The sequence below is a fragment of the Kosakonia sp. S57 genome (assembly GCF_016516575.1).
In the GTDB taxonomy this organism is placed as follows: domain Bacteria; phylum Pseudomonadota; class Gammaproteobacteria; order Enterobacterales; family Enterobacteriaceae; genus Kosakonia; species Kosakonia cowanii.
Genome location: NZ_JACVUL010000006.1, coordinates 115343 through 173013, shown reverse-complemented (window position 1 = coordinate 173013; position 57671 = coordinate 115343). Strand labels below are relative to the sequence as shown.

The 57671-nt window shown below is 56.2% G+C and carries 45 protein-coding genes and 1 pseudogene (2 of these 46 running past the window's edge); 23 read left to right on the top strand and 23 right to left on the bottom strand.

The window, feature by feature from the left end:
* The 4 genes from artQ to IAE48_RS07970 all read right to left on the bottom strand — a co-directional run.
* A protein-coding gene (artQ, locus tag IAE48_RS07985; RefSeq protein ID WP_200134004.1) for an arginine ABC transporter permease ArtQ crosses the window boundary here: on the bottom strand, nucleotides 1-535 show its 5' portion. Its footprint begins 182 nt before the window's first position; 535 of the gene's 717 nt are visible here — the first part of the coding sequence; the start codon lies at nucleotides 533-535; its stop codon lies off the left edge, out of view.
* Nucleotides 536-541: 6 nt separating this feature from the next.
* Nucleotides 542-1273, bottom strand: a complete 732-nt coding sequence (gene artI, locus IAE48_RS07980; RefSeq protein WP_023481785.1) for an arginine ABC transporter substrate-binding protein ArtI — start codon at nucleotides 1271-1273, stop codon at nucleotides 542-544.
* A 19-nt stretch (nucleotides 1274-1292) separates the two neighbouring features.
* Entirely contained in the window at nucleotides 1293-2021 is a 729-nt protein-coding gene (artP, locus tag IAE48_RS07975) for an arginine ABC transporter ATP-binding protein ArtP (RefSeq protein WP_023481454.1), read from the bottom strand.
* A gap of 209 nt (nucleotides 2022-2230) precedes the next feature.
* Nucleotides 2231-2746 carry a lipoprotein gene (locus IAE48_RS07970; protein ID WP_054804033.1) on the bottom strand — a complete coding sequence of 172 codons (516 nt, stop codon included), beginning with the start codon at nucleotides 2744-2746 and terminating at the stop codon, nucleotides 2231-2233.
* A 100-nt stretch (nucleotides 2747-2846) separates the two neighbouring features.
* Between IAE48_RS07970 and IAE48_RS07965 the strand changes: the two genes are divergently transcribed.
* Both IAE48_RS07965 and IAE48_RS07960 read left to right on the top strand, forming a co-directional pair.
* Nucleotides 2847-3692: an N-acetylmuramoyl-L-alanine amidase gene (locus tag IAE48_RS07965; protein WP_200134003.1), complete on the top strand. Its 846-nt coding sequence runs from the start codon at nucleotides 2847-2849 to the stop codon at nucleotides 3690-3692.
* A gap of 35 nt (nucleotides 3693-3727) precedes the next feature.
* Nucleotides 3728-4288: a WG repeat-containing protein gene (locus IAE48_RS07960; RefSeq protein ID WP_232045017.1), complete on the top strand. Its 561-nt coding sequence runs from the start codon at nucleotides 3728-3730 to the stop codon at nucleotides 4286-4288.
* A 5-nt stretch (nucleotides 4289-4293) separates the two neighbouring features.
* Here the strand turns inward: IAE48_RS07960 and IAE48_RS07955 are convergent, their stop codons facing one another.
* The 4 genes from IAE48_RS07955 to poxB form a co-directional block, all read right to left on the bottom strand.
* Entirely contained in the window at nucleotides 4294-5307 is a 1014-nt protein-coding gene (locus tag IAE48_RS07955) for an NAD(P)-dependent oxidoreductase (protein WP_054804032.1), read from the bottom strand.
* A gap of 90 nt (nucleotides 5308-5397) precedes the next feature.
* A complete protein-coding gene (locus tag IAE48_RS07950; RefSeq protein WP_200134001.1) occupies nucleotides 5398-6834 on the bottom strand; it encodes a DUF2867 domain-containing protein in 1437 nt (478 codons plus the stop codon).
* A gap of 9 nt (nucleotides 6835-6843) precedes the next feature.
* Complete coding sequence (ltaE, locus tag IAE48_RS07945) at nucleotides 6844-7842, bottom strand: low-specificity L-threonine aldolase (RefSeq protein WP_042716327.1); 999 nt, start codon at nucleotides 7840-7842, stop codon at nucleotides 6844-6846.
* 38 nt (nucleotides 7843-7880) lie between these two features.
* Nucleotides 7881-9599, bottom strand: a complete 1719-nt coding sequence (gene poxB, locus IAE48_RS07940; RefSeq protein ID WP_200134000.1) for a ubiquinone-dependent pyruvate dehydrogenase — start codon at nucleotides 9597-9599, stop codon at nucleotides 7881-7883.
* Nucleotides 9600-9751: 152 nt separating this feature from the next.
* Between poxB and IAE48_RS07935 the strand changes: the two genes are divergently transcribed.
* Nucleotides 9752-10180 (top strand): DoxX family protein, encoded by a 429-nt coding sequence (locus IAE48_RS07935; RefSeq protein ID WP_042716323.1) that lies wholly within the window; start codon nucleotides 9752-9754, stop codon nucleotides 10178-10180.
* Nucleotides 10181-10294: 114 nt separating this feature from the next.
* Here the strand turns inward: IAE48_RS07935 and hcr are convergent, their stop codons facing one another.
* The 3 genes from hcr to IAE48_RS07920 form a co-directional block, all read right to left on the bottom strand.
* The gene (gene hcr / locus IAE48_RS07930) at nucleotides 10295-11263 is read right to left on the bottom strand and encodes an NADH oxidoreductase (protein WP_200133999.1); all 969 of its coding nucleotides are present in this window, start codon (nucleotides 11261-11263) and stop codon (nucleotides 10295-10297) included.
* 10 nt (nucleotides 11264-11273) lie between these two features.
* Entirely contained in the window at nucleotides 11274-12926 is a 1653-nt protein-coding gene (hcp, locus tag IAE48_RS07925; RefSeq protein ID WP_200133998.1) for a hydroxylamine reductase, read from the bottom strand.
* A gap of 144 nt (nucleotides 12927-13070) precedes the next feature.
* On the bottom strand, nucleotides 13071-13970 hold the full coding sequence (locus tag IAE48_RS07920; protein ID WP_200133997.1) for a lysine exporter LysO family protein: 900 nt from the start codon (nucleotides 13968-13970) through the stop codon (nucleotides 13071-13073).
* A 177-nt stretch (nucleotides 13971-14147) separates the two neighbouring features.
* Here IAE48_RS07920 and IAE48_RS07915 point away from each other — a divergent pair, with 177 nt between their 5' ends.
* Complete coding sequence (locus tag IAE48_RS07915) at nucleotides 14148-15806, top strand: ATP-dependent endonuclease (protein ID WP_200133996.1); 1659 nt, start codon at nucleotides 14148-14150, stop codon at nucleotides 15804-15806.
* Here IAE48_RS07915 and IAE48_RS07910 read toward each other — a convergent pair.
* The gene (locus IAE48_RS07910; RefSeq protein WP_200133995.1) at nucleotides 15803-16759 is read right to left on the bottom strand and encodes a VirK/YbjX family protein; all 957 of its coding nucleotides are present in this window, start codon (nucleotides 16757-16759) and stop codon (nucleotides 15803-15805) included. The two genes, IAE48_RS07915 and IAE48_RS07910, sit on opposite strands and share 4 nt — an antisense overlap.
* A 159-nt stretch (nucleotides 16760-16918) precedes the next feature.
* Between IAE48_RS07910 and macA the strand changes: the two genes are divergently transcribed.
* Together macA and macB are read left to right on the top strand one after the other, a co-directional pair.
* Entirely contained in the window at nucleotides 16919-18034 is a 1116-nt protein-coding gene (gene macA / locus IAE48_RS07905) for a macrolide transporter subunit MacA (protein WP_200133994.1), read from the top strand.
* Nucleotides 18031-19977 (top strand): macrolide ABC transporter ATP-binding protein/permease MacB, encoded by a 1947-nt coding sequence (gene macB, locus IAE48_RS07900; protein WP_200133993.1) that lies wholly within the window; start codon nucleotides 18031-18033, stop codon nucleotides 19975-19977. Before macA ends, macB begins: the two co-directional genes overlap by 4 nt.
* A gap of 63 nt (nucleotides 19978-20040) precedes the next feature.
* Here macB and cspD read toward each other — a convergent pair whose 3' ends face one another.
* Nucleotides 20041-20262 (bottom strand): cold shock-like protein CspD, encoded by a 222-nt coding sequence (cspD, locus tag IAE48_RS07895; protein WP_023481381.1) that lies wholly within the window; start codon nucleotides 20260-20262, stop codon nucleotides 20041-20043.
* A gap of 642 nt (nucleotides 20263-20904) precedes the next feature.
* Between cspD and IAE48_RS07890 the strand changes: the two genes are divergently transcribed.
* The 3 genes from IAE48_RS07890 (at nucleotide 20905) to clpA (ending at nucleotide 24964) form a co-directional block, all read left to right on the top strand.
* Nucleotides 20905-21993 (top strand): triacylglycerol lipase, encoded by a 1089-nt coding sequence (locus tag IAE48_RS07890; RefSeq protein WP_200133992.1) that lies wholly within the window; start codon nucleotides 20905-20907, stop codon nucleotides 21991-21993.
* A 330-nt stretch (nucleotides 21994-22323) separates the two neighbouring features.
* Entirely contained in the window at nucleotides 22324-22644 is a 321-nt protein-coding gene (gene clpS, locus IAE48_RS07885) for an ATP-dependent Clp protease adapter ClpS (protein WP_023481436.1), read from the top strand.
* Nucleotides 22645-22675: 31 nt separating this feature from the next.
* Complete coding sequence (clpA, locus tag IAE48_RS07880; RefSeq protein ID WP_023481807.1) at nucleotides 22676-24964, top strand: ATP-dependent Clp protease ATP-binding subunit ClpA; 2289 nt, start codon at nucleotides 22676-22678, stop codon at nucleotides 24962-24964.
* A 604-nt stretch (nucleotides 24965-25568) separates the two neighbouring features.
* On the opposite strand, the gene infA is transcribed toward clpA, so the two are convergent.
* From infA to trxB, 6 genes and pseudogenes are all read right to left on the bottom strand, one after another.
* Entirely contained in the window at nucleotides 25569-25787 is a 219-nt protein-coding gene (infA, locus tag IAE48_RS07875) for a translation initiation factor IF-1 (protein WP_001040187.1), read from the bottom strand.
* Nucleotides 25715-25891 (bottom strand): annotated as a pseudogene (locus IAE48_RS24060) (hypothetical protein); the annotation flags it as partial. The pseudogene IAE48_RS24060 and the gene infA, both read right to left, overlap by 73 nt.
* 185 nt (nucleotides 25892-26076) lie before the next feature.
* Complete coding sequence (aat, locus tag IAE48_RS07870) at nucleotides 26077-26778, bottom strand: leucyl/phenylalanyl-tRNA--protein transferase (protein WP_094420347.1); 702 nt, start codon at nucleotides 26776-26778, stop codon at nucleotides 26077-26079.
* A gap of 102 nt (nucleotides 26779-26880) precedes the next feature.
* Nucleotides 26881-28602: a cysteine/glutathione ABC transporter ATP-binding protein/permease CydC gene (gene cydC / locus IAE48_RS07865; protein ID WP_200133991.1), complete on the bottom strand. Its 1722-nt coding sequence runs from the start codon at nucleotides 28600-28602 to the stop codon at nucleotides 26881-26883.
* Nucleotides 28603-30369, bottom strand: a complete 1767-nt coding sequence (gene cydD, locus IAE48_RS07860; RefSeq protein ID WP_200133990.1) for a cysteine/glutathione ABC transporter permease/ATP-binding protein CydD — start codon at nucleotides 30367-30369, stop codon at nucleotides 28603-28605.
* A gap of 114 nt (nucleotides 30370-30483) precedes the next feature.
* Nucleotides 30484-31449, bottom strand: a complete 966-nt coding sequence (trxB, locus tag IAE48_RS07855) for a thioredoxin-disulfide reductase (protein WP_054804022.1) — start codon at nucleotides 31447-31449, stop codon at nucleotides 30484-30486.
* 548 nt (nucleotides 31450-31997) lie between these two features.
* Here trxB and lrp point away from each other — a divergent pair.
* From lrp to IAE48_RS07825, 6 genes are all read left to right on the top strand, one after another.
* Nucleotides 31998-32492, top strand: a complete 495-nt coding sequence (lrp, locus tag IAE48_RS07850) for a leucine-responsive transcriptional regulator Lrp (RefSeq protein ID WP_000228469.1) — start codon at nucleotides 31998-32000, stop codon at nucleotides 32490-32492.
* A gap of 120 nt (nucleotides 32493-32612) precedes the next feature.
* Entirely contained in the window at nucleotides 32613-36689 is a 4077-nt protein-coding gene (gene ftsK / locus IAE48_RS07845) for a DNA translocase FtsK (protein WP_200133989.1), read from the top strand.
* Nucleotides 36690-36806: 117 nt separating this feature from the next.
* Complete coding sequence (gene lolA, locus IAE48_RS07840; protein ID WP_094420343.1) at nucleotides 36807-37418, top strand: outer membrane lipoprotein chaperone LolA; 612 nt, start codon at nucleotides 36807-36809, stop codon at nucleotides 37416-37418.
* Nucleotides 37419-37427: 9 nt separating this feature from the next.
* On the top strand, nucleotides 37428-38771 hold the full coding sequence (locus IAE48_RS07835) for a replication-associated recombination protein A (protein WP_200133988.1): 1344 nt from the start codon (nucleotides 37428-37430) through the stop codon (nucleotides 38769-38771).
* A gap of 92 nt (nucleotides 38772-38863) precedes the next feature.
* Nucleotides 38864-40156 (top strand): serine--tRNA ligase, encoded by a 1293-nt coding sequence (serS, locus tag IAE48_RS07830; RefSeq protein WP_094420342.1) that lies wholly within the window; start codon nucleotides 38864-38866, stop codon nucleotides 40154-40156.
* Nucleotides 40157-40454: 298 nt separating this feature from the next.
* On the top strand, nucleotides 40455-41603 hold the full coding sequence (locus IAE48_RS07825; RefSeq protein WP_042714176.1) for an MFS transporter: 1149 nt from the start codon (nucleotides 40455-40457) through the stop codon (nucleotides 41601-41603).
* Nucleotides 41604-41677: 74 nt separating this feature from the next.
* Here IAE48_RS07825 and pflA read toward each other — a convergent pair whose 3' ends face one another.
* The 4 genes from pflA to ycaO form a co-directional block, all read right to left on the bottom strand.
* The gene (gene pflA, locus IAE48_RS07820; RefSeq protein WP_042714174.1) at nucleotides 41678-42418 is read right to left on the bottom strand and encodes a pyruvate formate lyase 1-activating protein; all 741 of its coding nucleotides are present in this window, start codon (nucleotides 42416-42418) and stop codon (nucleotides 41678-41680) included.
* A 192-nt stretch (nucleotides 42419-42610) separates the two neighbouring features.
* Nucleotides 42611-44893 (bottom strand): formate C-acetyltransferase, encoded by a 2283-nt coding sequence (gene pflB, locus IAE48_RS07815; RefSeq protein WP_094420341.1) that lies wholly within the window; start codon nucleotides 44891-44893, stop codon nucleotides 42611-42613.
* A 51-nt stretch (nucleotides 44894-44944) separates the two neighbouring features.
* Nucleotides 44945-45802, bottom strand: coding sequence for a formate transporter FocA (gene focA, locus IAE48_RS07810; RefSeq protein WP_042718762.1), 858 nt, complete (start codon nucleotides 45800-45802; stop codon nucleotides 44945-44947).
* 405 nt (nucleotides 45803-46207) lie between these two features.
* Complete coding sequence (gene ycaO / locus IAE48_RS07805; RefSeq protein ID WP_076770314.1) at nucleotides 46208-47968, bottom strand: 30S ribosomal protein S12 methylthiotransferase accessory factor YcaO; 1761 nt, start codon at nucleotides 47966-47968, stop codon at nucleotides 46208-46210.
* Nucleotides 47969-48105: 137 nt separating this feature from the next.
* Here ycaO and IAE48_RS07800 point away from each other — a divergent pair, with 137 nt between their 5' ends.
* The 8 genes from IAE48_RS07800 to IAE48_RS07765 all read left to right on the top strand — a co-directional run.
* Entirely contained in the window at nucleotides 48106-48798 is a 693-nt protein-coding gene (locus IAE48_RS07800; protein ID WP_054803088.1) for a DUF421 domain-containing protein, read from the top strand.
* Between the two features lie 162 nt (nucleotides 48799-48960).
* On the top strand, nucleotides 48961-50046 hold the full coding sequence (serC, locus tag IAE48_RS07795) for a 3-phosphoserine/phosphohydroxythreonine transaminase (RefSeq protein ID WP_023481286.1): 1086 nt from the start codon (nucleotides 48961-48963) through the stop codon (nucleotides 50044-50046).
* A 66-nt stretch (nucleotides 50047-50112) separates the two neighbouring features.
* A complete protein-coding gene (gene aroA, locus IAE48_RS07790) occupies nucleotides 50113-51396 on the top strand; it encodes a 3-phosphoshikimate 1-carboxyvinyltransferase (RefSeq protein WP_200133987.1) in 1284 nt (427 codons plus the stop codon).
* A gap of 134 nt (nucleotides 51397-51530) precedes the next feature.
* On the top strand, nucleotides 51531-52298 hold the full coding sequence (locus IAE48_RS07785) for a M48 family metallopeptidase (protein WP_023481474.1): 768 nt from the start codon (nucleotides 51531-51533) through the stop codon (nucleotides 52296-52298).
* Between the two features lie 163 nt (nucleotides 52299-52461).
* A complete protein-coding gene (cmk, locus tag IAE48_RS07780) occupies nucleotides 52462-53145 on the top strand; it encodes a (d)CMP kinase (protein ID WP_023481374.1) in 684 nt (227 codons plus the stop codon).
* Between the two features lie 121 nt (nucleotides 53146-53266).
* Nucleotides 53267-54940, top strand: coding sequence for a 30S ribosomal protein S1 (gene rpsA, locus IAE48_RS07775; protein WP_023481457.1), 1674 nt, complete (start codon nucleotides 53267-53269; stop codon nucleotides 54938-54940).
* 180 nt (nucleotides 54941-55120) lie between these two features.
* Nucleotides 55121-55405, top strand: a complete 285-nt coding sequence (gene ihfB / locus IAE48_RS07770; protein ID WP_007374142.1) for an integration host factor subunit beta — start codon at nucleotides 55121-55123, stop codon at nucleotides 55403-55405.
* Nucleotides 55406-55622: 217 nt separating this feature from the next.
* Nucleotides 55623-57671: the 5' portion of a ComEC family protein gene (locus tag IAE48_RS07765; protein ID WP_200133986.1), read on the top strand. 216 nt of this gene lie beyond the right edge of the window; only the first 2049 of its 2265 coding nucleotides appear in the window; the start codon lies at nucleotides 55623-55625; its stop codon lies beyond the right edge, outside the window.

Below are 57671 nucleotides of genomic sequence, written 5' to 3'. Positions count from 1 at the left end.
CCAGCGCGGTATCTTTCAGCAGCACCAGCCACTGATTACCCAGCCCCGGCAGCGCGTGACGCCACATCTGCGGCATCACCAGGCGAAAGAAAATCGCCCCTTTCGATAAGCCCAGCGCCTGGCCTGACTCGCGCTGTCCCTCCGGCACCGCTTTTAACGCACCGCGCAGGGTTTGCGAGGCATAAGCCGCGTAGAGCAGGGAGAGGGCAATCACGCCGCAGAGGAACGGGCTGACGTCGAAATTCTCAATCTGCATCTGTACCGGGATCTGCACAATGCCGAGGTTGAGGGTAAAGCCGTCCGACAGCAGCAGCAGCAGCTGTGAGGCGCCGAAATAGATAAACAGCACCACCAGAATCTCTGGCAGGCCGCGTAAAATCGTCACCAGCGCGGTGCCGATCCAGGCAATCGGTCGCCATTTGACCGACTCCCAGACGGCAAAGATCATCGCCAGCACCAGGCCGATGATCAGCGCGCAGACGGCAAGGCCGACGGTCATCCCGGCGGCGCTTGCTAATGGAAACATTTCATTCATTCAGTATTACTTCTGGAACCATTTGCTGTAGATGGTCTGGTAAGTCCCATCTTTCTTCACTTTTTCCAGCGCGGCGTTAAATTTCTGCTGCAGCTCGGTGTTACCCTGGCGTACCGCGATACCGAGGCCGGTGCCGAAGTAATCTTTGTCGGTCACTTTATCGCCAACGGCGGCCAGTTTAGCGTCAGACTTCAGCCACTCTGTCACTACCGCCGTGTCGCCGAACACGGCATCAATACGGCCATTTTGCAGATCCAGACGCGCGTTCTGGTAGCTGTCGTAAGGCACGGTGGTGATTTCCGGGTGCTTATCGGTGATGAATTTCTGGTGCGTGGTGCCGTTCTGCACGCCGACACGCTTGCCTTTCAGCTGGTCGATGCCGGTGAATTTACCCTTCTGGCCGACGAAGAGCGCAGAGTTGTCGTAATACGGGGTGGTGAACAGCACCTGTTTTTCACGCTCCGGCGTGATATCCATCCCGGCCATTACCGCGTCGAAGCGGCGGAATTTCAGGCTTGGGATCAGGCTGTCAAAAGCCTGGTTGGTGAAAGTACAGGTGGCGTCGATCTCTTTACACAGGGCGTTCGCCAGATCGACATCGAAACCGACGATTTTGTTATTGGCGTCGGTCGATTCAAACGGAGGGTAGCTCGCTTCGGTGGCGAAACGGATGGTCTGGGCTGCTGTAGCGCTAAGGCTGATGCTGGCAACAAGTGCGGCGATCAGTAATTTTTTCATTGTCATTATTCCCGAGTCTTCAGTGAGATAGGTAGTATTTAAACGCGTCGGTCTGCGGCGCGGCAAAGCAGCCCGCATCCCCTTGCTCAACAATGTGACCATTTTCCATATACACCACGCGACTGGCCGTCTTGCGCGCCACTTCCACTTCGTGGGTCACGATAACTTGCGTAATACCGGTTTGCGACAGCTCGCGAATGATGCTGACGATCTGTGCGGTGATCTCTGGATCGAGCGCGGCGGTTGGCTCATCAAACAGCAGCACCTGCGGCTCCATCATCAGCGCGCGGGCAATCGCCACGCGTTGCTGCTGGCCGCCGGAAAGGTGCAGCGGATAGCGATCGCTGTAGGGCTTCAGGCGTAAACGCTCGAGCAGCTTCTCGGCGCGCGCCAGCGCCTCATCTTTGCGTAATCCGAGCACGCGGCACGGCGCTTCAATCAGGTTCTGCTGCACGGTGAGGTGCGGCCAAAGATTATATTGCTGGAACACCATGCCCACATTCTGGCGCAATTCGCGAATCGCTTTATCAGAAGGGGTTTTGGCGAAATCGAAATGATTGCCTGCGATGGTCAGCTGGCCAGAGCGCGGCATTTCGAGCAGGTTCAGCACGCGCAGCAGCGAACTTTTCCCCGCGCCGCTTGGGCCGAGCAGCACCAGCGTTTCACCCTGCGGGCACTCCAGTGTGATATCGAACAGCGCCTGGTGTGCGCCGTAGAAGCAATTGATGCTGTTTAATTTAATACTCATCGAAGCAGTCTGATAGCAATTGAGGCCGCAAATAGTAACGTTGACAGAATAGTTATGCAATATTTGTGCGTTAAAACTTAAAAATAAACCAGGTTTCTACATAAAGTTAGCACATAACACTGGTCGACGTGGGAACCAGGCATAAATGTCGGCATTCCTCACAGAATGCCAGACATTTTACGGGGGTTATTGATGGGTTTAGTCAATACTTACCGGTGTTCAACCGACTGGCGCAGCGTGCCGGCCGGGGCATGCACCGTGCCGCCGAGGTAGCGCACATCATCAACCGCCCAGCACTGACCTTCGCGGATCATCAGCACCTCGTCCTGCCAGCGCTGATCGCCTTTGGTTAAGGTCACGCGCAGCGGGATATTGCGCGCGTCGCTGTTAGGGATGGTAGAAGCGCTGGCGACATCCGCTTTCTCTGGTGCCAGGTTACGGCTGGAGAAGGGGTCGCCCTTCAGCAGCACGTTATTGCGCGCGTCGCGGCTGGCGGCAGTAAGCATTTTGCTCAGGTCGTCACTCAGGTAAGGACGCAGCGAGGACCAATTCGCGCCCGGATGTTCAATGCGGTAGTCATAGAATTGCTGTGCCACACTGTCTGGGCCGCCTTCAACGCAGGCACCGACGCGTGCGCCGGTATCTTTGAAAGCGGGCTCAACGGTGGTACAAGCGCTTAACAGCAGCGCGCACGGCATAACAAGAGTTAAAACTGAATAGCGCATAATGATTTCCTTATTTCTGTTCAGAAGTCGCAACCTTTCAAGAATAGTGTATTGCTCTCATAATGTGTCTGGTAACGCATTGATGGTTAAAAGGAGAAGCATGAAAACGTGGGGAATAGTGCTACTGGCGCTGATACTGGCAGGCTGTGCCAGCGATAAAAAAGATGACAACAAAGGCGTTATTGAGAAACCTGGCTATCAACTGGTGACCCGTTATCAGGCGCAAGCGGCTTATCCCCGCATCAAGGTGCTGGTGATCCATTATACGGCAGATGATTTTGATGTCTCGTTGACTACACTGCTCGGCAAAGATGTCAGTTCGCACTACTTAATCCCGGCCAATCCGCCGCGCGATAAGGGCAAACCGCGCATCTGGCAGCTGGTGCCGGAGCAGAAACTGGCGTGGCATGCGGGGGCCAGCTTCTGGCGTGGCTCGACGCGCATTAACGACACTTCAATCGGCATTGAGCTGGAAAACCGCGGCTGGGAGAAGACGTCGGGCGGCAAAACCTTCGTTCCTTTTGCGCAGGCACAAATCAATGCGTTGATTCCGCTGGTAAAAGATATCGTCGCGCGTTACAACATCCCGCCGCAGAATGTGGTGGCGCATGCGGACATCGCCCCGCAGCGCAAAGACGATCCCGGCCCGCAGTTTCCCTGGCAGGTGCTAGCCGCGCAGGGGATTGGCGCCTGGCCCGATCCGGCGCGGGTGGCTTTTTACCTCAATGGCCGCGCGGAGTACACGCGGGTCAGCAACGCGGCACTGCTCGACCTGCTGGCGCGTTACGGGTATGACGTCAAATCGTATATGACACCGCTGCAACAAAAGCGGGTCATCATGGCATTTCAAATGCATTTTCGCCCGGCGAAGTGGGACGGCGTAGCTGACGCCGAAAGCTTAGCGATCGCCGAGGCTTTACTGGAAAAATATGGTCAGGCAGAGTGATCTCTGCCGACCGGCTTATGACGAGGTCAATGGAGATGGGTTTACGCATCCTTACCGGCGCGCTGCTGATGACGGCTTTTGCCGCTCACAGTGCGCCGACACCGCCCTTTAGCTGTGCTTACTGGGATAAAAAAACCGACAACGTCGAGACCCTCGCCAACTGCGCCACCCTGCAGGAGGGCAAGCTGCTGTTCCTGCCGGAGCTGTTCGAAAAGAGCCAGGATGTGGATGGCATGTCGTGGGTTGGCTTATATGACTACACCCGCCAGGCCGGGCTGCCGGATGCCGATTACTATGTTCGCGCGCCGGATCGCTATCTGCCGGTAGTGCATTTCGATAACGGGCCGGACTGGTTTGTCGAAGGGCTAGTGCGCGCCCGGCAGAATGGCAAAGTGGGTTACTGGGACGATTCGTTCCGCAACCATATTGCGCCGCAGTTTGATTACGCCTGGCAGTTTCAGGAGGGTAAAGCGCTGGTCTGTAACGGCTGCAAGCCGCAGCGCGAGGGCGAACATACGGCGCTGGGCGGCGGTGAGTGGTTTTATATCAATAAAAACGGCCAGCGGGTTTCCGAAATCAGGTCCGGGCCGTTTTGAGTCCCTTAGCGGTGCAGCTTGCCGTGATCTTTTAGCCAGAACGCCGTGCGTCTGATGCCCTCATCGAGCGTCACAATCGGCGTGTAGCCCAGCTCCTGCTGCGCGCGTTTGATATCCAGCGTGAAATCAAAATTGAGCTTCGAGACGCCGTAGTGCGTAAAGGCGGGCTCTTTCGCGCGCTTGTCGCCGAAGCGCTCCATACTGCGGGCCACCATATCCAGCATGGTATAGGGCACGGAACGAATACGGCAGTCGATACCCAGCTCATCGATCAGTGTCTGCACAATGGTGCGCAGCGAGCGCGGTTCGCCGTTGGTGATATTAAAGGCGCGCCCGGAGGGAAGGGCGTCACATTCCGGCTGGCTAGCCAGCCACATCGCATGCACCGCATTTTCGTAGTAGGTCATATCGACCAGCGCATCGCCGCCGCGCGGTAGCAGCACGCTGCGGTAGTGCTGCATCATCTGCGCCAGCCGCGGGATAAAGACTTTATCGTGCGGGCCAAACAGGCTCTGCGGGCGCAAAATGGTAAAGCGGGTTTGCGGGTTCGCCTGCGCCAGCAGATCGATAACCTGCTCCCCGGCGGCTTTGCTGCGGGCAAACTCGTTGGCGAAACGCCGTGGACGGAAGGCTTCGTCAATATCGCGGTGGTGGTGATAATCGAAATAGAGGGACGGCGAGGAGATATGGATAAAGTTACGCACGCCCCAGGCAACCGCCCATTCACCGAGACGGCGCGTGGCACGCACGTTGGCGAGATCAAACGCTTCCTGAGTACCCCATGGCGAGGTAAAACTCGAGCAGTGCCACAATGTGTCGATACCTGCGAGCATCACTTTCGCCTGCGAAGAGACCAGCTGGGTTAAATCCGCCGGTACAAACTCAGCGCCCATCTTGCAGAGCAGCTTGCCCATCGCTTCGTTGCGGCCCGTCGCCCGGACTGCAATGCCTTTTTGCCGCAGATATTCGACCGCGTTTCGGCCTAAACCGCTGGTTGCGCCCGTGACCAGAACCTTCATAGCAATCCACTGTGTTAAGCGTTTATCGCGCGCATTCTTTCGTGAATCACGTCCTGATGCAATGGGATTGTTAAAAGAAAGGCGATGGGCTCAGACTTTTTCACTGCCTTTTTCCGCAAGCCTGGCGATACGTTGCGCCATACCGCGAAAAATAAACAGATGCGCCGGAAACATCAGCAGCCAGTAAAAAAGCCCCGGCATACCGTGCGGATGCCACCAGGCGCGCACATCCAGCGCCCGGCAATCACCCTTATCCGTCACGGTAAAAACTAACCGCCCAAGCCCCGGCGCTTTCATGCCAAACAGCAGGGCAAGCTGCTGCTGCGGCTCAACGATAATCACCTTCCAGCTGTCTACTGCATCGCCAACTTGCAAATAGGGGCGTTGCGGTCGCCCGTGCGCCAGCTTATGGCCGATAAGCCTGTCGAGCGCGGCGCGGGTTTGCCACAGAGGATTGCCAAAAAAGTAGCGCTCTTTGCCGCCGATACCGTTGATCACCTGCCATAACGCCTGCGCGCTGGCCTGGGTGGTGACGCTGAAACCGGCCTGCTTCGGGTAGTAGCCATATTGCGGACGCCAGCGGGAGAAAGCCTGCGCATCGTAGCCCCAGTCGCTGGAGTTCACCAGCTTCTCCTCCTCCTTGAGCGTACGGCGCACCGCTTCATCAAAGGGGATCAGCGTTTGCGGAATTAAGGCGCGCAGGGCGCGGTCATCCGCCAGCAGGTCATGTTTCAGCCCCTGGATTAACGCTTTGGCAATAGAGGGCGGCACGGAGGTGATGAGGTGTAAAAACCACACCGAGATAAGCCGCGTCGGCAGCGGTAGCGGGATCAGGGGGCGCTTGACGCCGCTCACCGCCATAAAGCGGATAAACTGCTGCTGATAGGTGAGCACCTCCGGCCCCGCGGCTTCAAACACCCGGTGCGTATCGGTCGGATGGTTGAGCAACTCAAGCAGGTAGTGCAGCAGATTCTCCAGCGCGATAGGGGTAGTGCGCGAACGCACCCAGCGCGGCGGGGTCAGCACCGGCAGGTTGAAGACCATGTCGCGCATCACTTCAAACGCCGCCGAACCGGCACCAACAATGATCCCGGCGCGCAGCTCGGTCACCGGCACGCCTGCGGCGCGCAGCAGATCGCCGGTGTGCTGGCGCGCCAGCAGATGATCCGAGTCGCTGCCTTCGTGCGCTTGCAGAGAGCTGAGATAGATCACCTGTTTCACGCCGGAGCCCTGTAGCGCATCGCGTACATTAAGGGCGATCTGCCGCTCATGAGCGACAAAGTCGCCGCTCTCGCCCATGCTGTGCACCAGATAGTAGAGGGTATCGACATCCTCCAGCAGTGCGGGCAGCGCCTGCGGCCAGAAGAGGTCAATCTCATGCAGCGAGACATTCGCCACCGCCAGCTTTTGCAGCCGCCCTAAGCGCCGCGCCACGGCTTTCACCTGATGCCCCTGCTCACTGAGGGCTGTTACCAGCCGCTGCCCGATATAGCCGCTGGCACCGAGAACTGCTATCCGCTGCGCCACATTTTCTCCTTAGCGCTGCAAAAAGGCCTGCCAGTGGCGAACCACCTCGCCAAGCTGCTGGCGGCTGACATCCAGATGCGTCACCAGCCGCACCACGCTGCCTGCGGTGATCGTCACCCCGCGCTCGCGCATAAACGCGCCCAGTGCCTGGGCGTTATCCCCGACGCGAACAAACACCATATTGGTATCGTGACGCATCACGTCGACGCCGAGTTCGCGCAGCTGTGTCGCCAGCCAGGCGGCGTTCTCATGATCCTCTTTCAGCCGCTCAACGTTGTTTTTCAGCGCATAGAGCCCGGCTGCGGCTAAAAAGCCCGCCTGGCGCATGCCGCCGCCGGTCATCTTGCGCCAGCGGTTAGCGCGGGCGATATAGGCTTTATCACCGACCAGCAGCGAGCCAACCGGGGTGCCGAGACCTTTGGAGAGGCAGATGGTAAAGGAGTCGCAATATTGCGCGATCGCTTGCAAATCGCAGCCATACTCCACCAGCGCGTTAAAGATGCGCGCGCCGTCAACGTGCAGCGCCAGCCCGCGCTCGCGGGTGAAATTCCAGGCCTGTTGCAGGTAGTCGCGCGGCAGCACTTTGCCGTTATGGGTGTTTTCAAGGCTCAGCAGTTTAGTGCGGGCAAAGTGGATATCGTCAGCTTTGATTTTTGCCGCGACCTTATCCAGCGGCAGTGTGCCGTCGGCGGCAGCATCAATCGGCTGGGGCTGAATACTGCCCAGCACCGCCGCACCGCCCGCTTCGTAGAGATAGTTATGCGCGCCCTGGCCGACGATGTACTCTTCGCCGCGTTCGCAGTGGCTGAGCAGGGCGACCAGGTTAGCTTGTGTGCCGGTAGGTAAAAAGAGGGCGGCCTCTTTGCCGCTCAGTTCAGCGGCGTAGGCCTGAAGTTCGTTAACCGTTGGGTCATCGCCATACACATCATCCCCGACCGGGGCGGCCATCATTGCCTCCAGCATGGCGCGTCCAGGTCGGGTCACGGTGTCACTGCGTAAATCAATCACGGCATTTCCTTATCTTGCGATGGGTAATGCCCTCTGTTTTACCTGAGCCAGTTGGTTTTCGCCAGTTCAACCACCTCATCGCCGCGCCCGTTAATGATCGCGCGCAGCATATAGAGGCTGAAGCCTTTCGCCTGCTCAAGCTTGATTTGCGGCGGCATGGCCAGCTCCTCTTTGGCGACGGTGACGTCAATCAGCACCGGGCCATCAATGGCGAAGGCACGCTGTAGCGCCTCGTCAACGTCGGAGGATTTCTCTACGCGAATACCGGTGATGCCGCACGCTTCGGCGATGCGGGCAAAGTTTGTGGCCTGCAATTCGGTGCCATCGGTCAGATAGCCGCCCGCTTTCATCTCCATCGCCACAAAGCCGAGCACGCTGTTGTTAAAGACGACGATCTTCAGCGGCAGCTTCATCTGCGCCACCGAGAGGAAATCGCCCATCAGCATGCTAAAACCGCCATCACCGCACATCGCCACCACCTGGCGCTGCGGGAAGGTGGCCTGAGCGCCAATCGCCTGCGGCATGGCGTTAGCCATCGAGCCGTGGTTAAAGGAGCCAACCAACCGGCGTTTGCCGTTCATCTTCAGGTAGCGCGCGGCCCACACGGTCGGTGTGCCGACATCGCAGGTGAAAATGGCGTCATCATCGGCGAAATCACTGATGCGCTGGGCCAGATATTGCGGGTGGATCGCCTTATCGCTCGGCTTCGCCAGATCGTCCAGCCCTTTGCGGGCATCGCGGTAGTTCTCCAGCGCTTTATCGAGGAAGGCGCGATCCGTTTTCTGCTCCAGCAGCGGCACCAGCGCAGCCAGCGTCGCTTTGATATCGCCGACCAGCGCCATATCCACTTTACTGTGCGCACCGAGGCTCGCCGGGTTGATATCGATCTGGATGATCTTCGCATCACTCGGGTAGAAGGCGCGGTAGGGGAACTGGGTGCCGAGCAGCACCAGCGTGTCGGCGTTCATCATGGCGTGGAAGCCGGATGAGAAGCCAATCAGCCCGGTCATGCCAACATCAAATGGGTTGTCATACTCAACGTGCTCTTTGCCGCGCAGGGCGTGAACAATCGGCGCGTTCAGCTTGCCGGCGAAGGCCAGCAGCTCTTTATGCGCACCGGCACAACCGCTGCCGCACATCAGCGCGACATTGCTGGAGTAACGCAGCAGCTGCGCCAGCTTTTGCAGCTCCTCCTCAGCGGGAACCACCACCGGCTGCGGTGCGCGATACCAGTGGCTGCTGGCGCTTTCCGGTGCCGCCTGCAGGGCGACATCGCCGGGCAGCACTACGACGGAAACACCACGGTTGAGGATCGCTTTACGCATGGCAATCGCCAGCACTTGCGGGATCTGCTCCGGGTTGGAGACCAGCTCGCAGTAGTGGCTGCATTCGCGGAAAAGCTCCTGCGGATGCGTCTCCTGAAAATAGCCGCTGCCGATTTCGCTCGACGGAATATGCGCGGCGATGGCCAGCACCGGCACGCGGTTGCGGTGGCAGTCAAACAGGCCGTTGATCAGGTGCAGGTTGCCCGGCCCGCAGGAGCCTGCGCACACCGCCAGTTCGCCTGAGACCTGCGCTTCGGCGCCTGCGGCGAAGGCAGCCACCTCTTCATGGCGCGTGGGCATCCAGTCGATGGTGCCCATGCGGTTCAGGCTGTCGCTCAGCCCGTTGAGGGAGTCGCCGGTGACGCCCCAAATCCGTTTTACGCCCGCCTGTTCGAGGGTTTTGGCGATATACGCGGCCACTGTCTGTTTCATATTGAGGCTCCTTTTTGTGATCACGCTTACAAGCTTAGACAATCAACCGCTGACGAGACGGGAATATTATATCCATAAGTGAAACAGGGGTTTATTTTGACGGTGAAGAGGCATAGGTTGGTGTCAGTCAACGAAAACAGGAATACTTTCAGATGGTTAAATCATTGTTAAATTCAGTTAATAAGATGTTTTCGCATGAGGATTTGGGGCGCTTGCTGCTGCGTCTGGCCGTCGGCGGGCTGATGCTGTTTCACGGCGTGCATAAGCTGATTGGCGGGATTGATGGCATTGCCGGGATGCTGGCGGCAAAAGGGCTGCCGGGGTTTATCGCTTACGGCGTGCTGGTGGGGGAAGTGCTCTGCCCGGTGCTGATTATTCTCGGTATTTTTACCCGCCCGGCGGCGCTGGTGCTGGCGTTTACCATGGTTGTCGCCTGGCTGATGGTGGGCATTGGCGAAACCGGTTCGCTGGAGGTGACCGGCGCGTGGGCGATTGAGAGTATTGTCTACTTCTTCTTAGGCGCGCTGGCGGTGGCGTTTATGGGGGCAGGGCGATATTCCGTCGCGCCCGCGTGGAAGTAGTTGTGATGTAAAAATGCCGGATGGCGGCTAGCGCCTTATCCGGCCTACAAAGGCATAACGGCTTGTTTTGTAGGCCGGATAAGCGCAGCGCCATCCGGCATGTTGACTTGAACCTTACGCTAAAACCAAATCCCCTTGCGGGTGGCAGGAGCAGGCGAGCACAAACCCCTCGGCAATCTCCTTCTCAGTCAGCGTCATGGTGCTGCTGACTGAGTACTCCCCGGAAATCACCTGCGTTTTGCAACAGCCACACACGCCTGCGCGGCAGGCGGCGTTGACCGGCATTTTATTGCTCTCCAGCGCCTCCAGCAGCGTGCTGCCCACCGGCGCATAGAAAGTTTTCATCGGTGAGAGCTTGCTGAACTTCAGCCCGCTGGTGGCGGCTTCGGCAACCGGCGTAAAGAACTGCTCTTTAAAGAAGCGGGTGACGCCAAGTGCTTTCACTTCCTGCTCAACCCATGCCATATAGGGCGCCGGACCGCAGGTCATCACCGTACGCGCACTCAGATCCGGCACCGCGCTCAGCAGCTCGCGGCTTAACCGCCCCGCCACAAAGCCCTCGGTGGCATTGTGCTCCGCCACCAGCGTCACCGGGTAGTTCTGCCACTCATCGGCAAAGATCACATCCTGCGGCGAGCGCACGCTGAAAATCACCTGCACATCCGCCTGCGGACGGTGCTTCGCCAGCCAGCGGCGCATCGACATAATCGGCGTTACTCCGCAGCCTGCCGCCAGCAGCAACAGCTTATCGTTCGGTTCGTTATCGCAGGTAAATTCCCCCTGCGCGTCGGAGAGCCAGAGATAATCGCCGCGCTTAACCTCACGCGTCAGCCACTGCGAGCCTGTGCCCTCATCAATACGGCGAATGGTCAGCGTAATGTATTCACTGACGCCCGGCGTCGAGGAGAGGGTATAGGCACGCAGCGTGTTGGCGCTGTTGCCAATGCTCACCAGCGCATACTGCCCGGCGCGGTAGGGGTAGTAATCATGGCACAGCAGCGAAAGCGTCCAGACATCCGGCGTCTCCTGGTGGATATGGTGCACCTGCATCCGCCACGGGCATTGAGGGGTTGGCATGCTCATTTTTCGCTCCTTATGCGCTCAGTAACTGCTGCATATCCTGCTCGACGGTGGTCACCTGGCGCAGGCCGAACTTCTCATTCAGCACCGCCAGCAGATCCGGCGTCAGGAAGCCCGGCGCGGTAGGGCCGGTGACAATATTTTTCACACCCAGCGAAAGCAGGGTCAGCAAAATGACAATCGCTTTCTGTTCAAACCAAGACAGCACCAGCGAGAGCGGCAGATCGTTAACGCCGCAGCCGAGCTTATCGGCCAGCGTTACTGCCAGAATTATCGCCGAGTAGGCATCGTTACACTGCCCGGCATCAACCAGACGCGGCAGGCCTTCAATATTGCCAAAGTCGAGTTTGTTAAAGCGGTATTTACCGCAGGCCAGCGTCAGGATCAGGCAGTCGTCCGGCACCTGGGTGGCAAAATCGGTAAAGTAGCTGCGCTCCCCGCGCGCGCCGTCACAGCCGCCGACCAGGAAGAGGTGGCGCAGTTTTTCACGGCTCACCAGATCGATCAGCGTATCAACCGCGCCGAGCAGCGTCTGGCGACCAAAACCAACGGTGATCAGATGCTCGATCTCGCTAAACGGGAAGCCGGACATCTGCTGTGCCTGGCGGATCACCGGGGCAAAGTCGTCGCCTTCAAGGTGGTTAACGCCCGGCCAGCCGACGATACTGCGCGTCCAGATGCGGTCATCATAGGAACCGACGGTTGGGTCGATAATGCAGTTGGAGGTCATCACAATCGGGCCGGGGAAACGGGCGAACTCAACCTGCTGGTTCTGCCAGCCGCTGCCGTAGTTACCGACCAGATGTTTGAATTTACGCAGCTCCGGGTAACCGTGCGCCGGCAGCATTTCGCCGTGGGTATAGACGTTTACGCCAGTGCCTTCGGTCTGTTGCAGCAGGTTATAGAGATCTTTCAGATCGTGACCGGAAATAAGAATGCATTTGCCCGCCACCGCTTTGACGTTGACCTGGGTTGGCGTCGGGTGACCATAGAGGCTGGTCTCACCCGCGTCGAGAATGCTCATCACGCTGAAGTTCATCTTACCGATCTCCATCGCGCACTCCAGCAGGGCGTTCATATCCGCCGGCCAGGTGCCGAGCCACGCCATGATGTTGTGGTAGCGTGCGTAGAGATCGTTATCGTACTGACCGAGCACGTGGGCATGTTCCATGTAGGCCGCCGCGCCTTTCAGGCCATACAGGCAGAGCAGGCGCAGGCCAAGAATGTTTTCGCCAATCGCCGCTTTATCTTTGTTCGGGGTAAATTCCGCTGCCTGGCGCTGCAACGCGCCGAGATCGTCGCTCACCAGCTGTAAATCGGCCATCGGGTTGTCTACCTGCGCCTGCGGATCGATCGCCAGACAGAGGGCTTTCAGTGCTTCACGTTTGGCAATCGCTTCCCGGGCATAACCGATAATGCGCACCGAATCGAAGTTAACGTTGGTCAGGGTGGAGAAGAAGGCGCGCGGCGCGAAGTTATCAATCTCGTGGTCAATCAGATCGTAGTCGCGCGCTTTGCAGGCCCAGGCGGAAAGCCCCTGCAGGGCGGCAATCAGCAGATCCTGGAGATCGGAGGTTTCAGCGGTTTTCCCGCACATCCCCTGCGCGTAAGAACAGCCATTTCCTGCCGGGGTACGGATGGTTTGTTCACATTGCACACAAAACATGGTCACACCTTCTTTAAAGTTATATTTAAAATACATGTTTAAGATTAATAGTGCGGGCGAAGGCGTGAAAGGTCTTTTAGCGGCTATTTACGCAGAGATTGATTTAGCGCAAGTTTGGCGGCAGAAACCCACCGCCGAAGGCGATCAGGCAGAGAAGAGGGCCATTAACAGCGGCACCAGCAGGCTAAGCACGAATCCATGGACAATGGCGGCGGGCACCATCTCCAGCCCGCCAGAGCGCTGCAACACCGGCAGGGTAAAATCCATCGACGTCGCGCCGCATAACCCCAGCGCCGTGGAGCGGCTGCGGCCAATCAGGCCAGGAATTAGCATAATGGCGATCAGTTCGCGCGCCAGATCGTTAAAGAACGCCGCACTGCCAATCACCGGGCCAAAGGATTCAGTAAGCAGAATCCCGGAAAGGGAGTACCAGCCAAAGCCGGAGGCCATCGCCATCCCCGTTTTCAGCGGCAAATCGAGGAGTAGCGCGTTGATCACACCGCCCACCAGCGAACTGGCAGCAACGACCACCGCGATAATCATTCCCCGGCGGTTCAGCACAATCTGTTTCAGGGTCATGCCGCTGTTACGCAGCTGAATACCGACCAGCAGCAGCAGGAAGATCAGCGTGTATTCGCTGGCTTCGGTCGCGTGCTGCAAAAACGCAAGGCCGCTCAGGCCAATCACAAAACCGAGCAGCACCACGCCGCACAGGCGCAACGACTCCAGTGCCATCGCCAGCCGAGACGGCAGCACTTCCTGCTGATGGTGATGGTGCCACGGCAGGGATCGCTCCAGCCACAGCAGCGCACAGGCGTTGCAGAGTAAAATAATCACCACGCTGACCGCGGAATAATGCAATATCGACAGCAGGTTAGCGCTAAGGTTATCAAGGAAGGCGAGGCTGATACCCATAAAAAAGAGGATCACGTAGACAATCCAGCTGAGCAGTTTATTGATCAGTTTGAGTGCAGCAGCATGACGCAGCGGAATGAGGTAGCCCGCCACCAGCGGCAGAAGAATAATTAACAATCCTGAAAACATGAACAGCCCAAATCCTTACGTAAATTTATATGCACTGCAACACACTACAGAAAGGCTGAAAGTGAGTAAAGCTGCGAAAAGTGAGCGATTTTATGCAAATGCAGATTTCAATGGCGCTTCCCGCATGCCGTTATGCTGTTGGCGCAGGGAGAGGGCAACACACCAGGAGGATGAGAGATGATTCTGGAGCGAGTTGAGGTTGTGGGATTTCGGGGTATTAATCGCCTCTCATTGCAGCTTGAACAGAACAACGTGTTGATTGGTGAGAACGCATGGGGCAAATCAAGCCTGCTGGATGCGCTCACCCTGCTGCTGTCGCCGCAAAACGATCTCTACCACTTTGTGCGCGATGACTTCTGGTTCCCGCCGGGCGATATCAACGGCCGCGAGCACCACCTGCACATTATTCTCACCTTTCGCGAATCGGAGCCGGGGCGGCACAAAACGCGGCGCTACCGCCCACTGGCGGAGTGCTGGGTGCCCAGTGACGATGGTTATCACCGCCTCTTTTATCGTCATGAAGGGGCGCTTTCTGCCGGGGGCGAAGTAAGGACGCTGCGCGGTTTTCTCGACACCAAAGGCGAACTGCTGCCGCTGCGTGACAGTGATGAGATGGCGCGCCACCTGATTCGCCTCTCGCCGGTGCTGCGCCTGCGCGATGCGCGTTTTATGCGCCGGCTGCGCAGCGGCGGCACGCCGGAAACACCGCTGCTGGAGAGCACCGCGCGCCAGCTCGATTTTCTCTCCCGCGAGCTGGTATCAAGACCGCAAAACCTGACCGATGCGCAGATCCGCCACGGCTTATCGGCGATGGTGCAACTGTTGGAGCACTACTTTGCCGAGCAGGGCAGCGGTACGTCGCTGCCGCGCCTGATGCGCCGTCGCTCCCATGATGAGCAGCGTAGCTGGCGCTATCTCGACACCATCAACCGCATGATTGATAAGCCCGGTGGGCGCATGTACCGGGTGATCCTGCTGGGCTTTTTTTCCACGTTATTGCAGGCCAAAGGCTCTGTGCACCTCGACCGCGATGCGCGTCCGCTGTTGCTGGTGGAAGATCCCGAAACGCGGCTGCATCCGATTATGCTCTCCGTTGCCTGGCAGTTGTTAAACCTGCTGCCGCTGCAACGTATTACCACTACTAACTCCGGCGAACTGCTGTCGTTGACGCCCGTCGAGCATGTCTGCCGACTGGTGCGCGAATCGGCACGCGTCGCGGCCTGGCGTCTCGGGCCGGGCGGGCTGAGCGCAGAGGATGGGCGACGCATCGCGTTTCATATTCGCGTCAACCGCCCCTCATCACTGTTTGCCCGCTGCTGGCTACTGGTCGAGGGGGAAACGGAAACCTGGGTGATTAACGATCTTGCGCGCCAGTGTGGGCACCACTTTGATGCCGAAGGGATAAAGGTGATTGAGTTTGCGCAGTCCGGGCTGAAGCCGCTGATTAAATTCGCCCGCCGGATGGGCATTGAGTGGCATGTGCTGGTGGATGGCGACGAAGCGGGGAAAAAATATGCCGCCACCGTGCGCGGCGTACTCGATAATCATCCCGATCAGGTGCGGGTCCATTTAACCGAACTGCCGGCGCGCGACATGGAGCACTTTATGTATCGCGAAGGGTTTGATGATGTCTATCACCGCGTGGCCCAGCTGCCCGCTAACGTGCCGATGAACGCGCACCGGGTGATCACCAAAGCGATTCACCGCGCGTCAAAACCGGATCTGGCCATTGAGGTGGCGATGGAAGCGGGCAGGCGCGGCGTGGAGGCGATCCCCCCGCTGCTGCGTAAAATGTTCTCCCGCGTGCTGTGGCTGGCGCGCGGGAGAGCCGATTAACGCTGGCAACGTTCGGCAGTCTGGCTTTGCAGGCTGTCGAGCAGCTCATAACGGCGGCGATACTCTGCGCGTTTTTTGCTGGCGATCTCCTCAATCGGTTTACGCGGCATCATCAGTGGCAGCACGAAGTCTCTCTGGCCATCGACAACGCCACCGAGCGATTCCCAGAAGCTGTTGTAGTCCGCATGCAGCTGGCGCAGTTTTTTCTTGCGATAGCGCAGGCTCTGGTAGATGTGGGTTTCATTGCTTACCGCACGGATCGTTTCTACTTCGAGGAACTGCGCCAGCATCATTGCCGCCTCAACCAGCAGCCGCTTCGGGAACAGACCGTGACAGGCTTTGGTCGCGCCCTGGATCGCTTCGTGCGGCACATGGGATTTTGGCCCTTGCAGCCCGCCAATGTAGAGCGTGGTCAAACCGTTAAACGGGCAGATGGTGAAGGTGAGGCGCGCCAGCGGCGTCTCCAGCGCGTCATAGAAGGTGAGCGTCGCTTCGCCCTCTTTATCCAGCGCGGCGTCTGACCAGAGACGGATGGAGTAACTCTGCTCATCTTTTCCGGTCAGCCGGGCCAGCGTGCAGCCCGACGTCGTGAGATAGCTGTTCACCATCCCTTCGGGCAGCAGACGATTAAACGTGTCGTAGTGCCAGCAGATCGCTTCGCTGGTTTGCTGACGCGTCAGGTTGACGGAGAGCCAGGGGCGGTGTAACCGGCACGGCAGACCCGGCTGCATATGCAGCTTGCGGGCGAGGTGCGGCTGGTCAACGAGACGTGACAAAAAGTGCGCGGTGGCAAAAGGCATCGCCAGCGAGCGCAGCAGGAATTTACGCCGGTGGGAGCCTTTCTCCCAGGCGGGTCCCGGCACAAGATCGCCGGTAAGCAGAGAAGCGAATAGCTGCCAGGCCGTTTTCGGGAGCGGCCGTTGAGGTTCAAAAACAGTAGCGATAACGGACATGGTGCAACTCACATTTCATTAAGAGATCTCAATTTCATCAGGTGCTGACTCAACGCCTCTTCAATGGATAAGGGAGAAAATGCGAAGATGAGGTTTCGTTGAGCCGCTGTTTAGTTAAAATTGCTCTCTCCATCGCATGTCCGATTATCTGGAAATTTTATGAAACTGAAGGGAAAACGCAGGACAGGGTTGTTTGTGCTGATCGTCATCATAGTGCTGGCGGCTTTCTGGCTCTGGAGCAAGTTAAATGCGCCGGTGGTGCAGTATCAGACGCTGATTGTTAAGCCGGGCGAGCTGCAACAAATGGTGCTGGCGACCGGCAAACTCGACGCGCTTCGCAAAGTTGACGTCGGTGCGCAGGTCAACGGTGAGTTACAACGCCTGACGGTCAACATCGGCGATAAGGTGAAGAAAGATCAGCTGCTGGGCATCATTGACCCGGCGCAGGCGGAAAACCAGATTAAAGAAGTGGAAGCGACGCTGATGGAGCTGCGTGCGCAGCGCCGCCAGGCGCAGGCCGAGCTGAAGCTGGCGCAGGTGACTTATGGACGTCAGCAGCAGCTGGTGCAGAGCCACCTGGTGTCGCGCCAGGATCTTGACACTTCGGCCACGGATGTCGCCGTAAAACAGGCGCAGATTGGCACCATCGATGCGCAGATCAAACGTAACCAGGCAACGCTGGATACGGCAAAAACTAATCTCGATTACACCCGCATTCTCGCGCCGATGGACGGGGAGGTGACGCAAATTACCACTCTGCAGGGGCAGACGGTGATTGCCATGCAGCAGGCACCGAACATTCTGACGGTTGCCGACATGAGCACCATGCTGGTGAAAGCGCAGGTCTCCGAAGCGGATGTCATTCATCTCAAACCCGGCCAAAAAGCATGGTTCACCGTGCTGGGCGATCCGGGTACCCGCTATGAAGGGGTACTGAAAGATATTCTGCCGACGCCGGAGAAGGTCAACGACGCCATCTTCTATTACGCGCGTTTTGAAGTGCCCAACCCGCAGGGCGTGCTGCGTCTGGAGATGACCGCGCAGGTGCAGATCCAGCTTACCGGGCAGAAAAACGTGCTGACCATTCCGCTGGCGGCGCTCGGCGAGCCGGTTGGCGATAACCGCTATAAGGTTAAAGTGCTGCGCAATGGCGAGACCCGCGAGCGGGAGGTGATCCTCGGCGCGCGTAACGATACCGATGTGGTGGTGGTCAAAGGGCTGGACGCGGGCGATGAAGTGGTGATCGGCGAGCGGAAAGAGGGCGCGGCGCAATGACCGCCCTGCTTGAACTGAAGGACATTCGCCGTAGCTACCCCTCCGGCGACGGCATGGTCGAGGTGCTGAAAGGCATTACCCTCACCATAAACGCTGGCGAGATGGTGGCGATTGTGGGCGCTTCCGGCTCCGGTAAATCGACGCTGATGAATATTCTCGGCTGTCTCGATAAGCCGACCCGCGGCACCTATCGCGTGGCGGGAACGGATGTTTCGACCCTCAGTGGCGACGCGCTGGCGCAGCTGCGCCGCGAACACTTTGGTTTTATCTTTCAGCGCTACCATCTGCTCTCCCATCTGACCGCCGCACAGAATGTTGAAGTGCCAGCGGTCTATGCCGGGACGGAGCGCAAAGCGCGGCTGGCGCGCGCTAAAGAGTTGCTGACGCGTCTCGGGCTTGGCGATCGCAGCGAGTATCAACCTTCGCAACTCTCCGGCGGCCAGCAGCAGCGCGTCAGTATTGCCCGTGCGTTGATGAACGGCGGGCAGGTGATCCTCGCCGATGAGCCAACCGGCGCGCTGGATAGCCACTCCGGCGAAGAGGTGATGGCGATCCTCCATCAACTGCGCGATCGCGGCCACACGGTGATTATCGTCACCCACGATCCGCAGGTTGCCGCGCAGGCCGAGCGGATCATTGAGATCCGCGATGGTGAAATTATTGCTAATCCGCCGGCAAAAACTACCTCCGCTTCTGCGGCAAAACATGAAGGCGTTGTTACGTCCGTCGGCGGCTGGCGGCAGTTCACCAGCCGTTTCCAGGAGGCGCTGACCATGGCCTGGCGGGCGATGGCGGCCAACAAAATGCGCACTCTACTCACCATGCTTGGCATTATTATTGGCATCGCCTCGGTGGTGTCGATTGTGGTGGTGGGCGATGCGGCCAAGCAACTGGTGCTGGCAGATATCCGCTCCATTGGCACCAACACCATTGATGTCTACCCCGGTAAAGATTTTGGTGATGATGAGCCGCAAAACCAGCAGGCGCTGAAGTATGACGATCTGCTTGCCATTCAAAAGCAGCCGTGGGTGCGCTCAGCCACGCCATCGGTATCGCAAAACCTGCGTCTGCGTTACGGCAATATCGACGTGGCGGCCAGCGCGAACGGCGTCAGCGGGCAATATTTTAACGTTTACGGTATGACCTTTAGCGAAGGCACCGCGTTTAACGCCGAGCAGCAGGGCAGGCGCGCGCAGGTGGTGGTGCTCGACAGCAATACCCGGCGGCAGCTCTTCCCGGATAAAGCCAGCGTAGTGGGTGAAGTGATTCTGGTGGGTAATATGCCGGCGACGGTGATTGGTGTGGCGGAAGAGAAGCAGTCGATGTTCGGCAGCAGCAAGATCCTGCGCGTCTGGCTGCCTTACAGCACCATTGCCGGGCGGATTATGGGCCAGTCATGGCTCAACTCCATTACCGTGCGCGTAAATGAGGGCTACAGCAGTGAACAAGCCGAGCAGCAACTGACGCAGCTGCTTAATCTTCGCCACGGTAAAAAGGATTTCTTTGTCTGGAACATGGACGGGGTGCTGAAAACGGCAGAGAAAACTACGCGTACGCTGCAACTCTTTTTAACGCTGGTGGCGGTGATCTCGCTGCTGGTGGGCGGGATTGGCGTGATGAATATCATGCTGGTGTCGGTCACCGAGCGTACCCGGGAGATTGGCATCCGAATGGCGGTGGGCGCACGTGCGGGCGACGTGCTGTCACAGTTTCTGATTGAAGCGGTGTTTGTCTGCCTGGTGGGCGGTGCGCTGGGTGTGATGCTGTCGATGCTGATCGCCTTCACTCTGCAACTCTTTCTGCCCGGCTGGGAGATTGGCTTCTCGCCGGTTGCGCTGTTGACGGCCTTTTTGTGCTCCACCTTTACCGGCGTGCTGTTTGGCTGGCTTCCTGCCCGCAATGCCGCGCGGCTCGATCCGGTGGATGCGCTGGCACGCGAGTAATAAAAATGCCAGCCCACCGGGCTGGCATTTCACTGCACTTTGTACACAACGAGGTCACAGGCGTCAGGCTATCGCTTCCAGTTCTACTGGCACGATAAGGCTGGCATGATTGCCTTTAGGGCCCTGGTGTACATCAAACCGGACCGTCTGCCCGGCTTTTAACGTTCTGTAACCATCCATCTGGATGGTGGAGTAATGGGCGAAGATATCTTCACCACCGCCTTCCGGGCAGATGAAGCCAAACCCTTTGGCATTGTTGAACCACTTTACAGTACCCATTTCCATGCTTCGACATCCTTCGTAAAACTTATTTAAGTAAGATGGAATGAACCGGTGGCGGAGCGGCGGGTTGTTCAAAACCTCGCCAACTCACGACTCTACAATTTAGATAATTCGTATAATGCGTCAAGTATTTGGCAAGCATTCTGGGAGACAGCGCATCAATTTTTTGAAGCAGTTAACGCTATGGTAAAAAAATGTGATGCAGGTCTCGAATATGGCTATTCCACAGCTATCTGTTGCGCAATAGAAACCTTAATTGCCAGAGATTTAAGATGTAATTTAATAAGTTATTAATTCACGTGAATTATCCTAATTCAAATAAATTAATTACTCTTTCGCCTTAATGCGATAATTCAAAAATTATCCGAGAGCATTCTTGTATATTAATCCACTTTAAGGGCTGAAAAGAAAAGCATCGTGAAAGGTACTATTAGCGTCGCAACGTTGGTGTAAATAAAAAAGGATGAAGTTACATTGAAAACTTTAAAGAAATTATCTTTAGCGCTATTGGTATCAGCTTCGCTTATTAATTCCTCTTTCGTCGCGGCAGAGACAGTCGACGCGGCTCCACAAAACATGGCCCAAAAAGGAAATCACTATCCCCTTATTTTTGTTCATGGTGTTGTCGGCTGGGGTCCCGATGAAATGCTGGGTTTCAAATATTGGGGCGGGTTTGATGACACCATTGCCTATTTAAATAGCAATGGGGTGGAGTCTTACGCCGCCGTTGTTGGGCCGGTTTCCAGCAACTGGGATCGCGCGGTTGAGCTCTATTACTATATTAAAGGCGGCACCGTTGATTATGGCGCCGCCCATTCCCTGAAAGCGAACCATGCCCGCTACGGTAAAACCTACCCCGGCATCTATCCGCACTGGGATGAGCACCATAAGATCCACCTCGTTGGGCACAGTATGGGTGGGTTAACCAGCCGCCAGCTGGTGGATATGCTGCAGGACGGCAGCGAAGAGGAGCGCGCGTTCCATGAATCGCACCCTGGAACAGAGCTCTCTCCGCTTTTTGAAGGCGGGAAAGATTATGTTTTCAGCGTCACGACCGTCGCAACGCCAAATAATGGCAGCTCGTTTGCACAAGATAAAAACCTGATCGTTGGCCTGATTGAAGATATGGTTCGCAAAGCGGCGACTATTGCCGGCGTATCGTCGCTCTCTTCATTTGTTTATGATTTCAAACTCGACCAGTTTGGCCTGCGTCGCGACCCGGATGAGAGCCTGGCTGAATATATTCGCGATGTTTTCACCAGCAGCATCTGGGATTCGAAGGATATAGCCTCTTACGATCTCTCGGTAGTTGGCATCAGTGCGAATAAGCAGTACCTGGAGACTAAGCCCAATGTCTATTATTTCTCACATACTGGTAAAACGACCGTTGGCGTGCCGTTTACCTCTTTCCAGATCCCCGGCGTCTATACCAATCCACTGCTGGTGCCGTCAGCAACCTATATGGGTAAAACCATTACCGATCCGCAAACATCGTTAATTAATGCCACCTGGACGACGAATGATGGGCTGGTGAATTCAGTCTCCAGCTATTATCCCTTTGGTGCCGATGCGAAACCCTATGATGGCCAGCCGAAAAAAGGGCAGTGGAGCTATTACCCGGTAATGTACGATTGGGATCATCTCGACTTTATGGGATTTGATGTTATCCCGCAGGCTTACGTTAATGCTTTCTATGCCGATGTTGCGAGGTCATTACTGGAGCTGGATAAATAGTTCTGAAATAAATAAAAAGACGAACCCTCAGCGGTTCGTTTTTTATTTAGCATAATGTTTAAAATTTAAAAAAAAGAAAAATAAGATACATTGAAATCTTTTTACACAGGTGAAATGGCAAGGATCGCCAAAAAAACCTATAATCGAGCCATATAATGTGCACTAAGCAGGACATCTTCACATAACCATCCACTTAATGTTGTTATTCAAATGCAGGGCGATCCATTATAGTTGCCTGACATCTGATGCTGATTGAAAATGCATCTAAACTCATGTAATCGGCCGATTAGACGTGCGCCGGAACCTGTAACCTAAGATGAAGCGCTAACGATGGGTAAGAGCAATAGCTGGCTGGATTTTGAGCAATTGGCGGAAGATAAACTGCGCGACGCGCTCAAACCGCCATCGATGTACAAAGTGATGATAATGAACGATGACTACACGCCAATGGAATTTGTTATTGACGTGCTACAAAAGTTCTTTTCTTATGATGTTGAACGTGCAACGCAACTGATGCTAACGGTTCACTATCACGGTAAGGCTATCTGCGGTGTTTTCACCGCCGAGGTCGCGGAGACGAAAGTTGCCATGGTGAACAAGTATGCAAGGGAGAACGAGCATCCGTTGCTGTGTACGCTGGAAAAAGCCTGACGTCAGGCAATAAAACTTGGGGGAGGTGCCTATGCTCAATCAAGAACTGGAACTCAGTTTAAACATGGCTTTCGCCAGAGCGCGCGAGCACCGACATGAGTTTATGACCGTCGAGCACTTGTTACTGGCTCTGCTCAGTAACCCATCTGCCCGTGATGCGCTGGAAGCGTGTTCCGTGGATCTGGTGGCGCTGCGGCAGGAACTCGAGGCCTTCATCGAACAAACCACACCCGTCCTGCCGATGAGCGAAGAGGAGCGTGACACGCAGCCGACGCTCAGCTTCCAGCGCGTTCTGCAGCGCGCGGTGTTTCACGTTCAATCTTCCGGACGCAGCGAAGTCTCCGGTGCGAACGTGCTGGTTGCCATCTTCAGCGAGCAGGAGTCGCAGGCGGCTTACCTGCTGCGCAAACATGAAGTCAGCCGCCTTGACGTGGTGAACTTTATCTCTCACGGCACGCGCAAAGACGAGCCGGGTCCATCCTCTGACGCGGGCAGCAGCAGTAGCAGCCAGGCGAGCAGCGAAGAGCAAGCAGGCGGGGAGGAACGTATGGAAAACTTCACCACCAATCTTAATCAGCTTGCTCGCGTGGGCGGAATCGATCCGCTGATTGGACGTGGCAAAGAGCTTGAGCGCGCCGTCCAGGTGTTGTGCCGCCGCCGTAAAAACAACCCGCTGCTGGTGGGGGAATCGGGCGTTGGTAAAACCGCGATTGCCGAAGGGCTGGCCTGGCGAATTGTACAGGGCGACGTGCCGGAAATTATGGCCGACTGCACCATCTACTCGCTGGATATCGGCTCACTGCTGGCGGGTACTAAATACCGCGGCGATTTCGAAAAACGCTTTAAGGCGCTGCTGAAACAGCTCGAGCAGGACAGCAACAGCATTCTGTTTATCGATGAGATCCACACCATCATCGGTGCAGGCGCTGCGTCCGGCGGGCAGGTTGACGCCGCAAACCTGATTAAGCCGCTGCTCTCCAGCGGTAAGATCCGCGTGATGGGCTCCACGACCTATCAGGAGTTCAGCAACATCTTTGAAAAAGATCGCGCCCTTGCGCGCCGCTTCCAGAAAATTGATATCACTGAACCTTCCGTTGAGGAAACGGTGCAGATTATCAACGGCCTGAAGCCGAAATATGAAGCGCACCACGATGTGCGTTACACGGCGAAAGCGGTACGCGCCGCGGTTGAGCTGGCGGTGAAATACATTAACGACCGCCATCTGCCGGACAAAGCGATTGACGTGATTGATGAGGCTGGCGCGCGAGCACGGCTGATGCCGGTCAGCAAACGCAAGAAAACGGTTAACGTGGCGGATATTGAATCCGTGGTTGCCCGCATTGCGCGTATTCCTGAGAAGAGCGTCTCTCAGAGCGATCGCGATACGCTGAAAAGCCTCGGCGACCGTCTGAAAATGCTGGTGTTTGGTCAGGATAAAGCCATTGAGGCCTTAACCGAAGCGATCAAAATGAGCCGCGCAGGGCTGGGTCAGGACCATAAACCGGTCGGCTCCTTCCTGTTTGCTGGCCCGACCGGCGTCGGTAAAACCGAGGTGACGGTACAGCTGTCGAAAGCGCTGGGCATTGAGCTGCTGCGTTTTGATATGTCCGAGTATATGGAGCGCCACACCGTGAGCCGTTTGATCGGTGCGCCTCCGGGCTATGTCGGTTTCGATCAGGGTGGCCTGCTGACCGACGCGGTGATCAAACATCCGCATGCGGTTCTGCTGCTTGATGAGATCGAAAAAGCGCATCCTGATGTCTTTAATATCCTGCTGCAGGTGATGGATAACGGGACGCTGACCGATAACAACGGGCGCAAGGCCGATTTCCGCAACGTCGTGCTGGTGATGACCACCAACGCCGGTGTGCGTGAAACCGAGCGTAAATCCATCGGCCTTATCCACCAGGATAACAGCACCGATGCGATGGAAGAGATCAAAAAAATCTTTACGCCGGAGTTCCGCAACCGTCTGGACAACATCATCTGGTTCGATCATTTGTCTACCGAGGTGATTCACCAGGTGGTCGACAAATTTATTGTCGAACTTCAGGTGCAGCTGGATCAGAAGGGCGTCTCGCTGGAGGTCAGCCAGGAAGCGCGCGACTGGCTGGCAGAGAAAGGCTACGACCGTGCGATGGGTGCCCGACCAATGGCGCGTGTGATTCAGGACAACCTGAAAAAACCGCTCGCCAACGAACTGCTGTTCGGATCGCTGGTTGATGGCGGCCAGGTCACCGTCACGCTGAATAAAGAGAAGAATGAGCTGGAGTATGGTTTCCACAGTGCGCAGAAGCACAAACCGGAAGCAGCACATTAATCTCTGCATTAACCTCATCAAACCGGGCCCTGCGCCCGGTTTTTTTATGCCTGTCGATAAACGTGCGTGAAAAAGCGGCGCACCTTCTACTTTGTCAACGCAAGACCCTTCCCGTCACCGCATTAAAACCGTGAGATAAACGGTTCTACAGAGCTAAATGCGGTACTTTGTGCAAATGTTCCTAATGTAACTTATTGATATTAATAAAAATATTGCCGTGTAAGTCGTTTTTTTGTAGGTTGTTTTTATGCGCAATAGCGCTGAAGTGGGTTATTGCCATGAAACGGAATCAGAAGTTGGTCAAAAAGGAGGAGATACCATGAGGCATATTTTTATACCTGTCATACTCAGTTTTTTACTGCTTGCTCCGCTTGCCGGAAAAGCCGCTCCCTGTAACTTCTACAGCAAATGGTGGCCAATCTGTCGCGATCCGGCGTCAGGCCCGGATATCGGTACCGCTGAATGGAGAGCCTGTCGCGAGCGGGGCGGCTGCCACTATCCCTGAACGTTAAACAATCTTTTAAATAGCGGCTGGAGCAGAAACAGAAAAGGCCGGGATTACCCGGCCTTTAAATTAGGTGCGCAGTTGCGCTAACGGAAGATCTTAGCGGCTACGGAAGACAATGCGGCCTTTGCTCAGGTCGTACGGGGTCAGTTCCACAGTCACTTTATCGCCCGTCAGGATACGGATGTAGTTTTTACGCATCTTACCAGAGATATGCGCAGTGACCACGTGACCGTTTTCCAGTTCTACGCGGAACATCGTATTAGGTAACGTTTCAAGAACGGTACCCTGCATCTCAATATTGTCTTCTTTGGCCATCTAATCCTCGGGGGTATCACTACCATAATTTTTTGAATCGGCAAGATAATGCCGAAGTTCGTGTGTTAAGTAAAGATTTGTGCTGATAAAACGCAGCAAAACAGCTTTTGCCGATTCCCCGCACGCCGCAGCCAGAGCGCCAGTAAAGCGCAACCGTAAAGGGGAGCGGTAGAAGTAAACGAAGGGCATCCCTGATACGAACGACTCCCGGATGGGGCGGGGCAACAGGCAAAAGCTGCTACGAGCGACCATTATAACACTCTGAATACAAATGTGCCGAAAACATTCTTCAACGAGCCGGAAAGAGCCGACGGGGCACCCAAAAGTGCGAAGGCAGCGGGGCCAGACGTAGTTCCGCGAGATATTGCAGATAGTCGCGGCGGGGGATCTCCACCGCGCCAAGGGAAGCAGTGTGGCTATTAAGCACCTGGCAATCAATCAGTTTACCGCCAAGTCTCGCGAACTCCTCGCTAAAGACCAGCAGGGCGGTTTTCGAGGCATTTACGCGTCGGCTGAACATCGACTCACCGCAGAAAAGCGAGCCCTGCGCGACGCCATACATCCCACCAATCAGCTCGTCGCCTTCCCACACTTCAATCGAGTGCGCATGACCCAGTTCATGCAAACGGTGGTAAGCCATGACGATATCGGGCGTAATCCACGTGCCTTCATCGCGATCGTCTGAACAGCCATCAATGACCTGGCCAAAAGCGTGGTTAAGCGTGACGCGATAAGGTGAGGTCTTATGAAAGCGCTTCATGCTGCGGCTAACGTGAAAATTTTCCGGCCATAATACGGCGCGCGGATCGGGCGACCACCAGAGGATAGGGTCGCCCGGTGAAAACCACGGGAAAATCCCGCGCTGATAGGCCATCAGCAAACGCGCCGGACTTAAATCGCCACCGAGCGCCAGCAGCCCGTTGGGTTCACGCAGCGCCGCTTCCGGCGAAGGGAATGCAATAGAGTGACGAGAAAGCTGAACCAGGCGCATGACTGCAACGCTCCACAATGCGACAAGTGACCTCTGTTAATATCGTCATCTTTCGCTCTCGCTTCAGTGTTGGTGACGCGAGAGAGAAAATGAGTCAAACCACTACAGACGCTGCTTAAACTGGTAGTACCGCCCCTGTTTCGCCATTAACGCTGCGTGATTACCTTGCTCAATTATTTGCGCGTTGTCCATTACAATTATCCGATCGTAATTTGCCAGCCCGCGCAGACGATGGGTGACCATTAACAGGGTTTTACCTCTCATCACTTCATCAAGGAGATCAAGGATTTGGCTCTCAGTGGAGGCATCAAGTCCTTCGGTCGGTTCATCCAGTAACACCAGCTGAGCATCATGCAGCAGCGCGCGCGCAATCGCCAGACGACGCAGTTCACCGCCGGAGAGCTGACGCCCGCCTTCACCGAGCCAGGCGTTAAGGCCATTTTCATCCAGCAGCTTCTCCAGACCGACGCGTTCCAGCGTCGCGCTCAGCATCTCATCGCTTGCCTGCGGTGAAGCCAGCAGCAAGTTATCGCGCAGCGTGGCGCTAAACAGGTGGACGCGCTGCGGCACCATACTGATAAGCGAGCGCAGATCGGCCTCGGCATATGAGCGTAACGGGCGATCCTGTAAATGAATCTCGCCCTGCTGCGGATCCCAGGCGCGCGTCAGCAGTTGCAGCAGCGTCGATTTACCACAGCCCGTGCGGCCTAAAATGGCAATATGCTCGCCTGCGGCAATCGATACGTTAAGGCTATCCAGCGCCCGCTGCGGCTGTCCAGGATAGCTAAACGACACGTCGGTCAGCGCCACGCTAACTTGCCGGGACACGGCGGTGCGCGTGGCAGGAAACGTGACTTCTGGCTGACAGTCAGTAAGCTGCGTCACCCGCGTGGCGGAGGCAATAACTTGCCCAAGGTGCTGGAAAGCGCCGGTAACCGGGGCGAGCGCTTCAAACGCCGCCAGCGCGCAGAAGACAAAGAGGGCGATCAGCGCGCCAGGCTCGGTATTACCGCCGACATCACCGGAGGCGAACCACAGCATAATAATTACCGCCGCGCCGCTAATCGTCAGCATCACGGCCTGCGACACGGCGCTCAGATCGGACTGACGGCGCTGCGCCTCGTGCCAGCTTAATTCGGTGTTTTCCAGCTGCTCGCGATAACGCTGGCTGGCACCAAAAATGGTCAGCTCCGCCTGACCCTGTAACCAGCTGGTCAATTGCTGGCGATACTGCCCGCGCAGTGCTGTGAGGTTTTCCCCCGTCGCTTTGCCGGCGCGATAAAAGAGGGGCGGCAGAATAAGCAGCGTCGCCAGCATAATGCCGCTTAACATCAGAGCCAGCGAGAGATCGAGCACGCTCAGGCCGACCAGCACGACGATAATCACCACCAGCGCCCCCACCAGCGGCGAAATTACACGCAGGTAGAGGTGATCGAGCGTGTCGACATCGGCAACTACGCGGTTAAGCACATCGCCCTGACGAAAACGCGCCAGCCCGGCGGGGGAGAGGGGTAATAATTTACTAAAGGTAGTCACGCGCAGATGTTCCAGCACGCGGAACGTGGCATCATGGCTGACCAGCCGCTCGAAATAGCGCCCGGCGGTACGGGTGATCGCCGCCCCGCGCACACCGGCGGCGGGTAGCATATAGTTGAAACTGTATAGCCCGGCGACGCCAACCACTGCCGAGGCGGAGAGGAACCAGCCTGAAAGCGTTAACAGCCCAATGCTTGCCAGCAGGGTAACGACCGCCAGCACCACGCCCAGCGTCAGCATCCATTTATGGCGTTTATATAATGCGAGATAAGGCAGCAAGGCGCGCATTTAAATCTCCTCCTGACGATGTGCCAGCAGCGCGGCAAACACGCCTCCGGCGGCGGCAAGCTCGGCATAGCTGCCCTGTTCAACAATGCGTCCCTCCTGCATCACCCAAACGGCATCCCACTCTGCGAGGTTTTCCAACTGGTGGGTCACCATCAGCGTGGCTTGCTGGCGCGAAGCGCTGGTCAGCGCCTGCATTACGCGCTGCTCGCTGTGTGCATCAAGGCTGGAGGAGGGTTCATCCAGCAGAAGCAACTGGCAGGAGGAGAGCAGAGCGCGGGCGACGGCGACACGCTGCGCCTGGCCGACGGAGAGGCGAACGGCCTGATCGCCAGGCTGTGTTTCTAGCCCTTCCGGTAACAGGGGCAAAAATTCGCTTACCCACGCCTTATCCAGCGCGGCGTGTAAGGCCGCTTCGCTGGCATCCGGGCGTGATAACAGCACATTCTCGCGCAGCGTGGCAGCAGGTAACTGCGGGTTCTGGCCGACCCAGCTTATCGCGTTGCGCCAGCTGTCGGGCTCAAGCGCGCTCAGTTCAATACCGTTAACGCGCAGCGACCCTTCATAAGGCAGGAACCCCAACAGCGCATTAATTAGCGAGCTTTTCCCCGATCCGCTGCGCCCGACCACCACAACCCGCTGTTGGGAGGAGAGGGTAAAGGTGAGCGGGCCGGCCAGCACCGCGCCTTCGGGCGATTTAACAATTAAATTCTCTGCCGTCAGGGTGACAGGTTCACCCGCGTTAAGCGTGATATCGCCGCGCTGCGGATGGGCAAGCGGCGCTTCCATAAAGGTTTTCAGGCTATCCGCTGCGCCTACTGCCTGCGCCTTCGCGTGGTAAAAGGTACCCAGATCGCGCAGCGGCTGGAAAAACTCCGGTGCCAGCACCAGCGCAAGAAAACCGGCAAACAGCGTCACGCCGGTACCGTAATGGCCGAAATTGAGTTCGCCCAGATAGGAGAAGCCAAAGTAAACGGCGACTAGCGCAATGGAGAGCGACGCGAAAAATTCCAGCACCCCGGAGGAGAGAAACGCCAGACGCAGCACTTCCATGGTGCGGCTGCGAAAATCCTGCGACGCGCGGCGGATGCTTTCCGTTTCCGCTTCGCCACGGCCAAAAATACGCAGCGTCTCCATGCCGCGCAGGCGGTCAAGGAAGTGACCGCTCAGGCGCGCCAGGGCTTTAAAGTTACGGCGGTTAGCATCGGCTGCGCCCATCCCGACCATCGCCATAAACAGCGGGATCAGCGGCGCGGTGCCAAGCAGGATCAGCGCTGCTGCCCAGTTAATCGGGAAAAGGGTGATCACAATCAGCAGCGGTACGCTTGCCGCCAGCGCCATTTGCGGCAAATAGCGGGCGTAGAAGTCATGCATGTCGTCGATTTGTTCAAGGATCAGCGTCGCCCAACTGCCGGCGGGTTTGCCCTGAATCCAGGCCGGGCCCGCCTGTTGCAGGCGGTCCAGCACGCGGCGGCGTATCGCAAAACGGATCTGGGCCCCCGCATGAAATCCTACCCGCTCGCGCAGCCAGACCACCCAACTGCGCAGAATAAAGACCAGCACCAGCAGCGCAAAGGGCAGCAGCAGTGCCTCGCGCGGAATGTGCTCGATAATCATATGGTTGAGAATGCTGGCGAGCAGCCACGCTTGCGCGACGATCAGGACGCCGCTTACCACGCCAAGCAGGCGGGAGAGCGTCAACCAACGACGAGAGATAATGCTTTGCTGTTTTAACCAGCGAGTGAGTTCTTGCTGACGGGTTTTATTCATTGCGCGCTTTGCAGGTGAAGTTATCGGATTTTTAGCCTGCGCAATGTTACAACGGTGCAAAAATAAAGGCGACTTAATGTCGCCTTATTTACCTTTGTTACTGACTTGTAAAGATTATTTCTGAACAGCCAGCCCATCGAGGTAGCGTTCAGCATCCAGCGCCGCCATACAGCCAGTGCCAGCGGAGGTGATCGCCTGACGATAGATGTGATCCATCACGTCACCTGCGGCAAACACGCCGGGAATGCTGGTTTGCGTCGCATTGCCATGAATACCGGACTGCACCTTAATGTAGCCGTTTTCCAGCTCAAGCTGACCGTCAAAGATCGCGGTGTTCGGGCTGTGGCCGATAGCGACAAACAGACCGGCAACGTCCAGCGACTCGATATTATCCGGGTTTTGCGTATCGCGCAGGCGCAGGCCGCTAACGCCCATCTGATCGCCCGTCACCTCTTCCAGCGTACGGTGGGTATGCAGCACGATATTGCCGCTCTCAACTTTATCCATCAGACGCTTGATCAGGATCTTCTCCGCGCGGAAGGTATCGCGGCGGTGGATCAGATGCACCTCAGAGGCGATATTCGCCAGGTAGAGCGCTTCTTCAACTGCGGTGTTGCCGCCGCCGATAACCGCGACTTTCTGGTTGCGGTAGAAGAAACCGTCACAGGTGGCGCAGGCAGAAACGCCGCGGCCTTTATAGGCTTCTTCAGAGGCGAGGCCTAAATAGCGCGCGGAGGCGCCGGTGGCGATGATCAGCGCGTCGCAGGTGTACTCAGCGCTATCGCCAATCAGGCGGAACGGGCGGTTCTGTAAATCGACGCTGTTGATATGGTCAAAAATGATTTCAGTATCAAATTTGGTCGCATGTTCATGCATGCGCTCCATCAGACCCGGGCCGGTCAGATCGTGCGGGTCGCCCGGCCAGTTTTCCACTTCAGTGGTGGTGGTGAGCTGACCGCCTTTTTCCATACCGGTGATCAGCACCGGCTGCAGGTTTGCACGCGCAGCATAGACCGCTGCGGTATAACCGGCAGGGCCTGAACCAAGGATAAGCAGCTTACTGTGTTTGGCCGTCCCCATGAGATCCTCATTATTGTTTGGCAGACATTGGGCTGGATTGTAGGGAATTTGCGGGCGTAAAAAAAGGGCGTAGCGATTTTGTTAACGATGTGTGTGATAGAAAAGACCGATGGCGGGGCAATGATTTATGCCAAAAACATAACAACTTCTACTGAGAAAAAGGCAGTTATAAGATGAATAAATGAGGATAAGGAATCGACCTTGATGAATATCTGGCATGTTGTACTAAAAAAAGATGTTTTGCTTTGACAATCCCCTGCGCTTTTGCGAAAACATCAAAGGAAGAAAAAAAGCAGTATTTCGCGCGTAACGCACGTTTACGCATGTAAATGCCATTTTACCGGGCTAGCGAAATCTACGCATGGCGTGGACAGACGCCATCCGTGATATCGATAGCTGCCGCAGGCACCGGTCTTCTCAACACAGCCCCTGGGATTATGCAACGGTCAGCTTGCTGGCGCGGCACAATACGACGGGCAAAGATCCTGAACAGTGAAGTGCACAGGGTCAAGACAGGAGTAGGGAAGGAATACAGAGAGACAATAATAATGGTAGATAGCAAGAAGCGCCCTGGCAAAGATCTCGATCGCATTGACCGCAATATTTTAAATGAACTGCAAAAAGATGGGCGTATTTCCAACGTCGAGCTTTCTAAACGAGTAGGGCTTTCGCCAACGCCGTGCCTTGAGCGCGTGCGCAGGCTGGAAAGGCAGGGGTTTATTCAGGGCTATACGGCACTGCTTAACCCGCATTATCTGGATGCATCACTGCTGGTCTTCGTTGAGATTACTCTGAATCGTGGTGCGCCGGATGTGTTTGAACAATTCAACGCTGCAGTGCAAAAACTTGAAGAAATTCAGGAGTGTCATCTGGTTTCTGGTGATTTTGACTACCTGTTGAAAACGCGCGTACCGGATATGTCGGCCTACCGCAAACTGCTGGGCGAAACGCTGTTACGCCTGCCAGGCGTAAACGACACCCGCACCTATGTGGTGATGGAAGAGGTCAAACAGAGTAATCGTCTGGTTATTAAGACGCGCTAATACGGAACAGGTGCACAATCGCTGTTTTTTGATTACACTCCTGTTAATCCATACAGCAACAGTGCCGGGGAGACCCGGCGCTGTTGTCCGTTTTAGCATCAAGGACCTGGAGAGCCTGTCTTGAGCCAGGAATACACCGAAGACAAAGAAGTCACTTTTAACAAGCTAAGCAGCGGACGCCGACTCCTCGAAGCGTTGCTGATCCTCGTTTCCCTTTCTGCCATCTGGCTGATGGCGGCGCTTCTCAGCTTTAACCCATCCGATCCAAGCTGGTCGCAGACCGCATGGCATGAGCCGATCCATAACCTTGGCGGCGTGCCCGGCGCATGGCTGGCGGATACCCTGTTTTTCATTTTCGGCATTATGGCCTACACCATTCCGGTCATTATTATCGGCGGCTGTTGGTTTGCCTGGCGCCATCGCGCCACTGAAGATTACATCGACTATTTCGCCGTCTCGCTACGCCTGATTGGCGCGCTGGCGCTGATCCTGACCTCCTGTGGTCTGGCGGCGATCAACGCGGATGATATCTGGTATTTCGCCTCGGGCGGCGTGATCGGTAGCCTGCTCAGCACCACGCTGCAGCCGCTGTTGCGCAGCAGCGGCGGAACGCTCGCACTGCTCTGCATCTGGGCCGCCGGGCTGACGCTCTTTACCGGTTGGTCATGGGTCACCATCGCTGAAAAAATCGGCAGCGTTATTCTCAATATTCTTACCTTCGCCACCAACCGCACCCGTCGCGATGACACATGGGTTGATGATGAAGAGTATGAAGAAGAGGATGAGTATGATGAGGACGAGGCAAACGACGCGCCTCGCGAATCTCGTCGCGCCCGTATTCTGCGCGGTGCGCTGGCGCGCCGTAAACGTATTGCGGAGAAGTTTGCCAACCCGATGGGGCGCAAAACCGACGAAGCGCTCTTCTCCGGAAAGCGGATGGATGATGAAGAGGAGATCGCCTACAGCGCGCGCGGTGTGCCTGCGCAGCCAGACGACGTGCTCTTCTCGGGACATCGCGCGACGGAAGTTGAGCAGGAGTACGATCCGCTGCTCAATGGTCGCAGCGTGACGGAACCCGTTGCGGCGGCTGCCGTCGCGACAACCGTTGCCGCGCAAAGCTTCGCTGCGCCAACGGAGCCGGTCATGCAAACGCCGCAGCCCGCCGAATGGCAGCATGCGCAGCAGGCACCAGCTTATCCCAATCAACAGGCTGCTTATCAGCCGCCGATGCATAGCGACCCGCAGGCCGCTTATCAGCCGCCGGTGCATCCCGATCAACAAGCTGCATACCAACCACCGATGCAGGGTGATTCGCAGCACGCTTATCAGCAGCCAACGCATTATGACGAAACGGCTGCTTATCAGCACCCTTCCGCGCAGTCCGTGCCAGAGTGGCAGCAGCCGATCGCGGAAGAGCCGTGGACGCCAGATGCGCCGGTAACCCCGCAGCCGCATCAGGAAGAGGTCTACTGGCAACCGCAGCCTGATTCCCAGCAGTGGCAGCCTGAACCGCAAATCGCCCCCGCGCCGGATCCGGTTATTGAACCTGAACCCGTTGTGGAAGAGGCGAAACATACCCGTCCGCCGCTCTACTACTTTGAAGAAGTGGAAGAGAAGCGTGCGCGCGAACGTGAGCAACTGGCCGCCTGGTATCAGCCGATTCCTGAGCCTGCCGAGCCAGAGCCGGTAGCACGACCTTCTGCGCCGTCGATGCCTGTTCCACCAGCTGTGGATCCAACGGCAGTGGCAGAGAGCGTCCTGCCCGCTGCTGCTCAGGCCGCTTCAACGGCCGGTACTGCCGCCGCAGCAGCGGCAGCCAGCGCGCCGGTGTTTGGTCTTGCCGGTGGCGCGCCGCGCCCGCAGGTAAAAGAGGGGATTGGCCCGCAGCTTCCGCGACCTAACCGCGTGCGCGTGCCGACGCGTCGCGAGCTTGCGTCCTATGGCATTAAACTGCCTTCGCAGCGCATGGCTGAAGAGCGTGCGCGTGAAGATGAGGTGCGTGAGCCAGATCAACATCTCTCCGATGATGATGCCGCTATGTTTCAGCAAAACGAGCTGGCACGTCAGTTCGCCGCCACGCAGCACGATCGCTATGGTGAAGAGTATCAGCATGAAACGCCGCAGTTTGCTGCCTCTGAAGCGGAGTTGAATGAAGCCGAAGCGGAAGAGGCTGAGCTGGCGCGTCAGTTTGCCGCATCTCAGCAGCAGCGCTACGGCGCTGAGCAGCAGGCCTTTACGCCGGAAGATGCCGACGTCTCGCCGATGAACACGGCACCTGTGGAGCGTGCGAACGCACCGCTGTTCACACCGCAGCCGCAAGCCTCTGCACAGCCTCATTATCAGCAGCCGCAGCAGCCAGCCGCGCAGCCGATGCAGCCGTCTGCCTATGGTCAGCCTGCCCAGCAGCCGCAGCAGCACTATCAGCAGCCAGCCGCGCAGCCGGTTCAGCCGCCTGCTTATGGTCAGCCTGTTCAGCAGCCGCAGCAGCACTATCAGCAGCCAGCGGCGCAGCCGGTTCAGCCTCCTGCTTATGGTCAACCTGTTCAGCAGCCGCAGCAGCATTATCAGCATCCAGCCTCTCAGCCGGTGCAGCCTCCTGCCTATGGTCAGCCTGCCCAGCAGCCGCAGCAGCAATCTGCTCCGCAGCAGCAGGAGAGTCTGATCCATCCATTGTTGATGCGTAATGGTGACAGCCGCCCGGTGCAGAAGCCGACTACGCCGCTGCCGTCGCTCGATCTGTTAACGCAGCCGCCAGCAGAAGTGGAGCCTGTGGACACCTTTGCGCTTGAGCAGATGGCTCGTCTGGTCGAAGCTCGCCTGGCCGATTTCCGTATTAAAGCGGACGTAGTCAACTACTCGCCGGGTCCGGTAATCACCCGCTTTGAGCTGAACCTCGCGCCTGGCGTGAAAGCGGCGCGAATCTCCAACCTGTCACGCGATCTGGCGCGTTCGCTCTCCACCGTCGCCGTGCGCGTGGTTGAAGTGATCCCGGGTAAACCTTACGTTGGCCTTGAGCTGCCGAACAAGAAGCGCCAGACCGTCTATCTGCGAGAAGTGCTGGACTGCGTGAAATTCCGCGAAAGTCCGTCACCGCTCACCGTGGTGCTGGGTAAAGATATCGCCGGGGATCCGGTGATTGCTGACCTGGCAAAAATGCCACACCTGCTGGTCGCCGGTACCACCGGTTCCGGTAAGTCGGTCGGCGTCAACGCCATGATCCTCAGCATGCTCTATAAAGCAACGCCGGAAGATGTGCGTTTCATCATGATCGACCCGAAAATGCTCGAGCTGTCGGTCTATGAAGGCATTCCGCATCTGTTGACCGAAGTGGTTACCGACATGAAAGACGCCGCCAATGCGCTGCGCTGGAGTGTCAATGAGATGGAGCGCCGCTACAAGCTGATGTCTGCGCTGGGCGTGCGTAACCTCGCTGGCTACAACGAGAAGATCGCCGAAGCCGCGCGGATGGGTCGCCCGATCCCGGATCCCTACTGGAAGCCGGGCGACAGCATGGCAACCGAACATCCGGTGCTGGAGAAACTGCCGTACATCGTGGTGATGGTCGATGAATTTGCCGATCTGATGATGACGGTCGGTAAAAAGGTGGAAGAGCTGATTGCCCGCCTGGCGCAGAAAGCGCGCGCGGCCGGTATTCACCTGGTGCTGGCTACTCAGCGTCCCTCAGTGGATGTGATCACCGGCCTGATTAAAGCCAACATCCCGACGCGTATCGCCTTTACCGTATCGAGCAAGATCGACTCCCGTACCATCCTCGATCAGGGCGGTGCGGAATCGCTGCTCGGCATGGGGGATATGCTTTACTCCGGCCCGAACTCAACCTCTGCCCCGGTGCGTGTCCACGGCGCGTTTGTTCGCGATCAGGAAGTCCACGCCGTGGTGCAGGACTGGAAAGCGCGCGGGCGTCCGCAATACGTTGACGGCATCACCTCCGACAGCGAAAGCGAAGGCGGCGGCGGTGGTTTTGACGGCGGTGAAGAGCTGGATCCGCTGTTCGACCAGGCCGTTAACTTTGTCACCGAAAAACGCAAAGCCTCGATCTCCGGCGTGCAGCGCCAGTTCCGTATCGGCTACAACCGTGCGGCGCGCATTATCGAACAGATGGAAGCGCAGGGGATCGTCAGCGAGCAGGGGCACAACGGTAACCGTGAAGTGCTGGCTCCACCGCCGTTTGAGTGATGCAAAGTTAGGTAAATAGTACAAATTCAGTTTTTTCTTCTGTCACTCTGGCGTTTCGCTTTCTAGAGTGACAGAAGGATTCTCCCACGTCGGGAGTGACGTATCAGAGGAATGACAATGAAAAAAATCGCCATGGTTTGTGCACTGATGGGCTCCTTAGTGGTAAGCAATGTCTGGGCAGACGCGGCAAGCGATCTGAAAAGCCGCCTCGATAAAGTCAGCAGCTTCCACGCCAGCTTTACCCAGAAAGTGACCGACGGCAGCGGCGCTGCGGTACAGGAAGGCCAGGGTGATTTGTGGGTTAAACGCCCGAACCTGTTTAACTGGCATATGACCCAGCCGGACGAGAGCGTACTGGTTTCCGACGGCAAAACGCTGTGGTTCTACAACCCGTTTGTTGAACAGGCGACGGCAACCTGGCTGAAAGATGCTACCAGCAACACGCCGTTTATGCTGATTGCCCGTAACCAGACCAGCGACTGGCAGCAGTACAACATTGCGCAGAAGGGCGATGATTTTGAACTGACGCCAAAAAGCAGCAACGGTAACCTGAAACAGTTCACCATTAATGTCGGCCGCGACGGCACCATCCATCAGTTCAGCGCCATCGAACAGGATGACCAGCGCAGCAGCTATCAGCTGAAAGCGCAGCAGAACGGCGCTGTCGATGCATCGAAATTCACCTTTACCCCGCCGCAGGGCGTAACGGTTGACGATCAACGCAAGTAAGAGGCGTGCATGAGTAACATGTCGCTCGATTTTTCCGAGAACACGTTTCAACCTCTGGCCGCGCGTATGCGGCCAGAAAATTTAGCGCAGTACATTGGTCAGCAGCATCTGCTGGCGCCGGGCAAACCCCTGCCGCGCGCCATTGAAGCCGGTCATCTGCACTCGATGATCCTGTGGGGACCGCCGGGCACCGGCAAAACCACGCTGGCAGAGGTCATTGCGCGCTATGCCGATGCTGATGTCGAGCGGATCTCAGCGGTCACCTCCGGCGTAAAAGAGATCCGCGAAGCCATAGAGCGCGCCCGCCAGAACCGTAACGCCGGACGCCGCACCACTCTGTTTGTCGATGAAGTCCACCGTTTTAACAAAAGCCAGCAGGACGCCTTTCTGCCGCATATCGAAGATGGCACCATCACCTTTATCGGCGCGACCACCGAAAACCCTTCGTTTGAACTCAACTCCGCACTGCTCTCCCGTGCGCGCGTTTACCTGCTCAAATCCCTCACCACAGAGGATATTGAACTGGTATTAACGCAGGCGATGGAAGATAAAGCGCGCGGTTACGGCGGCCAGGATATCGTTCTGCCGGACGAAACCCGGCTGGCGATTGCCGAACTGGTGGGTGGTGATGCGCGCCGGGCGCTCAACACGCTTGAGATGATGGCGGATATGGCGGAGCTCGATAAGAGCGGCAAGCGCGTACTCAACCCTGAGCTGCTTACGGAGATTGCCGGTGAACGCAGCGCGCGCTTTGATAATAAAGGCGACCGTTTTTACGACCTGATCTCCGCGCTGCACAAATCGGTACGCGGAAGCGCGCCAGATGCCGCGCTCTACTGGTATGCGCGCATTATCTCTGCCGGCGGCGACCCGCTCTATGTTGCGCGCCGCTGCCTGGCAATCGCCTCCGAAGATGTCGGCAATGCCGATCCGCGCGCCATGCAGGTTGCTATCTCCGCGTGGGACTGCTTTACCCGCGTCGGCCCGGCCGAAGGCGAACGCGCCATTGCGCAGGCGATTGTCTACCTGGCCTGCGCGCCAAAAAGCAACGCCGTCTATAAAGCTTTCAAAGCTGCGATGGCCGATGCGCGACAGCGCCCCGATTATGATGTACCGCCGCATCTGCGCAACGCGCCGACCAAGCTGATGAAGGAGATGGGTTATGGGCAGGAGTATCGCTATGCCCACGATGAGCCCAATGCCTTTGCCGCCGGGGAGGAGTATTTCCCGCAGGAAATGGCAGAAACGCGCTACTATCAGCCGACGAACAGAGGTCTTGAAGGCAAGATTGGCGAAAAGCTCGCCTGGCTCGCTGAACAGGATCATAAAAGCCCTATAAAACGCTACCGCTAGTGCGGGCGTTGCGGTAAGGTTACGGCTCATACCCTCGATCGCACTCTGCGGTCGGGTTCCTTTTATTTCAATTCGATAAGCACAGGAAAAGCATGCTCGATCCCAATCTGCTGCGTACCGAGCCAGACGCAGTCGCTGAAAAACTGGCACGCCGGGGCTTTAAGCTGGACGTAGAGAAATTACGCGCGCTCGAAGAGCGTCGTAAAGTCCTGCAGGTCAACACTGAAAATCTGCAGGCAGAGCGTAACTCACGATCGAAATCCATCGGCCAGGCGAAAGCACGCGGGGAAGATATCGAGCCATTACGCCTGGAAGTGAACAAGCTGGGTGAAGAGCTGGACGCGGCGAAAGCCGAGCTGGAAACGCTGCTGGCTGAGATCCGCGATATCGCGCTGACCATTCCGAACCTGCCTGATGATAGCGTACCGGTTGGCCGTGACGAGAACGATAACGTTGAAATCAGCCGCTGGGGCACGCCGCGCCAGTTTGATTTCGAGATCCGCGATCACGTCACCCTCGGTGAGATGCACAGCGGCCTGGATTTTGCCGCTGCGGTGAAGCTGACCGGCTCCCGTTTCGTGGTGATGAAAGGGCAGATCGCCCGTATGCACCGCGCGCTGGCGCAGTTCATGCTGGATCTGCACACTGAGCAGCATGGCTACGCGGAAAACTATGTGCCGTATCTGGTCAACCATGACACCCTGTACGGTACTGGCCAGCTGCCGAAGTTCGCCGGCGATCTGTTCCATACCCGTCCGCTGGAAGAGGAGTCCGACAGCAGCAACTACGCGCTGATCCCGACTGCGGAAGTGCCGCTGACCAACCTCGTGCGCGATGAAATTATCGATGAAGAGAGTCTGCCGATCAAAATGACCGCGCATACGCCGTGCTTCCGTTCTGAAGCAGGGTCTTACGGTCGTGACACGCGCGGTCTGATCCGTATGCACCAGTTTGATAAAGTCGAACTGGTTCAGGTGGTTCGCCCGGAAGATTCCATGGCGGCGCTGGAAGAGATTACCGGGCATGCAGAGAAAGTGTTGCAGCTGCTCGGTCTGCCTTACCGCAAAGTGCTGCTCTGCACCGGCGATATGGGCTTTGGTGCCTGCAAAACCTACGATCTCGAAGTATGGGTTCCGGCGCAGGGCACCTACCGCGAAATCTCCTCCTGCTCCAACGTCTGGGATTTCCAGGCGCGCCGCATGCAGGCACGCTGCCGCAGCAAGTCCGACAAGAAAACCCGTCTGGTGCATACCCTGAACGGCTCTGGTCTGGCAGTGGGGCGTACGCTGGTTGCGGTGCTGGAAAACTACCAGCAGGCCGATGGCCGCATTGAGGTGCCGGAAGTACTGCGCCCTTATATGAACGGGCTGGAGTACATCGGTTAATCTTGCCGATACAGCATGTTTTTAAAAGCGCCTGCGGGCGCTTTTTTATTGCCTTTTTCGTGCGTCTCAACCATTAATCTTCATGAATTTTTTCAACTGAAAAATTGTCGTGGTCTATAGATTACTGGCTTCTTTTCAAAGAGATATAACGCGACGGTGCGCGCTAAGTGGCAAAGAGGATAAGTTTTACAAATCGTCGTCGATAAAAAGCTCACTTTGGCGAAAAACAGTGGATTGACAATGTTTTTGCCGGTGGCATGATGCGCACGCAAACTGAACTTCCTCACGGTTTTAACCCATGACCACCTATACCCGGCCAGTGCTTTTATTGCTCTGTGGCCTGATGCTGTTGACCCTGGCTATCGCGACGCTGAACACGCTCGTGCCCCTTTGGCTCGCCCATGAAAATCTGCCAACCTGGCAGGTCGGCATGGTTGGTTCCTCCTATTTCACCGGCAATCTGCTGGGCACGCTACTGACTGGTCGACTGATCCGCCAGATGGGCTTTAACCGTAGCTACTACATTGCGTCGCTGATTTTCGCCGCAGGTTGCGTCGGCTTAGGGCTGATGGTGGGTTTCTGGAGCTGGATGATTTGGCGTTTTATCGCCGGCGTCGGCTGCGCCATGATTTGGGTGGTGGTGGAGAGCGCGCTGATGTCCAGCGGCACTGCTCACAACCGCGGTCGCCTGCTGGCGGCCTATATGATGGTTTACTATATCGGCACCGTGCTTGGCCAATTGATGGTCAGCAAACTGCCAACCGAGTTGATGAGCGTGCTGCCGTGGGTTACTGGTATGGTGCTGGCGGCCATGCTGCCGCTGCTCTTTACGCGCATTGTTAATCAGCACAGCGAAGAGCAGGTGGCTTCTTCGATCTGGCCAATGCTGCGCCTGCGTCAGGCCCGTCTTGGCGTTAATGGCTGCATCATCTCCGGGATTATTCTTGGCTCACTCTATGGCCTGATGCCGCTCTACCTGTCGCATCAGGGCGTCAGCGACTCCGGCATTGGTTTCTGGATGGCGCTGATGGTCAGTGCCGGGATTATTGGTCAGTGGCCGATTGGCCGTATCGCCGACCGCTTTGGTCGCTTGCTGGTGCTGCGTGTGCAGGTTTTTGTGGTGATCATCGGCTGCTTCGGTATGTTGAGCAACGCGGCGATGGCACCTGCGCTGTTTGTGCTGGGCACGGCAGGCTTTACGCTCTACCCGGTGGCGATGGCCTGGGCCTGTGAAAAAGTGGAACACCATCAGCTGGTGGCAATGAACCAGGCGCTGCTGCTGAGCTATACCATCGGCAGTCTGCTCGGGCCGACGCTTACTTCCATGTTGATGCAGAGCTACTCTGACAGCCTGCTGTTTGTGATGATTGCTGGCGTATCGCTGGTCTACCTGGTGATGCTGATGCGCAAAGCGGGCCACCACCCGACGCCGGTCGCACACGCCTGATTATTTCGGCTTATCCGGCAGACAACAAAAAAGCCACAACATAGCGTTGTGGCTTTTTTTATTCGTTTCGCGGCTCAGTACATCACTTTATGGCCGTACTGCTCAAGGATCCCTTTCACGCGCTCCATGGTCTCTTTTTTCGGCGGGTGAATGCCATCCAGCTTGTACTCTTCGCCCATCGCCACCCATTTGTGTTTGCCCAGTTCGTGGTAGGGCAGCAGTTCGATTTTCTCGACGTTGCCCATGTCGCGGGTAAACTCGCCGAGGCGGTGCGCGGAGTCGTCGTCATCTGACCAGCCCGGCACGACAACGTAGCGGATCCAGACCTTAATCCCTTTCTTCGCCAGATACTGGGCGAACTCCAGCGTGCGATGGTTGGAGACGCCGACCAGATTCTGGTGGATCTCATCATTCATCTGTTTCAAATCGAGCATCACCAGATCGGTGACCTCCAGCAACTCATCGATCACCGGATCGTAGCGGCGAACAAAGCCATTGGTATCAAGACAGGTATGAATGCCCTCTTTTTTGCAGGCGCGGAACCAGTCACGGACGAACTCCGCCTGCAAAATCGCTTCGCCGCCCGAGGCGGTCACGCCGCCGCCGGAGGCATTCATAAAGTGGCGATAGGCCACCACGTCTTTCATCAGCTCTTCAACGGTGATCTCTTTACCGCCATGGGTATCCCAGGTATCGCGGTTATGGCAGTAGAGGCAGCGCATCAGGCAGCCCTGAAAGAAGGTGATAAAGCGGATGCCCGGGCCGTCGACCGTACCGCAGGATTCGAAGGAGTGTATGCGACCAATAACTGACATTGCGGTGTTTTCTCCAGATGTGGCCCATCCGGGGCCTGTGTCTGTGCAGTTTCATTCCTTCTGCACTAAGTCTGTTTTGGCAGGCATCCGGTAAACAGATGGCTGACGAAGCAGGCTATGGTTGTGAAAAAGGCCCCACAGACGTGGAGCCTTTAGTGTACGCTTTTTACAAGCTTCTTTCAGCCAATACCATTACATGGTCTGGGTGAAAGTACGGGTAATCACGTCCTGCTGCTGCTCTTTAGTCAGCGAGTTAAAGCGCACAGCGTAACCGGAAACGCGGATGGTCAGCTGCGGATATTTCTCCGGGTTTTCCATCGCGTCGAGCAGCATTTCGCGGTTCATAACGTTGACGTTGAGGTGCTGACCACCTTCGATTGAGGCTTCATGGTGGAAGTAACCATCCATCAGACCTGCGAGGTTAGTTTTACGCACTTCATCATCTTTACCCAGCGCGTTCGGCACGATAGAGAAGGTGTAAGAGATACCATCTTTCGCGTAGGCAAACGGCAGTTTTGCAACGGAGGTCAGAGAGGCAACAGCACCTTTCTGGTCACGGCCGTGCATCGGGTTAGCACCCGGTCCAAACGGTGCACCAGCGCGACGACCATCCGGGGTGTTACCGGTTTTCTTACCATACACAACGTTAGAAGTGATGGTCAGAACCGACTGAGTCGGGATCGCGTTGCGGTAGGTGGTCAGTTTCTGAATTTTCTTCATGAAACGTTCTACCAGGTCAACCGCCATGTCATCGACGCGTGCGTCGTTGTTACCAAACTGCGGGTATTCGCCTTCGATTTCGAAGTCGATGGCCAGACCATCTTCGTCACGAATCGGTTTAACTTTCGCATATTTGATAGCAGACAGAGAGTCAGCGGCAACCGACAGGCCAGCGATACCGCAAGCCATGGTACGAACCACGTCACGATCGTGCAGCGCCATCAGAGAGGCTTCGTAGCTGTACTTGTCGTGCATGTAGTGGATAACGTTCAGCGCGGTGACATACTGTTTAGCCAGCCAGTCCATAAAGTGATCCATACGTTCCATCACTTCGTCGAACTTCAGCAGGTCGCCTTTGATAGGTTCAGATTTCGGACCTACCTGCATTTTCAGTTTTTCATCCACGCCGCCGTTGATAGCGTACAGCATGGTTTTCGCCAGGTTTGCACGGGCACCGAAGAACTGCATCTGTTTGCCGACAACCATCGGGCTTACGCAGCAGGCAATCGCGTAGTCATCGTTGTTGAAGTCCGGACGCATCAGGTCATCGTTCTCATACTGCAGAGAAGAGGTGTCGATGGAGACTTTAGCAGCGAATTTTTTGAAGTTCAGCGGCAGTTTTTCAGACCACAGAACGGTGATGTTCGGCTCCGGAGACGGCCCCATGGTGTAGAGGGTGTTCAGGAAGCGGAAGCTGTTTTTGGAAACCAGCGTACGGCCGTCAACGCCCATACCGCCGATAGATTCAGTTGCCCAAATCGGGTCGCCAGAGAAGAGCTCATCATACTCAGGAGTACGCAGGAAGCGGACCATACGCAGTTTCATGACCAGGTGGTCAATCATTTCCTGTGCGTCCTGCTCGGTGATTTTGCCCGCTTTCATGTCACGTTCAATGTAAACGTCCAGGAAAGTGGAGACGCGACCGAAGGACATTGCAGCGCCGTTCTGAGACTTAACTGCGGCCAGGTAGCCGAAGTAGGTCCACTGAATTGCTTCCTGAGCAGTGGTTGCCGGACCGGAGATATCACAGCCATATTTTGCTGCCATCTCTTTGATCTGACCCAGCGCGCGGTGCTGTTCAGCAATCTCTTCACGCAGACGGATAGTCGCTTCCAGGTTTACGCCGTTTTCCAGGTCAGACTGCAGAGACTGGAACTGGGCATATTTGTCTTTCATCAGGAAGTCGATACCGTACAGCGCAACGCGACGGTAGTCACCGATGATACGACCACGGCCGTAGGCGTCCGGCAGACCGGTCAGCACGCCAGATTTACGGCAGTTCAGGATATCTTTGGTGTAAACATCGAATACGCCCTGGTTGTGGGTTTTACGGTATTCGGTGAAGATTTTTTTCAGCTGCGGATCCAGTTCGCGGTTGTACGCTTTGCAGGAACCTTCAACCATTTTGATCCCGCCGAACGGGATGATGGCGCGTTTCAGCGGTGCTTCGGTCTGCAGACCAACGATCTTCTCGAGCTGCTTGTTGATGTAGCCCGCATCGTGAGAGGTGATAGTGGAAGCAACGGAGGTGTCGAAATCAACTGGCGCATGCGTGCGGTTTTCCAGTTTCACGCCTTCCATGACTTTGTCCCACAGCTTGGTGGTCGCGTCAGTAGCGCCCGCCAGGAAGGACTCGTCACCTTCGTACGGAGTGTAGTTTTTCTGGATAAAATCACGTACGTTTACAGCGTTTTGCCATTCACCTTGAGTAAAACCTTCCCAGGCTGCGGCTAATTTTTCGTTAAGTTCGGACATGTAACACCTACCTTCTTAAGTGGATTTTTTATTTACTGCCTGAAACGATCTTTAGTGGTGATCGTTGCCACGCAGGTAAATGACCCAGTATGTCAACCCGACCAGTAAGCCTCCACCGATGATGTTCCCGATTGTTACCGGGATCAGGTTATCGGTAATAAAGTTCATGACTGTCAGGTGAGAAAAACTTTCCGGGCTGGAACCAACGGCGGTCCAGAACTCCGGGCTTGCAAAGTTGCGAATCACGATGCCCATCGGGATCATAAACATGTTCGCAATACTGTGCTCAAAACCGCTGGCGACAAACATCGCGACCGGCAGCACCATAATCATTGCTTTATCCATCAGGCTGCGGCCGGAGTAACTCATCCATACCGCCATGCAGACCATCAGGTTGGCGAGGATACCCAACGCCACCGCTTCAATGAAGGTGTGGTGCACCTTGTGATCGGCGGTCTGCAATACGTTCAAGCCCCAGCCGCCGTTGGCGACCATATATTCGCCGGACAGCCACATTAATAAGACGAAGAGCAGCGCACCCACCAGGTTGCCAACGTAAACGTTGATCCAGTTTCGAGCCAGTTGCCCCCACGTGATGCGCCCGCTGGCTTTCGCCACAACAATCAGCACCGTGGAGGTAAAGAGGTCGGCGCCGCAGATAATGCAGAGAATCAACCCAAGTGAGAAACAGATGCCGCCGATAAGTTTTGCGATGCCATAAGGCATCGTTGCTGTACCGGTGGTAGCCGTTATATAGAAAACGAACGCAATGGAGATAAACACACCGGCGGTAATCGCCAGGTAGAAGGTCTTAAGCGGATGTTTAGTCGCTTTATAGACACCAGCTTCTTCGGCCACTTTGGCCATCTCTGCTGGAAGTATTAGATCAAAAGGGTTGTCAGCTTTCACACTAACTCTCTCTTTATTAAGTCGGCGACGAGATACTAACAAAGCATTATAGAAGACAATTTGATATGGATCATATCTCGCCTGGCTTATAGGACCGCAAAGCGTATGGTTTTTCTGCTAAAGCGGGGTAACGTGTTGATTATCAAAATAAAAATAAATTTTAAAATTTATAAGAAGCGTTGAATTTTTTTGTGCGATCCTCCGTTAACGGTTAATTAATATGGAGTAATTGCCATTAGAAGTAACAATACTAGCGCTGCGAATATAATTATATTTACCCGCAATTAACTTAAATATTACATTTAAGATTCATCACCAAAATATAATAAAAAAGGGGCAATAAAATTGCCCCGTAATATAGCGTAGACTTACGAATAAGCCTACCTGTTGTAGTGTTATTTATCGTTACTTAGACCAGTAAGCGACTTTCGCACGTTGTAATTTTTCGTAAGCGGCTAACAGTGCCTGATGAGCCGGGAACGCCTGCAGCGTGCCGTCGGCAGGCTGCAGATCGTAAAACGGCGCTTCACCGCTGAGGGCGGCGCTGGCGGCTTCAACGGCCTGCGCGCCATACATGCGCACAAAAGCGTTCAGGTATTGCAGCGGTTGGCGCTCCTCTTCCTGCGCCAGCAAGAGCAGGGTCTGCAGGCAGCGGTAGTAGTTGGCACGCTCAGGGCTAAAGATCGAGGCGTTAAACTCAATCGTCCACTCGGTCCAGGCCAGCGCCTGATCGAGATCGCCGCCCGCCAGCGCCAGCATCGCTTTCAGCTCGCCGATGCGCAGGGTATACCAGCCGTTATCTTTGCCCGTTGCCAGGCCCAGCAGTTCGCGCACGCGCGTAAAGTCATCGTGACCTTCATCATCCAACTGAGCGATAAGATCGAGATAAGCCTCTTTATCCCACTCGCTGCCAGGCAGGGAAAGGATGGTTTCACGCAGGTGGGTACCCATGGTGTTATTCGCCAGCCACAGATCTTCCGCCGGATAGATATCAGACATGCCCGGCACCAGAATACGGCAGGCGTAGACGCCCAGGTGCTCATAATCCGCGATGTAAACCTCTTTATCTTCCTTCTGGAAGATACTCATCAGCGTCGCGAACTCCTCTTCCGTAGTGCCGGCAAAGCTCCAGTCGACAAACGGATAATCGGCATCCTGTTTGAACAGATCCCAGGAGATAAGACCACTGGAGTCGATAAAGTGCGTTTCGAGGTTAGCGTGTTCCGCCACTTCTTCATCATCAAAGGTCGGCGGGGTAAAGACATCCAGATCCTTCAGGCCGCGGCCCTGCAGCAGTTCCGTCACCGTACGCTCCAGCGCCACGCCGAAGTCCGGGTGCGCGCCAAACGAGGCGAAGCAGGTGCCATTCGCCGGGTTGAACAGCACCACGCAGATCACCGGGTAGTTACCGCCCAGCGAGCCGTCATAGGCAAAGATCGGGAAACCTTCCGCTTCCAGTTTGGCAATCGCTTCGACCACGCCTGGATAGCGCGCCAGCACCTCCTGCGGGATCTCTGGCAGGCTGATGCTCTCGGCGATAATGCGGTTTTTAATGTGACGTTCGAAAACTTCAGACAGCCCCTGCACGCGCGCTTCGTTACGGGTGTTGCCCGCCGACATGCCGTTGGAGACATAGAGGTTGCCGACGATATTCATCGGGATATAGACCGTCTGCTCATCCGACTGGCGGGTAAAGGGCAGTGCGCAGATGCCGCGCTCTTCATTACCGGATTGCAGATCGATCAGCATACCTGCAGCCAGCTCATTTTCCGGATCGTAGTAGGCGCGCAGACGTGCATCGAGAATGCCTTCCGGCAGCGAGTCATCTTCCGGCAGCGGGAACCACTTCTCATTCGGATAGTGGACAAACGGCCCCTGGGCAATGGCGTCGCCAAGCCAGAAGTCAGCAAAGAAGTAGTTGGTGGAGAGACGTTCGAAATATTCGCCGAGCGCGGAGGCCAGCGCCGCTTTCTTCGTGGCGCCTTTACCATTGGTAAAGCAGAGCGCGCACTCTTTATCGCGGATATGCACCGACCAGACGTTTGGCACAGGGTTTAGCCAGGAGGCCTCTTCAATATTGAAACCGAGATCGGTCAGTTTCTGCTGAAAGCGGGCGATGGAGTCTTCCAGCGCAGCGTCTTTACCGGGGATAAATGTTTGAGTCATGGCGGTCACTTTTTTCGTACGTAAAGCGCGCAATGATACGGGTTTTACGTGGCAGGCGCTATCGTCCTTCGTGGTGCGGCGAAAATAAAAGTTCTGGCTATGCTTATCAGGAGTAACTCACTGTTAAGGCATTAAAAATGAAAGCGTTTGACCTGCATCGCATGGCGCTCGACAAGGTTCCCCTCGAATTTCTGGGCGAAGTGGCCCTGCGCAGTCTCTACACCTTTGTGCTGGTTTTTCTGTTCCTCAAAATCACTGGCCGACGCGGCGTACGGCAGATGTCGCTGTTTGAAGTATTGATTATTTTGACTCTTGGCTCGGCGGCGGGTGACGTCGCTTTCTATGATGATGTCCCCATGCTGCCGGTGCTGGTGGTCTTTATTACCCTCGCGCTGCTCTACCGCCTGGTGATGTGGCTGATGTCGCATAGCGAAAAGCTGGAGGATCTGCTCGAGGGCAAGCCGATCGTCATTATTAAAGAGGGAGAACTGGAGTGGGAGAGGCTACATAAAGAGAACATGACAGAGTTCGAGTTCTTTATGGAGCTGCGCAACAACGGCGTCGAGCAGCTCGGGCAGGTAAGGCTGGCGATTATGGAGACCAACGGCCAGCTCAGCGTCTATTACTATATTGATGAAGAGGTTAAACCCGGGCTCTGTATTCTGCCAGAGGGGTGCAGCGAGCGTTTTATCACCGTGCCGGAAGCGGGTGATTATGTTTGCGTCCGTTGTAGTAAAATTTCTGCGTTGCAGGCGGGTGAAAAAAAAGCCTGCCCGCGCTGCGCAAATCCGGAATGGTCGAAGGCCAGCAGGGCGATTCGCGTCACATAACAGGGTTTTTATCGGATCTGCTTTCGACTGACAAAACATTCTGCTATGTGATGGGACGCACAACTTTCCCCTGCCTCTGATTACTCGTTGCGGCCTGTGGCGGTGAATGATAAAACCGATGTCACAGGAAAAACGTTTTGCTTTATAGGGTGGTAAGGGGAAATGACGCAGGTTTTCAATTTTAGTTCTGGCCCGGCCGTATTACCGGCGGATGTGCTTAAGCAGGCTCAGCAGGAGTTGTGCGACTGGCAAGGTCTCGGCACGTCGGTGATGGAAATCAGCCACCGTGGCAAAGAGTTTATCCAGGTGGCGGAAGAGGCAGAAAAGGATTTTCGCGATCTGCTCAATATCCCCTCCAACTATAAAGTGCTGTTTTGTCACGGCGGCGGGCGCGGCCAGTTCGCTGGCGTTCCGCTCAATCTGCTGGGTGATAAAACCACCGCGGATTATGTCGATGCCGGTTACTGGGCGGCCAGTGCGGTCAAAGAGGCGAAGAAGTACTGTACGCCGAACGTTATCGATGCCAAAACCACCCTCGACGGCCTGCGCGCGGTTAAACCGATGCGCGACTGGCAGCTGAGCGACAACGCAGCCTATCTGCACTACTGCCCGAACGAAACGATCGACGGGATTGCCATTGACGAAACGCCGGACTTTGGCGATGTGGTGGTGGCAGCGGATTTCTCCTCTACCATTCTTTCTGCTCCGCTGGATGTCAGCCGCTTTGGCGTGATCTACGCCGGTGCGCAGAAAAACATTGGCCCGGCGGGATTAACGCTGGTGATTGTGCGGGAAGATCTGCTCGGTAAGGCGCACCAGTCCTGCCCGTCGATCCTTGATTACAGCGTGCTTAACGATAACGATTCAATGTTCAACACCCCGCCGACCTTTGCCTGGTACCTCTCCGGCCTGGTGTTCAAATGGCTGAAGCAGCAGGGCGGCGTGGCGGCAATGGACCGCATCAACCAGCAAAAAGCCGATCTGCTGTATGGCGTGATCGACGGCAGTGATTTCTACCGTAACGATGTGGCTAAGGCGAACCGCTCGCGCATGAACGTGCCTTTCCAGCTGGCTGACAGCGCGCTCGATAAACTCTTCCTCGAAGAGTCCTTCGCAGCTGGTCTGCACGCGCTGAAAGGCCACCGTGTGGTGGGCGGCATGCGTGCTTCCATCTATAACGCCATGCCGCTGGCGGGCGTGCAGGCGCTGACGGACTTTATGGTTGAGTTCGAACGCCGTCACGGTTAATGCAGTAATGACGATCCCCGTAGCCCGGCTGCGGGGTTTTATTTTGTCCGTAGAGAGTGAAGTTTCATGGAATCCCTGACGTTACAACCCATCGCGCGCGTGGATGGCACCATCAATCTGCCTGGTTCAAAGAGTGTTTCAAACCGCGCCTTGCTGCTTGCCGCATTTGCCCGTGGCACTACCGTGCTGACCAACCTGCTGGACAGCGACGATGTTCGCCATATGCTCAATGCCCTGACTACGCTGGGGGTTCACTATACGCTGTCAGCCGATCGCACCCGCTGTGAAGTGACCGGCGTGGGCGGCCCGCTGAAGGCGGCAGAAAAAGTTGAGTTATTCCTCGGTAATGCCGGCACGGCAATGCGTCCGCTGGCTGCCGCGCTCTGCCTTGGCGACGGCGATGTGGTGTTGACCGGCGAGCCGCGCATGAAAGAGCGCCCGATTGGCCATCTCGTTGACGCGCTGCGTCAGGGCGGGGCGAAAATTGATTACCTTGAGCAGGAAAACTATCCGCCTCTGCGCCTGCGCGGCGGGTTTAACGGCGGTGAAGTGAGCGTTGATGGCAGCGTCTCCAGCCAGTTCTTAACCGCGCTGCTGATGACCGCGCCGCTGGCACCGCAGGATACGGTGATCACCATCAAAGGCGATCTGGTGTCGAAACCCTATATCGATATCACCCTGCATCTGATGAAAACTTTTGGCGTTGACGTTGATAACCAGCAGTACCAGCGTTTTGTTGTGCGTGGCGGGCAGCACTATCAGTCACCGGGGCACTACCTGGTTGAGGGCGATGCCTCTTCGGCCTCCTACTTCCTTGCGGCGGCTGCCATTAAGGGCGGTACGGTCAAGGTGACCGGTATTGGCCGTAATAGCGTGCAGGGCGATATTCGTTTCGCCGACGTGCTGGAAAAAATGGGCGCGACCGTAGTCTGGGGCGAAGATTATATTGCCTGCTCGCGCGGCGAGCTGAACGCCATCGATATGGACATGAACCACATTCCCGATGCGGCGATGACCATTGCCACCACGGCGCTCTTCGCGAAGGGTACTACCACGCTGCGTAACATCTACAACTGGCGCGTGAAGGAGACCGATCGCCTCTTCGCCATGGCGACGGAGCTGCGCAAAGTGGGCGCCACGGTGGAGGAGGGCGAAGACTTTATTCGCGTGACGCCGCCAGCCGCGCTGCAGGTTGCAGAGATTGGCACCTATAACGATCACCGCATGGCGATGTGTTTCTCGCTGGTGGCGCTGTCGGATACGCCGGTCGCCATTCTCGATCCGAAATGCACAGCGAAAACCTTCCCGGATTACTTCGAGCAGTTAGCGCGTATCAGTACGCTTGCCTGATGTTCTTACCGCCCCGCATCCTCTGCGGGGCGCAATGACCTGCCATTGTTAAGAGGGTGAAAAGCCGCTGCGCTGTGCTACCATTTGCGCGGGACTCTTTCCCTCAATTCAGTTAGTTAATACATGGACTGTCAATGAAAAAAACAATGATTTTTAGCTGCCTCGTAGCAGCAACGCTTGTCTCTGGTTGTAAGAACATGGGTGGTATTGATACGGATGCGCTGACCAAATCCGGTATGTCTGCTTATAAAGCGGCGACGCTGAGCGACGCGGATGTGAAAACGCTTTCTGAGCAGTCATGTGCTGAGATGGACAAGCAAAACACCATCGCGCCTGCATCGAGCACCTACGCGAAGCGTCTGAACAAGATTGCTAAAGCGCTGGGCAACAACATCGATGGCACGCCGGTCACTTACAAAGTCTATATGACCAAAGAAGTGAACGCGTGGGCGATGGCGAACGGCTGTATTCGTGTCTATAGCGGTCTGATGGACATGATGACCAACAACGAAGTTGAAGCGGTTCTGGGCCATGAAATGGGCCACGTTGCGCTGGGCCATAGCCGTAAAGCGATGCAAACCGCATATGCCACACTGGCCGCGCGTGATGCAATCTCCGCCAGCAGCGCGGCAGGTGCACAGCTCTCCCAGTCTCAGTTGGGCGATCTGGGTGAGAACCTGATCAACTCTGCCTTCTCCCGTAGCCAGGAGTCCGCAGCGGATGATTTCTCCTACGATCTGCTGAAAAAACGCAACATCAGCCGTCAGGGTCTGGTTACCAGCTTTGACAAGCTGGCGAAGCTGGATGCCGGTTCTGAGAAATCGATGTTTGATTCTCACCCGCCGTCAGCTGAGCGTGCGAAGCATATCCGCGACCGTATCGCCGCCGATAGCAAGAAGTAAGTTTTATTCCGGGCTGATGCAAATCAGCCCGTACTCCCGCGCAATTAATCTACACTCAGCCTCATACTCTTTTGTTATTCGCACGCAGCAGTAACTTTCGTGCGCGTTGGCGCGTATAATGCGCGGCGTTATATAACGATATGCCTTAATTAAGGAGAAAAAGATGACGGCAATTGCCCCGGTAATCACCATTGATGGGCCAAGCGGTGCGGGAAAAGGCACGCTTTGCAAGGCAATGGCGGAAGCGTTGCAATGGCATCTGTTAGATTCAGGCGCAATTTATCGTGTGCTGGCGCTGGCCGCACTGCATCATCACGTGGATGTCTCTTCGGAAGATGTACTGGTGCCGCTCGCCGTGCACCTGGATGTGCGTTTTGTCTCAACCGACGGTCATCTGGAAGTGATCCTCGAAGGCGAAGATGTCAGCGGCGAAATTCGTACCCAGGAAGTGGCCAATGCCGCGTCGCAGATTGCTGCGTTCCCGCGCGTGCGTGAAGCGCTGTTGCGTCGCCAGCGCGCCTTCCGCGAAGCGCCCGGTCTTATTGCCGATGGCCGCGATATGGGCACGGTGGTTTTCCCCGATGCGCCGGTAAAAATTTTCCTCGACGCCTCGGCGGACGAGCGTGCGCATCGCCGCATGCTACAGTTGCAGGAGAAGGGCTTTAGTGTTAACTTTGAACGCCTTTTGGCTGAGATAAAGGAACGAGACGACCGCGATCGTAATCGTCCTGTTGCACCGCTGGTTCCCGCTGCCGATGCTTTAGTGCTGGATTCTACCCGCTTAAGCATTGAGCAAGTGATTGAAAAAGCGCTACAATACGCCCGCCAAAAGTTGGCTCTCGCATAACCTATGCGACCGAATTCGTAGTACCCCCTGCTGCAATGGATTGTGAGCAGGCATGTGAAACAACCCCATCCGGCATGAAGCCAGGTGGACGTTAAATTGAAGAATCCTGAAGATTATCAATATGACTGAATCTTTTGCTCAACTCTTTGAAGAGTCCCTGAAAGAAATCGAAACCCGCCCGGGTTCCATTGTCCGCGGTGTTGTTGTTGCTATCGACAAAGATATCGTACTGGTTGACGCCGGTCTGAAATCTGAGTCCGCCATTCCGGCTGAGCAGTTCAAAAACGCCCAGGGCGAGCTGGAAATCCAGGTTGGTGACGAAGTTGACGTTGCTCTGGATGCAGTAGAAGACGGCTTCGGTGAAACCCTGCTGTCCCGTGAGAAAGCGAAACGTCACGAAGCTTGGATCACGCTGGAAAAAGCTTACGAAGACGCTGAAACTGTTACCGGTGTTATCAACGGCAAAGTCAAGGGCGGCTTCACTGTTGAGCTCAACGGTATTCGTGCGTTCCTGCCGGGTTCCCTGGTAGACGTTCGTCCGGTCCGTGACACTCTGCACCTGGAAGGCAAAGAGCTTGAATTCAAAGTAATCAAGCTTGACCAGAAGCGTAACAACGTTGTTGTTTCCCGTCGTGCGGTTATCGAATCCGAAAACAGCGCAGAGCGCGATCAGCTGCTGGAAAACCTGCAGGAAGGCATGGAAGTTAAAGGTATCGTTAAGAACCTCACTGACTACGGTGCATTCGTTGATCTGGGCGGCGTTGACGGCCTGCTGCATATCACTGATATGGCATGGAAACGCGTTAAGCATCCGAGCGAAATCGTAAACGTTGGCGACGAAATCACTGTTAAAGTGCTGAAGTTCGATCGCGAGCGTACCCGTGTATCTCTGGGCCTGAAACAGCTGGGCGAAGATCCGTGGGTTGCTATCGCTAAACGCTACCCGGAAGGCACCAAGCTGACTGGCCGCGTGACCAACCTGACCGACTACGGCTGCTTCGTTGAAATCGAAGAAGGCGTTGAAGGCCTGGTTCACGTTTCCGAAATGGATTGGACCAACAAAAACATCCACCCGTCCAAAGTTGTTAACGTTGGCGATGTAGTGGAAGTTATGGTTCTGGATATCGACGAAGAACGTCGTCGTATCTCCCTGGGCCTGAAGCAGTGCAAATCCAACCCGTGGCAGCAGTTCGCTGAAACCCACAACAAGGGCGACCGCGTTGAAGGTAAAATCAAGTCTATCACTGACTTTGGTATCTTCATCGGCCTGGACGGCGGTATCGACGGCTTGGTTCACCTGTCTGACATCTCCTGGAACGTTGCAGGCGAAGAAGCAGTTCGTGAATACAAAAAAGGCGACGAAATCGCAGCCGTTGTTCTGCAGGTTGACGCAGAGCGTGAGCGTATCTCCCTGGGCGTTAAACAGCTCGCAGAAGATCCGTTCAACAACTACGTTGCACTGAACAAGAAAGGCGCAATCGTAAACGGTAAAGTCACTGCAGTTGACGCTAAAGGCGCAACCGTAGAACTGGCTGACGGCGTTGAAGGTTACCTGCGCGCTTCTGAAGCTTCCCGTGACCGCGTTGAAGACGCAACTCTGGTTCTGAATGTTGGCGACGATGTTGAAGCTAAATTCACCGGCGTTGACCGTAAAAACCGCGTAGTTAGCCTGTCTGTTCGTGCGAAAGACGAAGCTGACGAGAAAGATGCAATCGCTTCTGTTAACAACAAACAGGAAGAAGGCAACTTCTCTAACGCTATGGCTGAAGCTTTCAAAGCAGCTAAAGGCGAGTAATTCAAGCACGCTGTCTCATTTGCGCTGTAGCGCGACGTAAGTCGGCCGTTATAGCGCAATTGATGATGAGCAACTTGACAGATTACAAGATTCGTCCTGTAATCAATGACAAAGGGCGGCTACGGCCGCCCTTGTTCAAGCTACTAAGCTAACCTTGCGTTGAAGGAGACCGGAGGAATCATGACCAAGTCAGAATTGATCGAAAGACTTGCAAGCCAGCAATCGCATATTCCGGCTAAAGCTGTTGAAGATGCAGTGAAAGAGATGCTGGAGCATATGGCCTCTACTCTTGCCCAGGGTGAGCGCATTGAGATCCGCGGTTTCGGCAGTTTCTCCCTGCACTATCGTGCACCACGCACCGGGCGTAACCCAAAAACAGGCGACAAAGTGGATCTGGAAGGTAAATACGTTCCGCACTTTAAGCCGGGTAAAGAATTACGTGACCGCGCCAATATTTATGAATAAGCCTTAGCCAACGCTAACGTTTACTCGTCGAAAGGGCACCCTCAGGGGTGCTTTTTTCGTTTTTAGCATCGCTAACTTTTCCGGCCTGCCTCGCAAAAATATGTCGCTGTAGCGTAACCCTGTTAAAACCCCCCGACATGCGCCGCAAACCGCGAAATACGCTCCTGACATCACTATCTCTGCATCTCATACTGCGCCCCATAACACGGAGGTGGAGATGAGACTGACCGCGCTGGCTGCCTGTATCACGCTCGGGATTATGCCGCTTGCGTGGCTGCCCGCATTGCCGGGCATCAGGACAATCTGGTGCGTCATCATTGCCGGATTTCTGCTGGGTTGCCAACGCGACCTCGTATTGCGCTACGCAGGCATGACGCTGCTGATTTTTGCGTGGGGGATCCTTGCCGCAATGCAGGCCATCTGGCCGGCCCAGCACCTGCCAACAGCGCATCGCCAGATCGAGTTTGAAATTACTCACAGCGATAATGCGACCCGTCATCAGGGAAAAATCCGTCGTCTTGATGGCAAGCGGCTTCTCGCCGCACCGGGCATTACGCTCTACGGGCAATATCTGCCCGCTCCGGCCTGCGCCGGGCAACGCTGGGCAATGACTATCCGCGCGCGGGCCGTTCACGGGCAGTTGAACGAAGGGGGATTTGATGCACAGCGCTATGCGCTGGCTTCGCATCAACCGCTCACCGGTCGCTTTATCGATGCCAGCTTACTGCAAGCGCACTGCAACTGGCGTGCAGACTATCTTCACTCGCTGGGAGAAGTACTGGCTGAACGGCAGTGGAAAGCCGTTATTCTTGCGCTCGGTATGGGGGAGCGCGCAGCGCTTAGCCCGGAGATAAAGGAGACCTTCCGCCAGACGGGAACCGCGCATTTGATGGCGATTTCCGGCTTACACATCGCGCTGGCCGCGATGCTTGGCGGGCTGTTTGCCAGAGCGGCACAGCTTCTCTTACCTGCGCACTGGATTAACTGGCGCTTTCCTCTCTTAACCGGGTTAGTTTGCGCGGTCTGCTACGCCTGGCTTACGGGGTTACAACCGCCAGCGCTGCGTACAGCAATATCGCTTTGCGTCTGGGCGCTGCTAAGTCTTTCCGGCAGGCAGTGGTCACCCTGGCAAGTATGGATATGCTGCGTGGCCGCGATTCTGTTTATCGATCCGCTTGCGGTGCTCTCTGATAGCCTCTGGCTCTCCGCTTTTGCCGTCGCAGCCTTGCTGTTCTGGTTTCAGTGGTTTCCAGTGCTGTTTAAGGTGCGCACGTGGCTCGGGCGGGGGACGCTTAACCTGCTGCATCTGCAGGTCGGGATGCTGTTTCTTTTGCTGCCAATGCAGCTGGCTATCTTTCATGGTATGAGCCTGAGCGCACTGGTGGCGAATCTGATTGCCGTCCCGCTGGTGACGTTTGTGACAGTGCCGCTTATTCTGGCCGGGATGCTGCTGCATCTGGCCGGCTCCACGGTTTTGCAGTCGCTCTGCTGGGCGCTGGCGGATATGAGCCTTGAGGCGCTGTTTACATTTTTACGCGGGCTGCCGTCCGGCTGGGTCAATATTGATACGCGTTGGCAATGGCTCGCCTGGGCGCCGTGGCTGGTACTGGTTGCGCTACGTTTTCGCCTGTGGCGCACGCTGCCTGCTATCTCTCTGGCTTGCCTGACGCTGCTCGCTTATCCCGTCTGGCGCAGCGCGCGGCCCGATAACTGGTCAGTGCATATGCTGGATGTCGGGCAGGGCCTGGCAATAGTGATAGAGCGTCGGGGAAAAGCGCTGTTGTATGACACCGGCACCGCGTGGCCTGGCGGCGACAGTGGCACGCTGTTGATCGCGCCCTGGCTGCGCTGGCACGGGCTGCGGCCTGAAGGGATAATTCTCAGTCACGATCACCTGGATCATCGCGGCGGCCTGGATTCGTTGCTGAAGATCTGGCCACAGTTGTGGATCAGAAGTCCCATGGGTTGGGGAGGGCATGCGCCCTGTTTTCGCGGCGAGCGTTGGCAATGGCAGGGGTTAACCTTTACCGCGCATTGGCCACTAAAAGAGACACGCTCGCAGGGCAATAACCGCTCCTGCGTGGTGAAGATAGAGGATGGACGCTACAGCGTGCTGCTCACCGGTGATATTGAAGGGCAGGGAGAGATGGCGATGCTCAGCCATTACTGGGCGCATTTGCAGGCTACACTGATGCAGGTACCTCACCACGGAAGCCAGAGTTCTTCGACATTGCCCTTTATACAGCGTGTCGGCGGCGCGGCGGCA

Coding starts and splice junctions, on each gene's coding strand:
- artI (WP_023481785.1), bottom strand. CDS start 1,273: ATGAAAAAATTACTGATCGCCGCACTTGTTGCCAGCATCAGCCTTAGC.
- artP (WP_023481454.1), bottom strand. CDS start 2,021: ATGAGTATTAAATTAAACAGCATCAATTGCTTCTACGGCGCACACCAG.
- IAE48_RS07970 (WP_054804033.1), bottom strand. CDS start 2,746: ATGCGCTATTCAGTTTTAACTCTTGTTATGCCGTGCGCGCTGCTGTTA.
- IAE48_RS07965 (WP_200134003.1), top strand. CDS start 2,847: ATGAAAACGTGGGGAATAGTGCTACTGGCGCTGATACTGGCAGGCTGT.
- IAE48_RS07960 (WP_232045017.1), top strand. CDS start 3,728: ATGGGTTTACGCATCCTTACCGGCGCGCTGCTGATGACGGCTTTTGCC.
- IAE48_RS07955 (WP_054804032.1), bottom strand. CDS start 5,307: ATGAAGGTTCTGGTCACGGGCGCAACCAGCGGTTTAGGCCGAAACGCG.
- poxB (WP_200134000.1), bottom strand. CDS start 9,599: ATGAAACAGACAGTGGCCGCGTATATCGCCAAAACCCTCGAACAGGCG.
- IAE48_RS07935 (WP_042716323.1), top strand. CDS start 9,752: ATGGTTAAATCATTGTTAAATTCAGTTAATAAGATGTTTTCGCATGAG.
- hcr (WP_200133999.1), bottom strand. CDS start 11,263: ATGAGCATGCCAACCCCTCAATGCCCGTGGCGGATGCAGGTGCACCAT.
- hcp (WP_200133998.1), bottom strand. CDS start 12,926: ATGTTTTGTGTGCAATGTGAACAAACCATCCGTACCCCGGCAGGAAAT.
- IAE48_RS07920 (WP_200133997.1), bottom strand. CDS start 13,970: ATGTTTTCAGGATTGTTAATTATTCTTCTGCCGCTGGTGGCGGGCTAC.
- IAE48_RS07915 (WP_200133996.1), top strand. CDS start 14,148: ATGATTCTGGAGCGAGTTGAGGTTGTGGGATTTCGGGGTATTAATCGC.
- IAE48_RS07910 (WP_200133995.1), bottom strand. CDS start 16,759: ATGTCCGTTATCGCTACTGTTTTTGAACCTCAACGGCCGCTCCCGAAA.
- macA (WP_200133994.1), top strand. CDS start 16,919: ATGAAACTGAAGGGAAAACGCAGGACAGGGTTGTTTGTGCTGATCGTC.
- macB (WP_200133993.1), top strand. CDS start 18,031: ATGACCGCCCTGCTTGAACTGAAGGACATTCGCCGTAGCTACCCCTCC.
- cspD (WP_023481381.1), bottom strand. CDS start 20,262: ATGGAAATGGGTACTGTAAAGTGGTTCAACAATGCCAAAGGGTTTGGC.
- IAE48_RS07890 (WP_200133992.1), top strand. CDS start 20,905: ATGCTGGGTTTCAAATATTGGGGCGGGTTTGATGACACCATTGCCTAT.
- clpS (WP_023481436.1), top strand. CDS start 22,324: ATGGGTAAGAGCAATAGCTGGCTGGATTTTGAGCAATTGGCGGAAGAT.
- clpA (WP_023481807.1), top strand. CDS start 22,676: ATGCTCAATCAAGAACTGGAACTCAGTTTAAACATGGCTTTCGCCAGA.
- infA (WP_001040187.1), bottom strand. CDS start 25,787: ATGGCCAAAGAAGACAATATTGAGATGCAGGGTACCGTTCTTGAAACG.
- aat (WP_094420347.1), bottom strand. CDS start 26,778: ATGCGCCTGGTTCAGCTTTCTCGTCACTCTATTGCATTCCCTTCGCCG.
- cydC (WP_200133991.1), bottom strand. CDS start 28,602: ATGCGCGCCTTGCTGCCTTATCTCGCATTATATAAACGCCATAAATGG.
- cydD (WP_200133990.1), bottom strand. CDS start 30,369: ATGAATAAAACCCGTCAGCAAGAACTCACTCGCTGGTTAAAACAGCAA.
- trxB (WP_054804022.1), bottom strand. CDS start 31,449: ATGGGGACGGCCAAACACAGTAAGCTGCTTATCCTTGGTTCAGGCCCT.
- lrp (WP_000228469.1), top strand. CDS start 31,998: ATGGTAGATAGCAAGAAGCGCCCTGGCAAAGATCTCGATCGCATTGAC.
- lolA (WP_094420343.1), top strand. CDS start 36,807: ATGAAAAAAATCGCCATGGTTTGTGCACTGATGGGCTCCTTAGTGGTA.
- IAE48_RS07835 (WP_200133988.1), top strand. CDS start 37,428: ATGAGTAACATGTCGCTCGATTTTTCCGAGAACACGTTTCAACCTCTG.
- serS (WP_094420342.1), top strand. CDS start 38,864: ATGCTCGATCCCAATCTGCTGCGTACCGAGCCAGACGCAGTCGCTGAA.
- IAE48_RS07825 (WP_042714176.1), top strand. CDS start 40,455: ATGACCACCTATACCCGGCCAGTGCTTTTATTGCTCTGTGGCCTGATG.
- pflA (WP_042714174.1), bottom strand. CDS start 42,418: ATGTCAGTTATTGGTCGCATACACTCCTTCGAATCCTGCGGTACGGTC.
- pflB (WP_094420341.1), bottom strand. CDS start 44,893: ATGTCCGAACTTAACGAAAAATTAGCCGCAGCCTGGGAAGGTTTTACT.
- ycaO (WP_076770314.1), bottom strand. CDS start 47,968: ATGACTCAAACATTTATCCCCGGTAAAGACGCTGCGCTGGAAGACTCC.
- IAE48_RS07800 (WP_054803088.1), top strand. CDS start 48,106: ATGAAAGCGTTTGACCTGCATCGCATGGCGCTCGACAAGGTTCCCCTC.
- serC (WP_023481286.1), top strand. CDS start 48,961: ATGACGCAGGTTTTCAATTTTAGTTCTGGCCCGGCCGTATTACCGGCG.
- aroA (WP_200133987.1), top strand. CDS start 50,113: ATGGAATCCCTGACGTTACAACCCATCGCGCGCGTGGATGGCACCATC.
- IAE48_RS07785 (WP_023481474.1), top strand. CDS start 51,531: ATGAAAAAAACAATGATTTTTAGCTGCCTCGTAGCAGCAACGCTTGTC.
- cmk (WP_023481374.1), top strand. CDS start 52,462: ATGACGGCAATTGCCCCGGTAATCACCATTGATGGGCCAAGCGGTGCG.
- rpsA (WP_023481457.1), top strand. CDS start 53,267: ATGACTGAATCTTTTGCTCAACTCTTTGAAGAGTCCCTGAAAGAAATC.
- ihfB (WP_007374142.1), top strand. CDS start 55,121: ATGACCAAGTCAGAATTGATCGAAAGACTTGCAAGCCAGCAATCGCAT.